General features: G+C 67.9%; 52 protein-coding genes (2 of these 52 running past the window's edge). 33 read left to right on the top strand and 19 right to left on the bottom strand.

Translation table 11 applies throughout. The annotated features are described in order from the left end of the window. A protein-coding gene (locus OG474_RS12270) for a glycoside hydrolase family 3 N-terminal domain-containing protein (RefSeq protein ID WP_405062379.1) crosses the window boundary here: on the bottom strand, window positions 1-2,741 show its 5' portion. 379 nt of this gene lie to the left of the window's left edge; 2,741 of the gene's 3,120 nt are visible here — the first part of the coding sequence; its start codon is at window positions 2,739-2,741; the stop codon falls past the left edge of the window. 338 nt (window positions 2,742-3,079) lie between these two features. On the opposite strand from OG474_RS12270, the gene OG474_RS12265 reads away from it, so the two are divergent. Further along, complete coding sequence (locus OG474_RS12265) at window positions 3,080-5,833, top strand: DUF4082 domain-containing protein (RefSeq protein WP_405062378.1); 2,754 nt, start codon at window positions 3,080-3,082, stop codon at window positions 5,831-5,833. Continuing rightward, window positions 5,830-6,972, top strand: coding sequence for a mandelate racemase/muconate lactonizing enzyme family protein (locus OG474_RS12260; protein ID WP_405062377.1), 1,143 nt, complete (start codon window positions 5,830-5,832; stop codon window positions 6,970-6,972). Before OG474_RS12265 ends, OG474_RS12260 begins: the two co-directional genes overlap by 4 nt. Before the next feature lie 1,009 nt (window positions 6,973-7,981). Here OG474_RS12260 and OG474_RS12255 read toward each other — a convergent pair. From OG474_RS12255 to OG474_RS12245, 3 genes are read right to left on the bottom strand one after another with little or no spacing between them, the layout of a single operon-like run. Beyond that, window positions 7,982-8,704, bottom strand: a complete 723-nt coding sequence (locus OG474_RS12255; RefSeq protein ID WP_405062376.1) for a PIG-L deacetylase family protein — start codon at window positions 8,702-8,704, stop codon at window positions 7,982-7,984. Window positions 8,705-8,706: 2 nt separating this feature from the next. After that, window positions 8,707-9,498, bottom strand: coding sequence for an SDR family NAD(P)-dependent oxidoreductase (locus OG474_RS12250; protein WP_405062375.1), 792 nt, complete (start codon window positions 9,496-9,498; stop codon window positions 8,707-8,709). A 17-nt stretch (window positions 9,499-9,515) separates the two neighbouring features. Beyond that, entirely contained in the window at window positions 9,516-10,100 is a 585-nt protein-coding gene (locus OG474_RS12245; RefSeq protein ID WP_405062374.1) for a hypothetical protein, read from the bottom strand. Between the two features lie 239 nt (window positions 10,101-10,339). Between OG474_RS12245 and OG474_RS12240 the strand changes: the two genes are divergently transcribed. Continuing rightward, a complete protein-coding gene (locus tag OG474_RS12240) occupies window positions 10,340-11,302 on the top strand; it encodes an LLM class F420-dependent oxidoreductase (RefSeq protein ID WP_405062373.1) in 963 nt (320 codons plus the stop codon). Window positions 11,303-11,587: 285 nt separating this feature from the next. Here the strand turns inward: OG474_RS12240 and OG474_RS12235 are convergent, their stop codons facing one another. Continuing rightward, complete coding sequence (locus tag OG474_RS12235; RefSeq protein ID WP_405062372.1) at window positions 11,588-11,905, bottom strand: hypothetical protein; 318 nt, start codon at window positions 11,903-11,905, stop codon at window positions 11,588-11,590. A gap of 193 nt (window positions 11,906-12,098) precedes the next feature. Then, window positions 12,099-13,469 carry a lytic transglycosylase domain-containing protein gene (locus tag OG474_RS12230; RefSeq protein ID WP_405062371.1) on the bottom strand — a complete coding sequence of 457 codons (1,371 nt, stop codon included), beginning with the start codon at window positions 13,467-13,469 and terminating at the stop codon, window positions 12,099-12,101. A gap of 245 nt (window positions 13,470-13,714) precedes the next feature. Between OG474_RS12230 and hemL the strand changes: the two genes are divergently transcribed. The 9 genes from hemL to OG474_RS12185 all read left to right on the top strand — a co-directional run bounded on the left by hemL (window position 13,715) and on the right by OG474_RS12185 (window position 22,266). Then, complete coding sequence (hemL, locus tag OG474_RS12225) at window positions 13,715-15,034, top strand: glutamate-1-semialdehyde 2,1-aminomutase (protein WP_405062370.1); 1,320 nt, start codon at window positions 13,715-13,717, stop codon at window positions 15,032-15,034. 38 nt (window positions 15,035-15,072) lie between these two features. Further along, window positions 15,073-15,696, top strand: a complete 624-nt coding sequence (locus OG474_RS12220; protein WP_391541532.1) for a histidine phosphatase family protein — start codon at window positions 15,073-15,075, stop codon at window positions 15,694-15,696. Next, window positions 15,696-16,268, top strand: a complete 573-nt coding sequence (locus OG474_RS12215; RefSeq protein WP_405064568.1) for a TlpA family protein disulfide reductase — start codon at window positions 15,696-15,698, stop codon at window positions 16,266-16,268. The genes OG474_RS12220 and OG474_RS12215 overlap by 1 nt, the downstream gene beginning before the upstream one ends. Before the next feature lie 4 nt (window positions 16,269-16,272). After that, window positions 16,273-17,016 carry a cytochrome c biogenesis CcdA family protein gene (locus OG474_RS12210; protein WP_405062369.1) on the top strand — a complete coding sequence of 248 codons (744 nt, stop codon included), beginning with the start codon at window positions 16,273-16,275 and terminating at the stop codon, window positions 17,014-17,016. Between the two features lies 1 nt (window position 17,017). Then, window positions 17,018-18,625 carry a cytochrome c biogenesis protein ResB gene (locus OG474_RS12205; protein ID WP_405062368.1) on the top strand — a complete coding sequence of 536 codons (1,608 nt, stop codon included), beginning with the start codon at window positions 17,018-17,020 and terminating at the stop codon, window positions 18,623-18,625. After that, window positions 18,622-19,602, top strand: coding sequence for a c-type cytochrome biogenesis protein CcsB (gene ccsB / locus OG474_RS12200; protein WP_405062367.1), 981 nt, complete (start codon window positions 18,622-18,624; stop codon window positions 19,600-19,602). Before OG474_RS12205 ends, ccsB begins: the two co-directional genes overlap by 4 nt. Before the next feature lies 1 nt (window position 19,603). Next, window positions 19,604-19,852 carry a DUF4229 domain-containing protein gene (locus OG474_RS12195; RefSeq protein ID WP_405062366.1) on the top strand — a complete coding sequence of 83 codons (249 nt, stop codon included), beginning with the start codon at window positions 19,604-19,606 and terminating at the stop codon, window positions 19,850-19,852. Window positions 19,853-20,063: 211 nt separating this feature from the next. Then, window positions 20,064-20,669 carry a TetR-like C-terminal domain-containing protein gene (locus OG474_RS12190; RefSeq protein ID WP_405062365.1) on the top strand — a complete coding sequence of 202 codons (606 nt, stop codon included), beginning with the start codon at window positions 20,064-20,066 and terminating at the stop codon, window positions 20,667-20,669. Window positions 20,670-20,724: 55 nt separating this feature from the next. Continuing rightward, window positions 20,725-22,266 (top strand): MFS transporter, encoded by a 1,542-nt coding sequence (locus OG474_RS12185; protein ID WP_405062364.1) that lies wholly within the window; start codon window positions 20,725-20,727, stop codon window positions 22,264-22,266. Window positions 22,267-22,438: 172 nt separating this feature from the next. Here OG474_RS12185 and OG474_RS12180 read toward each other — a convergent pair whose 3' ends face one another. The 4 genes from OG474_RS12180 to OG474_RS12165 form a co-directional block, all read right to left on the bottom strand. Continuing rightward, window positions 22,439-22,843, bottom strand: a complete 405-nt coding sequence (locus tag OG474_RS12180) for a MerR family transcriptional regulator (RefSeq protein ID WP_405062363.1) — start codon at window positions 22,841-22,843, stop codon at window positions 22,439-22,441. Window positions 22,844-22,855: 12 nt separating this feature from the next. Next, complete coding sequence (locus tag OG474_RS12175) at window positions 22,856-23,719, bottom strand: ABC transporter substrate-binding protein (protein WP_405062362.1); 864 nt, start codon at window positions 23,717-23,719, stop codon at window positions 22,856-22,858. After that, window positions 23,716-26,088 (bottom strand): PEP/pyruvate-binding domain-containing protein, encoded by a 2,373-nt coding sequence (locus OG474_RS12170; RefSeq protein ID WP_405062361.1) that lies wholly within the window; start codon window positions 26,086-26,088, stop codon window positions 23,716-23,718. Before OG474_RS12170 ends, OG474_RS12175 begins: the two co-directional genes overlap by 4 nt. 87 nt (window positions 26,089-26,175) lie before the next feature. Further along, complete coding sequence (locus tag OG474_RS12165) at window positions 26,176-27,195, bottom strand: M48 family metallopeptidase (RefSeq protein WP_405062360.1); 1,020 nt, start codon at window positions 27,193-27,195, stop codon at window positions 26,176-26,178. A gap of 264 nt (window positions 27,196-27,459) precedes the next feature. On the opposite strand from OG474_RS12165, the gene OG474_RS12160 reads away from it, so the two are divergent. Both OG474_RS12160 and OG474_RS12155 read left to right on the top strand, forming a co-directional pair. After that, window positions 27,460-28,086, top strand: a complete 627-nt coding sequence (locus OG474_RS12160; RefSeq protein WP_405062359.1) for a M23 family metallopeptidase — start codon at window positions 27,460-27,462, stop codon at window positions 28,084-28,086. 66 nt (window positions 28,087-28,152) lie between these two features. Next, window positions 28,153-29,268: a PLP-dependent cysteine synthase family protein gene (locus OG474_RS12155; protein WP_405062358.1), complete on the top strand. Its 1,116-nt coding sequence runs from the start codon at window positions 28,153-28,155 to the stop codon at window positions 29,266-29,268. Between the two features lie 141 nt (window positions 29,269-29,409). On the opposite strand, the gene OG474_RS12150 is transcribed toward OG474_RS12155, so the two are convergent. Continuing rightward, on the bottom strand, window positions 29,410-29,796 hold the full coding sequence (locus OG474_RS12150) for a hypothetical protein (protein WP_405062357.1): 387 nt from the start codon (window positions 29,794-29,796) through the stop codon (window positions 29,410-29,412). A 104-nt stretch (window positions 29,797-29,900) separates the two neighbouring features. On the opposite strand from OG474_RS12150, the gene OG474_RS12145 reads away from it, so the two are divergent. From OG474_RS12145 to OG474_RS12135, 3 genes are read left to right on the top strand one after another with little or no spacing between them, the layout of a single operon-like run. Continuing rightward, window positions 29,901-30,107, top strand: coding sequence for a hypothetical protein (locus OG474_RS12145; RefSeq protein ID WP_405062356.1), 207 nt, complete (start codon window positions 29,901-29,903; stop codon window positions 30,105-30,107). Between the two features lie 13 nt (window positions 30,108-30,120). After that, on the top strand, window positions 30,121-30,645 hold the full coding sequence (locus OG474_RS12140; protein WP_405062355.1) for a DUF6879 family protein: 525 nt from the start codon (window positions 30,121-30,123) through the stop codon (window positions 30,643-30,645). Continuing rightward, on the top strand, window positions 30,642-31,550 hold the full coding sequence (locus OG474_RS12135; RefSeq protein WP_405062354.1) for a helix-turn-helix domain-containing protein: 909 nt from the start codon (window positions 30,642-30,644) through the stop codon (window positions 31,548-31,550). The genes OG474_RS12140 and OG474_RS12135 overlap by 4 nt, the downstream gene beginning before the upstream one ends. A 273-nt stretch (window positions 31,551-31,823) precedes the next feature. Here the strand turns inward: OG474_RS12135 and OG474_RS12130 are convergent, their stop codons facing one another. Further along, entirely contained in the window at window positions 31,824-32,276 is a 453-nt protein-coding gene (locus OG474_RS12130) for a MarR family winged helix-turn-helix transcriptional regulator (RefSeq protein WP_405062353.1), read from the bottom strand. Between the two features lie 77 nt (window positions 32,277-32,353). Between OG474_RS12130 and OG474_RS12125 the strand changes: the two genes are divergently transcribed. After that, window positions 32,354-33,553: an FAD-dependent monooxygenase gene (locus OG474_RS12125; RefSeq protein ID WP_405062352.1), complete on the top strand. Its 1,200-nt coding sequence runs from the start codon at window positions 32,354-32,356 to the stop codon at window positions 33,551-33,553. Here OG474_RS12125 and OG474_RS12120 read toward each other — a convergent pair. Further along, on the bottom strand, window positions 33,511-34,383 hold the full coding sequence (locus OG474_RS12120) for a 1,4-dihydroxy-2-naphthoate polyprenyltransferase (protein ID WP_405062351.1): 873 nt from the start codon (window positions 34,381-34,383) through the stop codon (window positions 33,511-33,513). The genes OG474_RS12125 and OG474_RS12120 overlap by 43 nt on opposite strands. A gap of 36 nt (window positions 34,384-34,419) precedes the next feature. Between OG474_RS12120 and menE the strand changes: the two genes are divergently transcribed. From menE to menD, 3 genes are read left to right on the top strand one after another with little or no spacing between them, the layout of a single operon-like run. Next, window positions 34,420-35,499: an o-succinylbenzoate--CoA ligase gene (gene menE / locus OG474_RS12115; RefSeq protein ID WP_405062350.1), complete on the top strand. Its 1,080-nt coding sequence runs from the start codon at window positions 34,420-34,422 to the stop codon at window positions 35,497-35,499. Next, complete coding sequence (locus OG474_RS12110; RefSeq protein WP_405062349.1) at window positions 35,496-36,422, top strand: o-succinylbenzoate synthase; 927 nt, start codon at window positions 35,496-35,498, stop codon at window positions 36,420-36,422. Before menE ends, OG474_RS12110 begins: the two co-directional genes overlap by 4 nt. Then, window positions 36,419-38,059, top strand: coding sequence for a 2-succinyl-5-enolpyruvyl-6-hydroxy-3-cyclohexene-1-carboxylic-acid synthase (gene menD / locus OG474_RS12105; RefSeq protein WP_405062348.1), 1,641 nt, complete (start codon window positions 36,419-36,421; stop codon window positions 38,057-38,059). The genes OG474_RS12110 and menD overlap by 4 nt, the downstream gene beginning before the upstream one ends. Here the strand turns inward: menD and mptB are convergent. The 4 genes from mptB to OG474_RS12085 form a co-directional block, all read right to left on the bottom strand. Then, entirely contained in the window at window positions 38,007-39,455 is a 1,449-nt protein-coding gene (mptB, locus tag OG474_RS12100; RefSeq protein ID WP_405062347.1) for a polyprenol phosphomannose-dependent alpha 1,6 mannosyltransferase MptB, read from the bottom strand. The genes menD and mptB overlap by 53 nt on opposite strands. 205 nt (window positions 39,456-39,660) lie before the next feature. After that, window positions 39,661-40,425, bottom strand: coding sequence for an ABC transporter permease (locus OG474_RS12095; RefSeq protein WP_405062346.1), 765 nt, complete (start codon window positions 40,423-40,425; stop codon window positions 39,661-39,663). After that, window positions 40,422-41,405: an ATP-binding cassette domain-containing protein gene (locus tag OG474_RS12090; RefSeq protein ID WP_405062345.1), complete on the bottom strand. Its 984-nt coding sequence runs from the start codon at window positions 41,403-41,405 to the stop codon at window positions 40,422-40,424. Before OG474_RS12090 ends, OG474_RS12095 begins: the two co-directional genes overlap by 4 nt. A 971-nt stretch (window positions 41,406-42,376) precedes the next feature. Beyond that, window positions 42,377-42,997: a PadR family transcriptional regulator gene (locus tag OG474_RS12085; protein ID WP_405062344.1), complete on the bottom strand. Its 621-nt coding sequence runs from the start codon at window positions 42,995-42,997 to the stop codon at window positions 42,377-42,379. 56 nt (window positions 42,998-43,053) lie between these two features. Here OG474_RS12085 and OG474_RS12080 point away from each other — a divergent pair, with 56 nt between their 5' ends. The 3 genes from OG474_RS12080 to OG474_RS12070 are packed head-to-tail and all read left to right on the top strand — an operon-like array spanning window position 43,054 to window position 45,471. Further along, entirely contained in the window at window positions 43,054-43,908 is an 855-nt protein-coding gene (locus OG474_RS12080) for a GNAT family N-acetyltransferase (RefSeq protein WP_405062343.1), read from the top strand. Then, window positions 43,905-44,747 (top strand): GNAT family N-acetyltransferase, encoded by an 843-nt coding sequence (locus tag OG474_RS12075; RefSeq protein ID WP_405062342.1) that lies wholly within the window; start codon window positions 43,905-43,907, stop codon window positions 44,745-44,747. Before OG474_RS12080 ends, OG474_RS12075 begins: the two co-directional genes overlap by 4 nt. Continuing rightward, entirely contained in the window at window positions 44,734-45,471 is a 738-nt protein-coding gene (locus OG474_RS12070) for a GNAT family N-acetyltransferase (protein ID WP_405062341.1), read from the top strand. Before OG474_RS12075 ends, OG474_RS12070 begins: the two co-directional genes overlap by 14 nt. Here OG474_RS12070 and OG474_RS12065 read toward each other — a convergent pair. Both OG474_RS12065 and OG474_RS12060 read right to left on the bottom strand, forming a co-directional pair. Continuing rightward, window positions 45,464-46,081, bottom strand: a complete 618-nt coding sequence (locus OG474_RS12065; RefSeq protein ID WP_405062340.1) for an MBL fold metallo-hydrolase — start codon at window positions 46,079-46,081, stop codon at window positions 45,464-45,466. The genes OG474_RS12070 and OG474_RS12065 overlap by 8 nt on opposite strands. A gap of 80 nt (window positions 46,082-46,161) precedes the next feature. Beyond that, window positions 46,162-47,433 carry an isochorismate synthase MenF gene (locus tag OG474_RS12060; RefSeq protein ID WP_405062339.1) on the bottom strand — a complete coding sequence of 424 codons (1,272 nt, stop codon included), beginning with the start codon at window positions 47,431-47,433 and terminating at the stop codon, window positions 46,162-46,164. A 130-nt stretch (window positions 47,434-47,563) separates the two neighbouring features. Here OG474_RS12060 and OG474_RS12055 point away from each other — a divergent pair, with 130 nt between their 5' ends. The 9 genes from OG474_RS12055 to OG474_RS12015 all read left to right on the top strand — a co-directional run. After that, window positions 47,564-48,262 carry a demethylmenaquinone methyltransferase gene (locus tag OG474_RS12055; RefSeq protein WP_405062338.1) on the top strand — a complete coding sequence of 233 codons (699 nt, stop codon included), beginning with the start codon at window positions 47,564-47,566 and terminating at the stop codon, window positions 48,260-48,262. A gap of 151 nt (window positions 48,263-48,413) precedes the next feature. After that, complete coding sequence (locus OG474_RS12050) at window positions 48,414-49,727, top strand: geranylgeranyl reductase family protein (RefSeq protein ID WP_405062337.1); 1,314 nt, start codon at window positions 48,414-48,416, stop codon at window positions 49,725-49,727. Between the two features lie 126 nt (window positions 49,728-49,853). Beyond that, window positions 49,854-50,213, top strand: coding sequence for an NADH-quinone oxidoreductase subunit A (locus OG474_RS12045; RefSeq protein ID WP_132411643.1), 360 nt, complete (start codon window positions 49,854-49,856; stop codon window positions 50,211-50,213). 1 nt (window position 50,214) lies between these two features. Beyond that, window positions 50,215-50,769 (top strand): NuoB/complex I 20 kDa subunit family protein, encoded by a 555-nt coding sequence (locus tag OG474_RS12040; protein WP_405062336.1) that lies wholly within the window; start codon window positions 50,215-50,217, stop codon window positions 50,767-50,769. Beyond that, window positions 50,766-51,473, top strand: coding sequence for an NADH-quinone oxidoreductase subunit C (locus OG474_RS12035; protein ID WP_405062335.1), 708 nt, complete (start codon window positions 50,766-50,768; stop codon window positions 51,471-51,473). The genes OG474_RS12040 and OG474_RS12035 overlap by 4 nt, the downstream gene beginning before the upstream one ends. Beyond that, on the top strand, window positions 51,473-52,810 hold the full coding sequence (locus OG474_RS12030; protein ID WP_405062334.1) for an NADH-quinone oxidoreductase subunit D: 1,338 nt from the start codon (window positions 51,473-51,475) through the stop codon (window positions 52,808-52,810). The genes OG474_RS12035 and OG474_RS12030 overlap by 1 nt, the downstream gene beginning before the upstream one ends. After that, window positions 52,811-53,656, top strand: coding sequence for an NADH-quinone oxidoreductase subunit NuoE (nuoE, locus tag OG474_RS12025; protein WP_405062333.1), 846 nt, complete (start codon window positions 52,811-52,813; stop codon window positions 53,654-53,656). 2 nt (window positions 53,657-53,658) lie between these two features. Continuing rightward, complete coding sequence (nuoF, locus tag OG474_RS12020; protein ID WP_405062332.1) at window positions 53,659-54,960, top strand: NADH-quinone oxidoreductase subunit NuoF; 1,302 nt, start codon at window positions 53,659-53,661, stop codon at window positions 54,958-54,960. Further along, window positions 54,957-56,557: the 5' portion of an NADH-quinone oxidoreductase subunit G gene (locus tag OG474_RS12015; protein WP_405062331.1), read on the top strand. 811 nt of this gene lie beyond the right edge of the window; 1,601 of the gene's 2,412 nt are visible here — the first part of the coding sequence; its start codon is at window positions 54,957-54,959; its stop codon lies beyond the right edge, outside the window. The genes nuoF and OG474_RS12015 overlap by 4 nt, the downstream gene beginning before the upstream one ends.

Below are 56,557 nucleotides of genomic sequence, written 5' to 3'. Positions count from 1 at the left end.
CCCCACCCGTACGGGTACTGCGGGTCGTACGACGCATCGCCGACGTTGATCGGCTCCTGGGTCTCGCTCTTCGGCCAGCTCACCGGCAGCCGGCCACTGAACGGCTTCTTGCCGAACAGTACGTCGGCCACACCGGCACCCTCGGTTCCCGGCAGCCACGACGCGACCAGCGCGTTGATCTTGCCGAGCTGGTCGGCGACCACCTGCGGACGCCCGGACACAGTCAGTACGACGCACTTCATCGCACCGCAGACCTTGTCCACCGCGGCCTTGTCGGCCGGCGACAACACCTGGTCGTGGCCGTTGCCCACGTCACCGACTCCCTCGGCGTACGGGCGTTCGCCGACCACGACGACACCGACATCGTGACCCTCGAGCGGGGCCGAGGCATCGGCGGAGAAGTCGGCCGTCGGAACGACCTGCTTGATGCCGTCCAGAATCGTCGTACCGGTGGTGGTGGGGCCGGACTTGCCCTGCCAGGTGATGCTCCAGCCACCGAGCTGGTTGCCGAGGTCGTTCGCGTTGCTACCGGCGACGTAGACCTTCGAGGTCGATGCCAGTGGCAACAAGTTGCCCTCGTTCTTCAGCAGTACCTGGGACTTCGCCGCCGCCTCGCGACCGACCGCCCGGTGCGCGGCCGAGCCGACCGTGCTGAGCTGCGAAGGATCGGAGTACGGGTTCTCGAAGAGTCCGAGCTTGAACTTCTCGCCGAGGATCCGGCGTACCGCGTCGTCGACCCGGGCCACCGTCACCCGGCCGGCGCCGATCTCGGCGGTCAGTCCCTGGGTGAACTCGACGTACCGCGACGGCACCATGATCATGTCCAGACCGGCGTTGATCGAGGTCCGGATGTCGCTCACGTAGTCGCCCGGCAGCTGGTCGATCGCTGCCCAGTCGCTGATCACGAAGCCGTCGAAGCCCATCCGCTTCTTCAGCACGCCGTTGATCAGCTCGTCGTTGCCGTGCATCTTCACCGGCGGCGCACCGTCGATCGAGACGCTCGAGAACGACGGCATCACCGTGCCGACACCGAGGTCGACCGCAGTCTGGAACGGTGCCAGGTGGAGCCGCTCCATCTCTTCGCGAGTGACCTGCGTGATGCCCTGGTCGAGCTTGTAGTTGCCGCTCGTCGACGTGCCGTACACCGTCCCACCGTCGCCGGCGTAGTGCTTCGCCGACGCCAGCACGCGGTCCTTGTTCTTCAGTTGGCTGCCGTCAGCCTTGCCCTGCATGCCGGTGATGACGGTCGACATCGTGTCCACCAATGCCGGGTCCTCGCCGTAGCCCTCGTAGGCACGGCCCCAACGGTCGTCGCGGACAACGCACACGCACGGCGCGAAGTCCCACGGGACGCCGGTCGCGCGAACCTCGGTCGCCGTCACCTCACCGGTACGGCGAGCGAGGTCCGGGTCACGGGTCGAGCCCAGCCCGATGTTGTGCGGCAGGATCGTCGCGCCGACCACGTTGTTGTGACCGTGCACGGCGTCGACACCGTAGATCAGCGGGATCTGCAGCCGGGTCGCCTGCGCGCTCAACTGGAAGTTGTCGATCATCGAGGCCCAGGACGCCGGGGTGTTCGGCGTCGGCACCGAGCCGCCACCGGACAGCAACGAACCGAGCGCGTACGTCGCGATGTCGCTGCGGGACTTGAGCGCGTTCCGCTCGGCCTGGGTCATCTGGCCGACCTTCTCGGCCAGCGTCATCCGAGCCAGCAAGTCGTCGACCCGCTTCTTCACCGGGAGCTTCGGGTTCAGGTACGGCAGGTCGTGTGCGTCGATCACGACCACCGGCTTGGTCTGCGGCGGCTTCGCGCCGGTGACCGTGAGCTCCAGTGGAATGGTCTCGGCGACCTCCGCCGTCTTGTCCTTCTTCGTCGCAACCGTGACGTTCTGGGTCGCACCCGACGCCGTACCGACTGGGAACGTGAGCGTGCCGGCGGCCGGGACGAAGTCGTCGGCACCAGCCGTCCCGTTACCGGCGGTGTAGGCGACGGTGACCGGCTCCTCCAGCGGCTCGCCGCCGGTGGTGGTGACGGCGACCCTCACCTGGGCGCTGCCGCCCTCCTTGACCGGATAGACCTCGGCGTTCGTGCTGATGCTCGCCTTGAGGGCCGGATCGGCCTTGCCGTAGGTCTCGACCTGGTCGATCTCGAACTTGCCCGGCGAACCCGCCGGCATCGTGAACGCGTAACCCCACATGTTGGTCAGGTTCAGGATGTGGTCGATACCACCGACCGGTTGGTAGTCGCCGCGGTACACGAAGTCGCTGAACGGGATCTCGACCTGCTGCCAGCCCTGCCAGTCGTCGGTGAAGCTGGTGTTCCACAGCTCCGACGCCTCGGCGTTCGCGCCGCCGTCCTTGATCTCGAAGAAGATCCGCTTCCCGGTCCCGGGCTCGGTCTGCACCGTGTTCTGGCCGTACCACCAGAACCGGATGCCTTTGTACGCCGACCAGTTACCAGGGCTCTGGTCGAAGGTGATGTCGTGGGTGAAACCGCCCCAGCCGCTGATGTCGTACGTGCCGTGCAGGACTGAGCCACCTGCCGGAGCGTCGGCGCGGGCCTGCAGTTCCATCGTGGGCGGGTCGTCGGCGTCACTGCCCCACCCGAAGATGCCGGGGTTCGGTGGTGAGGCGAACGGCTCGGCCCCCTCGAAAGCGGCCAGCGTGAGGGGTGACGGGTCGACGGCGACGGCCGGACCGGCGACAAGCGTGCCGGCCAGCAGCGCGACGGCTGCGACCACCGCCGTTCGGCGTCTGCCTGTGCGTCTACTGGGTGGGCGAGTGATTGGCCACCTGGGCATGGGCGACTCTCCTGAGCTCAGCGCGGGCGCGCGCCCGCGTCGCGCCCGACTCTGGGCGCTCCGGCCGCGCTAATCAAGGGGCAGCCGGTTCCGGAACTAGAGCGCTCTCACGCACCACCTTTCGACGTCGGTGGCTGCACCTTTCGACGTCGGTGTAAAGGCGAGGCGTGTTCGCCGACTTTCCTTGTGCTCGCCAGGCCCTGCTTTTAAGCTCGCATATAGAGATTCATCTTCGATATATCGAAACTTTGGCCAATTCCCCGCCCACGGAGCCTCCGATGCCGAATCTGCCCAGACGTCACTTCCTCAGCCTCGCCGGCGGCGCCGCCCTCGCCACGGGGCTCACCGCCACCACCGCCACCGCTCAGACCACCGCCACCTCCGCGACGGCGACCGCCACCGCGCTCGCCGCGCCACCGGTGACGATTCCCGCCCTGCGGGAGTGGACCGCGGGTTCGGGAGGCCAGTACGCCGTACCTGGTCCGAGTCAGACGTTCCGGGTCATCGTCCGGGGAGCGGATGCCGCCGCGCTGCAACCGGTGGCCGAGGTCCTCAAGACGGACCTGACCAAGGTGCTCGGGCGGTCGGTCCAGAGCGTGGTGCAGGACACTCCGGCGCCGGTTGCGGGCGACATCGTGCTCAGCCTGGCGACAGCCGTCGGCAACGACGAGGGCTATCAGTTGAAGGTCGGCGCGGTGCTGGAGCTGAGTGGGGAACGGGCCGGCGTGTTCCACGGCGCCCAGACCATCATCCAGTGGCTGCGGCAGGCGACGACTCTTCCGGGTGGGGTGGCGCGCGACTATCCGAAGTACCCCGAACGTGGCTTCCTGGTTGCCAACTCGGCCCGCTTCTACACCATGACCTGGTGGAAGGGGCAGATCAACGAACTCGCCTACCTCAAGATGAACATGCTCTGGGTGTACGTCGGGTACGAGGACACCACGCCCTTGTCGCAGCTGAAGGAGATCACGGCGTACGCGAAGAAGTACAACATCGCGGTCGTTCCGCAGGTCAACATGCCCGGGCACATGGAGCGGCTGCTCGCGCCCCGGCCGGACCTCGGGCTGCCGGGGCGTGGCGGTGACCTCGACCTCAGCAAGGACGAGTCCACCAGCTACGCGCGGGGCCTGTTCTCGCCGTACCTGAGCGAGTTCGACACGCCGTACTGGCACCTCGGGTCGGACGAGTACCTGGTGGACTTCCGAGACGATCTGCCGGTGCGGTACGACCTGTTCCCGCAGCTCGGCGCGAAGGCCAAGCAGCGGTTCGGCAACAACGCGCAGCCGGTCGACGTGTTCACGGGATTCATCAACGACATGAACACGACCGTGCGCGCGAGCAACAAGCAGCTACGGATCTGGAACGACGGCCTGCTGACCAGCATCACGGCCGCACCGCTGAACAAGAACGTCATCGTCGAGCACTGGGTCGGCTGGCCGAACCGCAAGCTGCCGAGCCAGTTGCTTGCCGAGGGCTACCAGGTGCACAACTCCAACGGCGACTTCCTGTACTACGACCCCGAGGTCCGTCGGCCGGAGCCGAAGCCGATCTACGACAGCTTCCACCCGGGCAAGTTCTCCGGTGAGACGGTCGGCCCGGACACCGCCGGACTGCGTGGCGCCAAGCTGCATCTGTGGACGCTGCCGGCGAGTGAGGCCGAGGAATTCCAGTCGGACCGGCTGCTGGAGCCGTACCGCGCGCTGTCCCAGGTGCTGTGGGGTTCGCCGAAGCCCTTCGCGACGTACGACGGCGGATTCTCGAACCTGATCGTGACCGTTGGGCGTCCGCCGCTGTTCCCGGTCGGCCGGCATACGGTCTCGCCGCCGGATGGTGCGACGACGGTTTGGCCGCAGCGCAAACCGCAGGTTGTCTTCTACGACGACATCAGGGCGGAGACGGTCGCGCTACGCGAGGGCGGGATCGAGGCGGGGACGCCGGGGCGGACGACGTGGGACGCCGCGACGAAGACCGCTACCTTCACGCCGACCAATCCGTGGCGCTACGGGCAGAAGTGCTCGATGAGCTTCCAGGCCTCGACGGCGAGTGGGCAGTCCGTCACCGGGCAATGGAGCTTCACGGTGGCGAAGGCACCGAGCCTCGCCTATCCGCGGTCGCTCTGGAATGAGGAGGACGGGCCGGCGGTCGAGCGGTACTCCGATGCTCGTGAGACCGAGCTCGGCGTCCGGTTCCGGGTGGATCGGCCGGGCCTGGTGCTGGGCGTGAAGTTCTACAAGGCGCCGGGCGACGGCGCCGTCCACACCGGCAGCCTGTGGTCGCCGTCGGGGCAGAAGCTGGCGACGGCGACCTTCACCGGCGAGAGCACGATGGGTTGGCAGGAGGTGCGGTTCGCGCAGCCGGTCCGGATCGATGCTGGCGGCAACTACACGGCGTCGTACCACTCGCCGACCGGGACGTTCGGGTACAACCACGACTACTTCGACGGTCGCACTCAGAACAACGGGGTCCTGCACACGCCGACCGGGGCAGGCATGTTCGCGTACGGGCCGACGTCGTACCCGAATGAGAGCTACCTGAACACGAACTACTGGGCCGATGTGATCTTCCAACCGGACACCTACACATTGTGGAACGTTGGCGACGCACCCGCGCTCGGCGCGACGGAGCCGACCTCGCTGGAGATGGGCGTGAAGTTCAGCAGCAGCAAGGCCGGCAAGGTGCACGGGGTGCGGTTCTTCAAGGGGACGCACAACACCGGGACGCACACCGGGTCGTTGTGGACGGAGGGCGGGCAGAAGCTGGCCAGCGCCACGTTCGCCGGCGAGTCGGGATTCGGGTGGCAGGAGGTGCGGTTCGCGCAACCGGTCACGATCGCGGCTGGAACGTCGTACGTGATCTCCTACGGCTCGGCCGGTGGCTTCAGCGCGACGGAGAACGGGCTGGCAACGGCTCGGGCGAACGGTTCGCTGATCACCAGCGGTCCGGGGATCTACGCGCTGCAGTCGGGGCAGTTCCCGACACTCTCCTTCCAGAACCGGAACTACTTCGCCGATGTGGTGTTCTCTGAAGGATGACGACTCTGACTGACGCGCGGATCACCGACGTCGAGGTGATCGTGCTGGACAACGGGATCGAGTACGGGACCCGGCTCGGCGACGACGAGCGGGCCGGGCCCCGGCACACCTGTCTGATCCGGGTGGCGACCGATGCCGGGGTCGAGGGGTACGGCGACGTCGACTCGCATCCGTGGGTGGTGAAGTCGATCGTGGAGGCGGTCTCGCACATTCCGGCGTTCTGCGCGGGACTGCGTGAGGCCGCCATCGGCCGGTATGTGTGGGACCGGAAGGCCTTGTGGGACAGGCTTTACCAGCACTCCTGGTACCACGGCCGGCGCGGTCCTGCGCTGCACGCTCTGAGCGGGATCGACTTGGCCGTGTGGGACATCTGCGGTCGGCTCTCCGGGCAGTCGGTGGCCTCGTTGCTCGGTGGTGCGCGGCGGGATCGGGTGCTGGCTTATGCGAGCACGCTGTTTCGCGAGACGCCGGACGAGATGCGCGCGGCGACGCGGTCCTACCTGGACCGGGGATTCCGTGCGATCAAGTTCGGTTGGGGGCCATGGGGTTCGGAGGGTTCGCGCTCGCTGCTCGCTGCTGCCCGCGCGGAGGCGGGCCCCGACGTACGGCTGATGGTCGACGGCTACCTTCCGGGCGACTTCGACGCCGTACGGCGATTTGTCAGCAGCCTGGAGGATTTGAACCCGTACTGGGTCGAGGAGCCGTTCCCTGCTGATCGACCACAGGACCTCGCTCGACTGGGTCGGGAGACCGGCCTCACGATCGCGTCCGGTGAGCAGTTGGGAGGCGACGAGTTCAACGAGCTACTGGCTGCGCCCGGCGTCAGCGTCATCCAGCCGGACCTCTCCCGCTGCGGCGGCTTCACCACCCTCCAGACCCTCGCCGAGTCGGTCGCCCGCGAGGGCCGTCGCATCGTCCCGCACGCCTGGACCTCCCCGCTACTCACCGCCGGTACCGTCCAAGCCGCCGCCTGGCTCCCCGACCCCGTCATGGTCGAGTACAACGTCTCCTCAGCCCCCATCAGCCGAGACCTAGCCCCACCCCTGGCCCTGGTCGACGGCCACATCCAAGTCCCCACCACCCCCGGCATCGGCGTAGCCATCAACCCCGCCGTCATCGCCAAATACCGCATCGCCTAACCCCACCCAGCTAACGTCCGAACGCTCGCAGTACGTCGTCTGCGTATCTTTCGGACGTTAGCCGCGGCAACTGCTGGTTTGCCCGGTCTGCGGGGATCTACTGCCGCTGAGAGACAGCAGATCCCCGCAAACCCGCGCGGGGCTCGGGTCTGCTCGTCTTTGTGGAGTCTCGTGGTCGCTGGGTGCCTATTTGGTTCCACAAAGGCGGTTTCGCCCGCCTGCGGCGGCCACTGGAGCGCCCTGTACGGCGGGTCTGTGGCTGAGGGGGATGGTGCGGTCGGCGATCGAAGCCACCTTGCCGATGGTTGACGGGCTATGGCTGAGCTACGTGAAGGGGTCGCGTTGACGGTGAGCGTTGTCGGGTGTTGGTGTTACTGCAGGCCAGCGACAAGCCACCCGTGACGGTCAGCTTCTAGGCGTCCTCGCTACCGGCCGCAACCACAGCCCGTCAGCCACAGGAACGGGGAACCGTGGTCACGGACCTCGCCATCCGGCCCAGCCACAGACCGCCCAAGCCACCCGCTTCAGTAGATCCGGCCGCAGCGGCGACCAGCCCCTGCGTACGCCGCCGGCCGAATCCGAGCGGCCGGACGGGACGAGCACCTTCAGGACGGCGGGGTTCCTGACCAGCCGAAACCCTCAACCACGCGCCGGCCTCACCAGCCGCATCCGAGCGGCCGGACGGGGACGAGCACCTTCGGGGAGGTGGGGTTCCTGGCCAGCCGAAGCCTCCAGCCACAGCGACCGAACACCTCTCGCGACATCTCTCCCCAAACCGGTTCGGGGAGAGGTTCGCCCTCCCGGAGAGCGAACCGGGGAGCATTCACCCCCCGAATCGGTCTCAAATCCTCCCCGAACCGGTTTAGGGAGACGCCGCCTGCCAATGCGCAACAGGCTCTGGGCGACAGTAGGACCCGCAAACCGGCATCCGCGAGGCGACTCGCCCGCTGGACGAGCTACAACCCCTTAACTCGCTGGCCTGGGGTGAACCCATCAAACGAGGGTGGGGTCAGAGTTGGGGCGGGAGGTCGGAGGGCCAGGGGATTCGGCGTTCGGTGAGGCAGGGGCGGAAGGACTCGGCGTGGTCGACGAGGAGGCGTTGGGCGGTGACTTGGTCGTACGCCGTGAGCTGGTCGGCGTAGTCGGTGCCGCCGCTGAGTTCGCGCATCACGTCCATCTGGCTGCGGTGCAGCCGGATCAACTCCGCCTTGCGGGCCGCGTATTCGGGGCTAAAGGCAACGAAGTGGGTGGCCTCGAAACCGTGGCCGGGGCCGGGATCGACGTACCAGATCCTTGGGGCGTGGGGGAGGACGCCGGGGCTGGGGGCGAAGGAGGACAGCGGTGCGAGCAGGGCGCTGTCGGTGACGAGTTTGGCGGTCAGGACGTGGTCGGGGTTGTAGTCGGTCGTCCAATGGGTGAAGACGACCTCGGCCGCGAGCCTTCGGAGAGTGCGGATCAGCTCGGCGCGCAGTTCGGCGTCCTCGAAGACGAAGCCGTCCTCGCGGGCGAGGCTGACGTACTCGGCGTCGAAGTACGACGCGACCGCCTGCATCTCGAGGGTCCGGATCTCGGCGGCGCGTTGCTGCTCCTCCGGCGGGTGATACGGCAGTCCTTTGTCGCCGGTGGTGATCGTCACGAAGGCGAACTCGTGCCCGGCGTCGCGCAATCGCAACAACGTGCCCAGGCAGCGCATCTCGTCGTCGGGGTGGGCGAAAACGCAGACATACTTCATGATCAGAGCCCTCGGAGCCGGGCGAGCGAAGTGGACAGTGCGCCGTCGACGGTCAGGAACGATCCGGAGATGTAACCGGCCGCCTCGGAAGCCAGGAAGCCGACCGCGGCCGCGATCTCCTCCGGTCGACCGTGCCGCCCGAACGGCAGTAGGCGACCCGCCGCGGCGAGCTGCTCGGCACCGTGGAACACCTCTTCGCCAGGGGTCGCGATCCACCCCGGTACGACGGCGTTCACCCGGATTCCGCGGTCCGCCCATTCGTGGGCGAGGGTGCGCACGACCTGACCGAGGGCGCCGTGCGCTGCGTTGTAGCCAAGGCAGTTCGCGAAGGGCTGTGTCTCGTGCAACGACCCGATCGCGACGTACGACGCTCCGGCGGCGGGTGTCAGCGCACGGAAGAACTCGAATGCTCCGACCGGGCCAACCATCAGACTCCGCACCAACGATTCGCGGCTCAGTTCGACCGCGGGCGTGTGCTCCTCGTAGGCCACGGCGTACACCGCACACCCCACCGGCCCCAGCTCCGCGGCCCGCTCTCCCACGAGTCGCCCGAACCCCGCATCACCAGCATCCGCCGCCAGCGCCACCGCCCGCCGGGCTCCCGGACCTGGTGCGGTGCTGGGAGGGGCGCCCGCGCCAGCCCGATCCCGCTCCGTCGCGGCGACTTCCTGTGCGGTGCGTTCGGCCGCTTCGAGATCGCGGTCTACGCAGAGGACGGTGTCGTACTGGTCGGCCAGCAGGCGGGCACACGCTCCGCCGATCCCGCCTCCGGCGCCCACCACCACGGCCAGCATGCTGCCTCCATGTTTCGCTATTGCGAAGAAGTCTCCGGAATCTCGGAGCCTTGAGGATATCCGTCGATCGGCTCAGGATGCATGTGCGGACGATCGCCACCAGCCAGCCGGAACCGCACCAGCTGAGCCGCCGGGACCACCAGCTCATCGAGCTCCAGCGTTCGCCGTTCCGCGACCCACTCGATCAGCTTCGTGGGTTCGGGAATGTCGCCGGTGAAGTGCAGCAGGTTCGAATACCAGATGTCCCGCCGCCCGTGCGGCCGCTCGTACCACCCGTCCGGACCGAGCTCCTCGTTCAGCCGATCCATGAACTCGTCAGCCGCCGAATCGACAGCCTCCGCCGACGCCATCACCGAACCAGCCGTCAGCGTCAGCCCGGTGACCCGCATCCGGAACGGTCCTGATCCGGCGCGCTGCATCGCGCTCAAATACCGAGGTACGGCGGGGTCGTCGGGCGGGACCTCGGCGCGGTACCCCTCGAGCGCCCGGACGGTGAAATGAGCAGAACCGAGTTGCCCGGTCTGCCAGTGCCCAGGCCCCGCCAGTTCGGCGGCTTCTGCGGTCAGATCGTCCAGGAACGCCGTACCGGCCGGGATCATCACCGACAGCGGCCAGCGGCCACCCTCGGCGGGTGGTTCGTCGCGGGAGTGTTCGCCGGCGGCGATCAGCGGCGCGGACTGGTCGAAGAGCTCGTCGAACTTGGTGATGGTTCCTCCTCGGAAAGCTGGGGCCGGTGATACGACGCCGGAAGTGATTCAGAAGTTCTGGTGCTCCGATTGAGAACGAATTCGAAGGCTACGTTCATGGACCGGAGGCCCATTGCGTGGAAAGGATGGAGATCATGACTACACGCTTTGGTTTGTTCGTGCCGCAGGGCTGGAAAATGGATCTGGCGCAGATCGCCGATCCGGTGGAGCAGTGGGAAGCGATGACCGCGGTGGCGAAGCGGGCCGACGAGCAGTCCTGGGACTCGATCTGGCTGTTCGACCACTTCCACACGGTGCCGGAGCCGAGTGACAACACCACCTTCGAATGCTGGACGGCGACCGCCGCGCTCGCCCGCGACACCCAGCGGGTGAACATCGGCCAGATGGTCGGCTGCAACGGCTACCGCAACCCGGCGCTGTACGCGAAGATCGCGTCCACCGTCGACGTCGCCAGCCACGGCCGCCTGTACGCCGGGATCGGCGCCGGCTGGTACGAGCACGAATGGAAGGCCTACGGGTACGAATGGCCCGACGTGAAGCCGCGGATGGCGGCCTTCCGCGAAGCCACCGAGATCATCCACCGGATGTGGACCGAGGACCGTCCGGTCGTCAAGGGCAAGTACCACTCGATCGACGGCCCGATCAACCTCCCCAAGGGCGCCGGCAACAAGAAGCCCAGCCTCTGGATCGGCGGCGGCGGCCCCCAGGTCACCCTCAAGCTCGTCGCCCAGTACGGCGACGCCGCCAACATCGGTGGCGGCAACCCCGAGGTGATCCGCGAGAAGGTCGCCGTCCTGAAGGAGCACTGCGACAAGCTCGGCCGCGACTACGACACCATCATCAAGTCGACCGGCATCAACGTCTTCCCCATCGACAAGGGCGACGACCCCAAACTCGCCACCGACAAGGCCCGCGGCCCGATCAACTGGGACCGCTTCTCCGCCGAGAACAAGATCGAGACCGAGGACGAGATCGCCCTCCGCGTCGAAGCCGCCCTCGAAGCCGGCGCCGACTACGTCATCTTCTACATCCCCGGCGTCGCCTACGACCTCAACCTGGTAGCTCGAGTCGAGCAGGTAGCCAAGCGCTTCCAGTAACCCTCGCGGCCGACTACGCCCGCTCCTTCGTCGCGTGCTACGCACCGCTCGCTGACCTGCTCGCTACCGCTCGCGCCAACCACAGGCCGCGAGCGGTGCAGCAAGTGCAGCTGCCTCGCCGCCGTTGCGCAGCGAGCCGAGGAGAGAACGCGGTAGGCGCGACGAATCGCGGACCGCCCCCACTGTCCAATTGCACTTTCCCGCCGACGCCCACGCTCAGACCCGCATAGCAAACATGGTCTGAGGGGAGTTAGTGAGTGGCGGCGGTCCGCCCGCGACCATCTGTCACCCGTTGCTGTGGACCTCAGCCGGATTGCGCGGGGTCAACTCGGCCCGACGGACGGTGCGGCAGTCGTCGTTGAAGACGATCTCGGCGTCCAGATGTTCTCCGTCGAGGACGCGCTGAAGCCAGTAGCGTGCGTCGTCCCACATCAGTTCGAAAGGCAGGGCCTGGGCGGAGTGCCACTCGGGGGCGATTTCGTCCGACTCCGTCGGCTGTCCTTCCCATGAGTCGCCGATGAAGACGGTGACGTGCTGGTCCCAGTTCGGACGGACTGGAAAGCGGAAGGTGACGGTGGCCCGCGGACCGCCACCACTGTCCAACTACGTTCCTCCGCTGGAGTTCACGCTCAGGCTGACATCGCCGACGTCGTCTGAGGGGAGTTGGTGAGTGGTGGCGGTCCGCAGGGGTTATGCAGAAAGGGCGACGCCGCGGAGCTGGGGGGGAGTAGCTCCGCGGCGTCGCCAGGCGCGCCTAGGGAGGGGTGGGGGCAGGCGCGCCGTATGGGGGTGGGGGTCAGCTGCCGAGGATTCCGGTGCCGAGGACCCCTAGGAGGCCGAGCAGGGACAGCAGGTTGCGGATGACCTGGTCGACGGCTTTGGCGCCGCCGGTCTGGTAGGCCGTTACGCACTTCTGCAGTTGGGCCTGCGTCGGTTTGGTGATGGTGACCTTGTTCATCTCCGACTGGCAGTACGTCGTTGCCTTCGACAGCTCGTTGAGCGTGCTGCCGACCGTGCCGACGATCAGGCCGACGGCGGTCTGCAGCGTGGCCACGCCGGGTGGCGGTGGCTTCGGCGAGGTTGTCGGGGGCTTGGGCGACGGCGTACCGGGCGGCTTGGTGCTAGGCGGCTTGCTGGTGGTGGGCTTGCTGGTCGGCGGCTTCGTCGTGGCGGGCGGGGTCTTGGTCGGGTTGGTGCCCGGCTTGCCCGGCTGCTCGACGGGGACGGTGGTCGGGGGGACCACCGGGTAGGTCTCCTGGTCGTTCGCCTGCGGCAGGTTGTTGTCCGCCGGGGCGTCGACGTTGGGGTCGCCGACCTGGTCACCGGCCCGGTCGACACCCTGGTCGCCGTCCTCGGTGCCGTTGCCGACCGCGATCCAGCTGCCGGTCGCGTACGCCTTGGCGATGTTCATCACCAGGTTGGCGTAGTCGGTCGAGTGGTTGTAGCGCAGCAGGGCCTTGGTCAGGTCACCGGACTTCGCCATGTCGGTCTTGCCGGAGCACAGGTACACCCCGGTCGACATCGCGGCGTCGTCGATGTCCTGCGGGTTCCGCACGCCGTCGCCGTCACCGTCCACTCCCATCGCACGCCAGGTGCCCGGGATGAACTGCATCGGCCCGACCGCCCGGTCGAAGGCGGTGTCGCCGTCGAACGCACCCGCGTCGGTGTCGTTGATCTTGGCCGTCTTCGTACCGTCCAGCCGGGGCCCGAAGATCCCTGGTACGGCGACGCCCTTGGTGTTCAGCATGCTGCCGCCGAAGCGGCCGTGGTTCGACTCCACTCGGCCGATCGCGGCCACCAGCGTCCACGGCAGGTGACAGGACGGATCGGCCTGTCCCACCAGCTGCTGCGTCCGTGAATATGCCTTCAGTGCCGCCTTCGGAATGCCGTTGCGGGACAAGCCGGACACCACCTGGTTGGCTGGCTCACCCGGATCGACACCATGACCCACCACTCCCGGCACCGGCACGTTGGCCGGACCCGCGATCGGTGTGTTCGGTACGACGACCGAGTCCTTACCTGACAGTCCTTGCTCCAGCGACGCCGTGGCGACCGCCGGATCGTCGGTCGCGCTGACGGTGAACGCGCTCGCGAACAACGCCAGTGGAATGAGCGGCGCCACTGAACGCCATCCGTTTCCGGTGGCGCGGCGCTTGCCCTTCGCCATCGATGATCCCCTCCGTGACTCATCGATCCGTCCAGCCCCACGCTGCGAACAGATCATTCGTCGGTGCCGGTAAACCGTCGCATCAGGTACAACGTCCGCCCCGCTGCGTGGGTTACGCGCCGGACCTCGCCCATGTACGTGCAGTCACCGGGTACCCATACTGGCCCGTAACAACGCACCTGTGAAGTCCCTGGGAGCGGCAATCCTGCCGCCCGCCCACCGGGTCGACTGGTCTGTAGAGAAGAATGGCCGCCGTGCCCGACCACACAGAACAGTCCGCCGCGCTCTTCCAGAGGGCTTCCGCCGTTACTCCTGGTGGAGTCAATTCTCCCGTCCGGGCGTTCCGCGCCGTCGGCGGCGTGCCGCGCTTCATGACACACGGTGACGGAAGTCACATCGTGGATGTCGACGGCAACCGCTACCTCGACCTGGTCTGCTCCTGGGGCCCGATGCTGCTCGGCCACGCGCACCCCGAGGTGACGGCCGCCGTCCAGGCTGCGGTCGCCCGCGGGACGTCGTACGGGACCCCGACCGAGCCGGAGGTGCTGCTCGGCGAGGAGATCGTCGCGCGGACGCCGGTGGACAAGGTCCGGCTGGTCTCGTCCGGGACCGAGGCGACGATGTCCGCGCTCCGGCTGGCCCGCGGATTCACCGGTCGCGCGAAGATCGTGAAGTTCGCCGGCTGCTACCACGGTCACGTCGACGCGCTGCTGGCCCAGGCCGGCTCCGGCGTGATCACGCTCGGGATCCCCGGTACGCCGGGTGTCACCGAAGCGACCACCGCCGACACGATCGTCCTCCCGTACAACGACCAGGCCGCCGTCACCGCCGCCTTCGCCGAGTACGGCGACCAGATCGCGGCAGTGATCACCGAGGCCTCGCCCGGGAACATGGGTGTGGTCCCGCCGCGGGACAACTTCAACGCGTTCCTCGCCAGGACCTGCACGGACAACGGCGCGCTGTTCATCTCCGACGAGGTGATGACCGGATTCCGGATCACGAAGTCCGGTTGGTACGGCGTCGACGGCGTACGGCCCGATCTGATGACGTTCGGCAAGGTGATGGGCGGCGGCTTCCCGGCCGCGGCGTTCGGCGGCCGCGCCGACGTGATGGCGCACCTGGCCCCGGAAGGCTCGGTCTACCAGGCCGGAACGCTGTCGGGGAACCCGATCGCGACCACCGCCGGCCTGACCACGTTGCGGCTGGCAACCGACGAGGTCTACGCCAAGCTCGATCGCACCTCGCTCGCCATCCAGGGGCTGGTTTCGGCCGCGCTGGACAAGGAAGGTGTGCCGCACGTCATCCAGTCGGCCGGGAACCTCTTCAGTGTCTTCTTCGTGGAGTCTGAGGAGAATGCCGACATCTTGAACTTCGGTGACGCCGGTGCGCAGGTGCTGCCGAGGTTCGCGGCTTTCTTCCATGCCATGCTGGACGGCGGTGTGTACCTGCCGCCGAGCGCGTTCGAGGCGTGGTTCGTGAGCAGTGCCATCGACGACGACGGTCTCGCCGAACTTGAGTCCGCCCTCGCACCGGCAGCCGCCGCAGCGGCCGCCGTACAGAGTTGAAGGGAACGGCAGTGACCGAAACGACGGTCGTGCACCTGATGCGTCACGGCGAGGTGCACAACCCGACCGGCGTGCTCTACGGCCGGATCCCCGACTTCCACCTGTCCGAGCTCGGCCGCGCGATGGCCGACCGGGTGGCAGAGCACGTCAAGAACCGCGACATCGTGCACCTGGTCAGCTCGCCGATGGAGCGGGCCCAGGAGACGATGGAGCCGATCGCGTCGGCGTTCGGGATCACCCCGGAGATCGACGAGCGGGTGATCGAGGCGGCGAACCTGTTCGAGGGCAAGAAGTTCGGCGTCGGCGACGGCGCCCTGAAGAACCCGAGCGCCTGGTGGTTGCTGCGTAACCCGGTGAAGCCGTCCTGGGGCGAGCCGTACCAGCAGATCGTCCGCCGGATGCGGGACGCGATCGAGACCGCCCGGCAGAAGGCCGCCGGGCACGAGGCGCTGATCGTGTCGCACCAGCTGCCGATCTGGATCGTCCGGTCCGCGATCGAGGGCCGTCGCCTGTGGCACGACCCGCGCAAGCGGCAGTGCAGCCTGGCCAGCCTGACCTCGTTCACCTTCCACGGTGAGTCGATCGTCTCGGTCGGCTACTCCGAGCCGGCCAAGGACCTGCTGCCGGTCAAGAACCCCAAGAAGTTCGTCGGCGGCGCGTGATGCTCCGCCACAAGCTCCGTACGGCGGCGGTGCTGGCCGGTGTGCTCGCGATCGCCGGCTGCACCACCGGCCAGCAGTCGGCGCAGAACCGTCAGGGCCAGTCCGGCTTCGTCAGCGGAACCGGCAACGTGTCGGTGTTCGCCAAGGCCGACCGCAAACCGGCCCCGGTGCTGACCGGTGACACCCTCGACGGCAAGAAGTGGACGCTGTCCGACCATCTCGGCAAAGTCGTCGTACTGAATGTCTGGGGTTCGTGGTGCCCGCCGTGCCGCCAGGAGGCCCCCGACTTCGTGAAGGCCTCGGAAGAGCTCGGTACGTCGGTCCAGTTCATCGGACTGAACACGCGCGACCTCGACCCGGCTCCGGCGAAGCGGTTCCAGCAGGAGTTCAAGGTTCCGTACCCGAGCGTCTACGACCCGTCCGGCAAGGCCCTGCTGCGGTTCCGCGGCCAGATCTCGCCGAAGGCGATCCCGACCACGCTCGTGATCGACAAGGACGGCAAGATCGCGGCTCGCGCGGTCGCGCCGATCACCAAGGACACGTTGCTCGGCATGGTCAAGGACGCTGGTTGAGCTGATGGGTCAGTGGTTCGCCGAGTCGATGACGGGCTCGATGCTGGTGGCACTGCCGATCGCGGTGCTGGCCGGTGCGATCTCGTTCTTCTCGCCCTGCGTCGTGCCACTGTTGCCCGGCTACCTGTCCTATGTGACCGGGTTGTCCGCGGCCGAGCTGGGCTCGAAGCAGCGCGGCCGGATGCTCGCCGGTACGGCGTTGTTCGTGGCCGGCTTCTCGGCCGTGTTCATCCTGACCGGGGTGGTGTTCGGCAAGGCCGGTGACCTGCTGCTCGATCACCAGGGTGTGATCACCAAGGTGCTCGGCGCAGTGACGGTCGTGCTCGGCCTGGTCTTTCTCGGTGGCTTCGGCTTCCTGCAGAAGGATGTCCGGGTGCACCGGGTGCCGGCCGTCGGGATCGCGGCCGCACCGTTGCTCGGCGTGCTGTTCGGCTTCGGCTGGACGCCGTGTATCGGTCCGACGCTCGGGACCGTGATGACGCTCGCGACGACCGAGGGCAGTACCGGGCGTGGCGCCTTGCTGGCGCTGGTGTTCAGCCTCGGGCTGGGGATTCCGTTCATCGTGGCCGCGCTGGCCTTCCGGCGGATGCTCGCCGCGGTCGCGTGGGTGCGCAAACACCAGGTGCTGGTGATCAGGATCGGCGGCGTACTGATGATCGCCGTCGGTCTGCTGTTGCTGACAGGAGTGTGGGATGCGATGACCGCGGACCTGCGGCAGTGGGTCGCCAACTTCGGGTCGGCGGTGTGAGATGACCGAGGTCGAGGACCGCATCGCGGCCGGCTCCAGCCCGGACGGGCGGCCGGACCTGCCGGCGCTGGGGGTGAAGGGCTGGCTGCGCTGGACGTGGCGGCAGCTCACCTCGATGAAGACCGCGCTGGTGCTGCTCTTCCTGCTCGCGCTCGGCGCCGTACCGGGATCGCTGATCCCGCAGACGGGGATCGACCCGATCAAGGTCGCCGACTACCTCGAGCTGCACCCGAAGCTCGGCCCGTTCTACGACAAGCTCGGCCTCTTCGACGTCTACAAGTCGGCCTGGTTCTCGGCGATCTACCTGCTGCTGTTCATCTCGCTGATCGGCTGCGTCGTCCCTCGCCTCAACGTGTATCTGCGGGGCGTCCGGGCCCGCCCGCCGAAGCCGCCGCGCAACCTGAACCGGCTGGCCGGCTACGAGAGCTTCACCGTCGACTCGGCCGACGGCTTCCTGGATGCCGCGACGCGTGAGCTGCGCAAGCGCCGCTTCCGGATCGAGTCGTACGACGGTGCGGTCGCGGCCGAGCGTGGTTATCTCCGGGAGGCCGGCAACCTGCTGTTCCACTTCTCGCTGATCGTCGCGCTGATCGGCGTCGCCTGGGGTTCGCTGTTCGGCTACCGCGGCACCGTGTTGGTTGTCGTGGGCAACAGCTTCGCCAACTCACTGGCCCAGTACGACGACTTCTCGCCGGGCCGCTCGTTCAACTCCGAGGACGACCTGCCGCCGTTCTCGCTGAAGGTGAACGACTTCTCGGTCAAGTTCCAGCAGGACGGCCCGCAGAAGGGCGCCGCGCGTGAGTTCAACGCGGGGCTCACCTACCAGGAGACGCCGGACGGGCCGGAGAAGTCCTACGACCTGCGGGTCAACCACCCGCTGAAGCTCGACGGCAGCAGTGTCTATCTGCTCGGCCACGGGTACGCGCCGAAGGTGACGGTCAAGGACGGCACCGGACAGGTCGCGTTCTCCGGGCCGGCGCCGTTCCTGCCGCAGGACGGCAACTTCTCGTCGTTCGGCGTGATCAAGGCTCCGGACGCGCGGCCGGTGACGCTGGGCTTCGAAGGGTTCTTCCTGCCGACCGCGGTGATCGACGACCTCGGCCCGCGGTCGATCTTCCCCGACGACCTGAACCCGGCGCTGGTGATGACGGCCTTCTACGGCAGGCCGCAGGCGGAGACCGGGAAGCCGGAGTCGGTGTACCAGCTGGACAAGTCGAAGCTGACCCAGTTCGAGGGCGACAAGGGCGACAAGTTGCGTTTCCAGCTCGCGCCCGGCGACAGCATCACCCTGCCGAACAAGGCCGGCTCGATCACCTTCGACGGCTACACCCGCTGGGTGAAGCTGCAGGTCAGTCACACCCCCGGCCTGTACGTCGCGCTCGGGGGACTCGCACTGGCCATCCTGGGCCTGATGGGCTCGCTGTTCGTCCACCCGCGGCGTACCTGGGTACGGATCCGCACTGTGGACGGGCGTACCGTGGTCGAGGTTGCCGGACTGGACCGAGGCCCCGAGCGCGGCCTCGGCGACGAACTGCAGGCCATCACCAACGCTTTGAAACCGGCCAACGCTTTGAAACCGGATCGACCCGACCCGCAGGAGAAAACATGAGTCCGGAGAGCTACGCGCAAGTCTCCAACCTGCTGATCCCGACGGCCACCGTCATCTATGTGATCGCGATGGCTTCGCACGCGATGGAGTGGGCGATGGGGCGCGCGGTCGTGAAGACGGCCGTCAAGGAAGAGGTGCTGGTCACCTCCGACGGTCAGCCCGCCTCCGGCGGTGCGTCGGTCGATGAGCCGGTGGAAACCGCTGATCGATCGGCTCGGATGGACGCCGCGAGCCGGGTCGGGCTGCTGCTCACCTGGCTGGGCTTCATCCTGCACCTCGCCGGTGTGGTGACCCGCGGACTGGCCGCCGGCCGGGTGCCGTGGGGCAACATGTACGAGTTCTCCATCACGGCGTCCCTCGCCGTAGCGGTGGTCTACCTGGCGTTCGTGCACCGGTACCGGCTGCAGTGGCTGGGACTCGGGGTCACGCTGGTGATCGCCGCCGTACTGGGGCTCGCGACGCTCGCGCTCTACACGCCGGCCGGTCCGCTGGTCCCGGCACTGCACTCGTACTGGCTGGTCATCCACGTCTCCGCGGCCGCGATCTCCGGTGGTGCGTTCACCATCGGCGGCCTGGTCTCGATCCTCTACCTGATCAAGGCCCGGGCCGAGCGCAAGGTGCTGGCGGGCGGCACGATGTCCACCGGCCTGCGCCGGCTCCCGAGCGCCGAGGCGATGGACGGTACGGCGTACAAGGTGCTCGCGTTCGCCTTCCCGCTGTGGACCTTCGGGGTGCTCGTGGCCGGGCCGATCTGGGCGTACTACGCCTGGGGCCGCGCCTGGGGCTGGGACCCCAAGGAGGTCTGGTCCCTGGTGACCTGGGTCGTGTACGCCGCCTACCTGCACGCGCGGGCCACTGCCGGCTGGCGGGGTCGCCGGGCCGCCACGATCGCGATCATCGGCTGGTTCGTCTTCATCTTCAACTTCGTCGGCGTGAACCTCCTGGTCTCCGGCATGCACTCGTACGCCGGGGTCTGAGATGAAGGAATTCGCCATCTACACCGGTCTGCGGGCCGGGCTGTTCGCCATCTGCTTCGCGGTGCTCTACTTCCCGCTGCGGAACCAGCTGAGTGTGTTCCCGCTGCTCCTGGTGGCGCTGATCGTCTCGTCGATCCTGTCGATCTTCGTCCTGCGCGCCGCACGGGACCGGCTGGCCGGGAAGATCGACCACCGGGCCGGCAAGATGTCGCGCCGGATCGAGCAGGCCCGCACCGCCGAGGACGACTGACCTTTATCGCGGCCAACAGCCCCGCTCCGACCACCCGGTCGGGGCGGGGTTTTTCGTCGTACCAGCTGACCAACTGGTACGGAGAGTGATCTAGCTCACCTGAGAATTCTTCGCGAAATCCTTTGTGCATCCATTCACATGAGGCGTAACTTAGGTGATGAAACGAAACCGTTTCGTTCCATCTGCAACCAAACGCTTACTCAGGGTGATCATGATCGATGCAGTCGGGTCCCGGCAGCGGCCGCGGGTCGAGGGTGGCCGCGAGGAGGAGATCCTCGAGGCGACCGTGGCGGTGGTGGCCGAGCTCGGCTACGACCGGCTGACCATGGACGCGGTGGCGACGGCGGCGAAGGCCAGCAAGGCGACGCTGTACCGGCGCTGGTCGACGAAGGCCGACCTGGTCGTCGACGCGATCAGCCGGGCCAAGGGCTGCCCGATGCCGGAGGATGTCGACACCGGCAACCTGCGGGGTGACCTGATCGCCATGTCGTGCGGCGACGGCGGGTTCACCGACGAGCTGCCGATGTCGGTGATCGCCGGGCTGGTGACGGCGCTGCACCGCGACCCGGACCTGCAGAAGGCGTTCCGGGAGCGCTTCCTGGCACCGCGCCAGGGCATCACCGCCGGGGTGTACCACCGAGCGGTCGCCCGGGGCGAGATCGGGCCGGGGGTCGACATCGAGATGCTCTCGATGACGCTGCCGGCCGTGATCGTGCACCAGGCCTACATCCTCGGTGAGCAACCGACCGAGGAACTGATCCTCCGAGTGATCGACAACATCATCCTGCCTGCGGCGCGGGGGTCACAGGCAAGCTGACCGGCGAGGGGCTGGTCGGCGCATCCGCGAGGCAATGCGCAAAAGGGGAATATTCATGTCCGAAGACGTCGTGAAGGGCGAACGCCCGGTCGACTCGGTGCCCGCACACGGGCACCGCAACCTAGGCATCGCGCTGGCGTTGATCAGCATGGCTCAGCTGATGGTGGTGCTGGACGGCACCGTCGTCAACATCGCGCTGCCGCACATCAAGGACGCGCTGGGCTTCACCGACGCGACGCTCACCTGGGTGGTCAACGCCTACGCGCTGGCCTTCGGTGGCCTGCTGCTGCTCGGTGGCCGGATGGGTGACATCCTCGGCCGCCGCAAGGTGTTCATCTTCGGTGTCGTCCTGTTCGGGGTGGCATCGTTCATCGGGGGTATCGCGCAGAGCGAGAACGTGCTGCTCGCCAGCCGCATCCTGCAGGGTGTCGCGGCGGCCGCTGCTTCACCGAACGCACTGGCGCTCATCACCACCACCTTCCCGGCCGGTAAGGAACGCAACCGGGCGATGGGCGTGTACGCCGCGATGTCCGGGGCCGGTGCGGCCGTCGGCCTGATCCTCGGTGGCGCGCTGACCGAGCTGTCGTGGCGCTGGACCTTCTTCATCAACACGCCGATCGGTCTGATCGTCGCCGTACTGGCCTTCCGTTACCTGGGGGAGTCGGCGCGCCAGAAGGGCAAGTTCGACCTGCCGGGTGCGATCACCGGCACCGTCGGTCTGACCTCGCTGGTCTACGGTCTGACCCGCGCGGGCTCCAAGGGCTGGGGCGACACCTGGACGCTGATCTTCATCGGCGCCGGTGTGGTGCTGATCGGTCTGTTCCTGCTGATCGAGGCCCGCTCGCGGCACGCACTGATGCCGTTCCGGATCCTCGCGAACCGGACCCGCGGAGTCAGCTTCTTCGTGATGCTGATCGTCGGCGCCGCGATGTTCTCGATGTTCTACTTCCTGGGCATCTTCGTGCAGGCGATCATGGGCTACAGCGCGATCGTGACCGGTCTCGCTTTCCTGCCCTTCAGCGTCGGCATCGTGATCGCGGCGCAGCTCGCCTCGACCCTGGTGGCGAAGATGGACCCGCGCTGGATCTCCGGTGCCGGTGGCTTGTTCGTCGCGGCCGGCATGTTCGGGTTCAGCCGGCTCGAGGTGACCTCGTCGTACGCGACGCACCTGCTGCCGTTCATCCTGCTGCTGTCCTTCGGGATGGGCCTGATCTTCGTGCCGCTCACGCTGACCGCGGTCAGCGGTGTCGCCGACGAGGACTCGGGCGTGGGATCCGCCGTACTGAACACGGTCCAGCAGATCGGTGGTGCGATCGGCCTGGCGCTGCTCGGCACGGTCTCCACCAACGCGATCAAGGACAAGTTCACCGAGCTGGCCCCGGGCCTGCAGAAGGCCGCCGAGGCCGGGCAGTCGCCGCAGCAGCTCGACCAGCTGAAGCACCAGTTCGAGGCCGTGGCCACGACGCACGGATTCACCCGCGCGTTCCTCTGGTCGACGTTCCTGGCCCTCGGGTCGGCGATCATCACCCTGATCGGCCTGTCCGTCAAGCACAAGGACCTCGCCGGCGACGGCAAGACCCCGGTGCACATCGGCTGATCGCCCCGCAGACGGAAAGGCCCGCTTCCCGGGAGGGGGGAAGCGGGCCTTTCTCTTGTCTACAAGGCCTTCTGCATGATGTGCTCGCGGTTGCCGCCGGCCTCCGCCACGGTGCCGGTCACGTCATACCCGCTGTGCGGGCCGATCGCCTTCTCGTTGCCCTCGACAACCATCAGCTCAAGGCGACGGACCGGGTCGGCAGACTGACCTCGGCACGGAACTCCGGGCAGCGGTCGGGTTCGTGCGGCTCCGGGCACCCCAGCAAGGCGTGTAGGTACTGCTCGGCGTGATCGAGCTCCGCGCGCTGCGCCTGGATCTGCCGGATCCGGTCCGCGACGACGGTCCGCCGCTCGCCGACCGGCGCGGCCAGTACGGCGCCGATGTCGCCGATACTGAGCTGCCCGCGCTCCCGCCAGAGCTTGATCATCGCGATCCGGTAGAGCTGGTCGGCGTCGTACCAGCGCGTCCCCGCGGACCGGACCGGCCGCAGCATCCCCTGCCGCTCCCAGTAGTGCAACGTCGACAGCGGGACCCCGAAGTGGTCCGCCGCGACCCGGATCGAAGTCAGGTCACCCATACCTCCATTGGATCACCACCGTGGGAGCAGCGTCTCGACGACGTACGGCAGGGTCAGGACCGAGGGAAAGGCGAGCGCATGGGCCTCCGCGTCGCTCAGCTGGATCAGCCGGCCGCGCAGACCTGCGATCGCCTGCCGGACGACGGGTTGATCACCGGTCCGGCCGACGACCAGGACCAGGTCCGCGTCCAGGATGCCGAGCTGTTCGAGGCTGACCTGTGCGAACCCCGGCGTGGAGCCCTCGGGCAGCGCGGCGATCGCGGGGGACAGCCGCAGGCCGAACTCCGCCAAGGTGCGGGCCTGTACGTCGTCGGGAGCGCACTTGACGCTGACGCGGCCGGCATGGAACGAGCTGAACGTGTAGGTGCGGCCCTGACGGGTCGTCGTGCGGACAGTGTTGAGTTGCCGGTCCAGTTGGTCGATCAGAGTCTTGGCGCGATCGGGTACGCCGACGGCCCGGGCCACGCGAGTGGTCGTCGTACGCCAGTCGTCGGTGTTCGGGCGATCGGCCGGGCCGAGGACGGGCGCGATCTCGGACAACCGGTGGCGGAAACGCTCGATCGGGTAGTAGCTCGTGGCCGTGATCAGGTCAGGGGCCAGGGCCGCGATGGCCTCTAGCGGCGGCTCGCTCGCGGCGTCGAGAAGTTGTGGGCGATGTGCGCCCAGGGCTGCCTCGAGCCACGGATCGAAACCGTTCGGCCGGCTGGAAGTGCGCTGGACGGCGACGGGGATCCGGCCGAGGGCGGTCAGGGTGTCCGCGTCACGGCCGTAGCCGAGGGCAACGATTCGCTGCGGCTGCGCGTCCGGCGTGCGGGCGCTGGTCCCGCAGCCAGCCACGAGGGCGAGGCCGCCGCCCAGGAAAGCCCGTCTCCTCACGGCCGCAGGTCCACGAGACCGTGGCTGCCGTCGACGGCAATCAGTTGGCCGGTGCGGATCAGGACGGTCGCCTGATGGACGCCGACCACGGCCGGGATGCCGTACTCACGGGCCACGGTGGTGCCGTGGGAGACCATCCCGCCGGTCTCGGTCACCAGCCCACCTGCTGTCAGGAACAGCGGTGTCCACCCGGGGTCGGTCGACGGGCAGACGAGGATCTCGCCCGGTTCGAGGTGCGCGTCCTCCGGGTCGAGAACCACCCTCGCCGGTCCCACGGCGACGCCCGGCGACCCGCCGATCCCGGCCAGCCGCAGTCCGCTCGACGGCTCGGCCGCAGGCAGCTCGACCGTGGTCCCGTCCGACAGCACCACCGAAGGCACGCGCCGCCGCAGACACTCCCGTCGGTACGTCTCCCGCCTCGCGGTCACCAGCCCACGCGACTCGCCCCCGCCCAGCGCTGCCCTGATCTCCTCCAGGTCCAGGTACATCACGTCATCCGCGCGATCGAGAATTCCCAGGTCGACGATCGACCGCCCGACCTCCAGCAACTGATCTCGCAACTGCTGATACCCCCGCATCAGCGTGAACTTCGGGACTTCCCGCAGGCCGCGCAACCGGCGGGACCGACGCAACAGCCGCCGCGCCGCCGCCCTCCGCAGGACCGCACGAGCCGGTAACCGCCCGACCAGGTCGCCGATCGTCGCATCCGCCTGGCGGGCCGATCCTTCGAAGTGCTCGGCCGCGTCATGCCCAGCGTCCATCGCCTTCCGATAGGCCTGCAGCGAGGCGAACACCGGAGCCGGGTCGTCGACCCACCGCGGCACCCCGAAGTCGATCTCCCCGGTGACCCGGAAGCCGTACTCCGCAAGGAAATCCGCGACGCTCGACCGGACCGGCCGTGGAAGTCCACCACGGTGGTACTCAGCGGCGAGCTCGTCCGGACCCAACTCGTCCAGCACCCGCTCGGCGCGAGTCCGCCGGGCCACCTCCCACAAGGCGAGGTCCATCTCCGATGTCGGATTCCCCGGCACACCGCGGAAGACCGCGCCGAGCTCGGCCGCGCTCACCACTCCGGCGAGGAGCCGCCCGGCCAGGTCCTGCGCGATACCGCCCGCCTGGTTGGCGCCGCGTGGAAGGCTGACCTCCGTCCTGCACACCGCCCGGTACGTCGTCTCGACATAGGCGAGCCGCTGCTCGGGCGCCGCCTCGACCGGACCCACGAAGCCGTGCACCAGCTGGTCGGCGCGGCGTCTGACCCGCCGGCTCGCGAACCCCGGGAACAGTGCGGCCAGGACAACGCGGTCCCATCGCGTCTTCCGCCGTACCGGCCGGCTGGCGGGAACGGGCGCGAACTCCGGCCGGCGTGCCGCCTCCGCGATCAGCTGCCCGGACGGCGACGCGAGGGCGTCCGCGAACGCGACTGCCCCGCGCACCTTGGTCTCGTCGCCCAGTCCCGCGGTGATGTCCCAGTACAACCAGCCGTCGACCTCGACCAGCTCCGGATCGAAGCCTTTCGCGGTGAGCGATTCCTCCAAGGCGTGCTGGCGGGCCCGCATCACGACGACGCCGAGGGGAGTGAACGGCCGGGTGAGTCCTTGGTACACGTTCACCGACCAGTACGCGCGGAGTCCGCCGTACGGCGTCGGCACCGGAAACAAGGAGGTGATCGGCCGGGTCTGGGTCAGCCACAGCCGCCCGGTGCGATCGATCGCCCACTCCGCGTCCTGCGGTCCGCCGAACACCTCGTGGAGGCGCCCGCCGATCAGGCCAAGGTCCTCCACCTCGGCGGCGCTGAGCGGTCCCGAGGTCCTCGAAGCAGTGGTCCGAGGCAAGACATAGCGGTGCGGTACGACGGTCCCCGTGACTACGGCCTCGCCGAGTCCCTCGGCGGCCTCGAGCACCATTTCGCCGCGGTGACCGCTGACCGGATTGGCGGTGAACAGGACGCCGGCCGAGCGGGCATCCACCATCCGCTGGACGATCACGGCGATCTCGGCCGTACCGATCCCGTTCGCCGCGCGGTACCGGACCGCGCGGTCGGCCTCGAGGGACGCTCGGCATTTCTCGATCGCCCGCAGCACCTCGGGCAGCCCCCTGACCTCGAGGAAGGTGTCGTACTGGCCCGCGAAGCTCGCCTCGGCCAGATCCTCCGCGGTTGACGACGAGCGCACCGCGACCGGGCCGGTGCCCAGCTCCTCGTACGCCGCCGCCACCTCGGCGAGTGCCTCCGGGCCGTCGACCGGATCGGTCACCACGAACCCGTCCGGAACCGCGAATCCGGCCTGGATCAACGCCCCGAGACCGGCCGCCTTCCCGCCGACTCGTTCGCGATCACCCGCACCGACCTGAGCCAACCAGACAACCCGCATCCGTCCTCCACCTCACACTCGACCGGTCGTGGTTGAGCCTTCCGGCTCAACCACGGTTGAGTGCAAGGGCGAATCAGGCGGGATCGATCAACGCGGCGGGCGGAGTTTGTCGGAGACCCAGTCCCGGACGCCGCCCAGGCCTTCGCCGAGGTCGCGGAGGAGTTTGGCGAGGGGGTCCTGCGAGCGGGAGAAGGCGTCGCCGTACGACTTGGCGGCGTTCTTGGCTTCCTGCGACATCGAGGCGCTGTCGTCGTCCTGGCGCTTGGGGTAGTCGCCGGAGACGATCGTCGTGTACTCGCCCTCGTCGACCCAGCGGCGCAGCTCGTGGGCGCGGATGACGGCGAGCGGGTGCGACTGCGCCTCGAGGAGCAGCAGCTTCAGCACGCTGTCACGCAGGTCGCCAGAGCTCTCGTACTCCGTGCCCTGTGCAAGGAAGGTGGTCGTGTCGAGCTCGGCGAGCTGACCGCCGCTGGCCAGCTTCATCTGCACGCGAAGCGCGACAGCCGGATCCTGAACGGCGAGGAGGCCGGCACGGTCACCGGACAGCTCGGCCTTGCGGGACCACTCGTGCAGCGCGGCGATGATCGCCCGGATCCCCAGCGCGCCGATCGGCATCCAGTTCATCGCGCCGGTCAGCCGCATCAGCCAGAACAGCAGCGACTGGTACAGCGCGTGGCCGCTCTGCGCGTGACCGAGCTCGTGCCCGAGGACGAACCGCAGCTCCTCCTCGTCGAGCCCCTGCAGCAGGGCGCTGTTGACGACGATGATCGGCTTGTCGAGCCCGATCGTGAACGCGTTCCAGATCGGGCTGTTGGTGATGTAGAGCTCGGGCAGCTGCCGCACGTCGAGAGTGCTGCCCGCCTCGGTGTAGAGCCGGTGCACCCGCGGGAACTGACGCTCGTCGACCCGGATCGCCGATCCGAGGAACTGCAGCCGGACGGCGCGCTCGTCGATCAGCCCGGAGATCTTCCGCAGGACGAAGTCGAAACCCTTGAGCTGCCGCAGCGCCACCAGGGCACCCCGGTCCGCCGGGTGCTCCCACGCGCGCGAACTGATGTCGGTCAGCGTCACCCGCGGTCGCGTCGGCCGCTCGCCGTTCTCAGTCATCCTGCCCCCTGCCCCTTGACGTCGATGTCCCACCCAACTTAGCCGCTCGCCGGGTCGGGCGTTAATGCCAAAAGGAGCAGCTGCGGGGGCCGCTACCCCAGCCGTGCTGATCGGCGCGGTCCCGGCGGGTTGGCGGAGCGTAAGTGCGGTCGCGTGAGCCGTAAGGGCTTTGTTCTGACCGACTTTGGCCGACCTGCTCGCCAGCGGCACGGTGAACGCCCAGGCTGGGGGCGTCAACTTCTCCTACCGCCCCTGGAGGACCGCATGATCCGCCCTGTCCTCGGTGCAGCCGTAGCCCTGGCTGCGCTGACACTGACCCCGGCACTCAGCGCCGGCGCCGTACAAGTCCCCGCACCGGCCACCCAGAGCTACATGGCCCAGCGGGCCGCCGTACCGGAAGCGAAGGCAGCCGCTGTGCGTGCGGCCGTAGCTAACGCACCGCTTGCGCGGCCGACGCTGCGAGTGCCGTTCCGATGCAACGAGACCTGGTCCGGTGCGAGCCGCTCGGGCCACAGTCCGTCGTACTACGCCATCGACTTCAACTGGGGCTCCGGTCGCGACGACCTGGGCAAGCCGGTCAAGACGAGTGCATCCGGGACTGTGGTGCGCTCGGCCTATGACGCCGGTGGATACGGCAACTACATCGAGATCGCGCACGGCGACGGCTGGCACACGCTCTACGCGCACCTGCAGAGCCGTGGGGTTGCGGTCAACGACCACGTCACCGACAGTCAGCAGATCGGCCGCGTCGGCGAGAGCGGCAACGTCACCGGACCCCACCTGCACTACGAGCAGATCAAGGACGGCGTAGTGGTCGCCGCCCTCTTCGGCGTCAGCGGCTGGGCCGTCTACCCAGGCCCGTCCAGCTACGTCCGAGGCGCCGACTGCTGAACCATCGGCCCGGCCGCCCAGGCGCAGGAATACCGAAATCCTGATAGAACACCTAACCTGCTGCGCATGAGTGACAGCGGGGTGTGTCGTGAGGTGGACCGTCGGGACGACAAGGTGCGCGCCTGGGTGTCCGAGGCGATCCGGATCGTCGAAGCGGATGCGAACCGGAGTGCGGACACGCATCTGCATGTGTTCCCGATGCCTGCGGCAATTGGTGTGGACCTGTATCTGAAGGACGAGTCCGTGCACCCGACCGGCTCGCTGAAGCACCGGTTGGCGCGGTCGCTGTTCCTGTATGCGCTGTGCAACGGGTGGATCAGCGAGGGGACGCCGGTGATCGAGGCGTCCAGCGGGTCGACCGCTGTCAGCGAGGCGTACTTCGCCCGGCTGCTCGGGCTTCCGTTCGTCGCGGTGATGCCGGCCTCGACCAGCCCGGAGAAGATCGAGCTGATCGAGTTCTACGGCGGCCGCTGCCACTTCGTCGAGCGCTCCGGCCAGATCTACGGCGAGGCCAAACGGCTCGCCGAGGAGACCGGCGGCCACTACATGGACCAGTTCACGTACGCCGAGCGCGCGACCGACTGGCGCGGTAACAACAACATCGCCGAGTCGATCTTCGACCAGCTCAAACTCGAGGAGCACCCGGTCCCGACCTGGATCGTCGTCGGCGCCGGCACCGGCGGTACGTCGGCCACCATCGGCCGCTACGTCCGCTACCAGCGCCACGAGACCTCGGTCGCCGTCGTCGACCCGGAGAACTCCGCCTTCTTCCCCGCCTTCGAATCCGGCGACAACGACTTCGCCACCGGCCGCCCCTCCCGCATCGAAGGCATCGGCCGCCCCCGCGTCGAACCCTCCTTCGTCCTCGGCGTCGTCGACCGGATGATCTCCATCCCCGACGCGGCCTCCATCGCCGCCATGCAGTTCTGCTCCCGAGTCACCGGCCGCCTGGTCGGCGGCTCCACCGGCACCAACCTCTGGGGCTCCCTCCGCCTGGCCGCCGAAATGCGCCGTACCGGCGTGCGAGGCAGCATCGTCACCCTGCTCTGCGACAGCGGCGAACGCTACGGCAACACCTACTACGACGAAGCCTGGCTCCGCACCAGCGGAATCGACATCACCCCCTACCTGGCCACCCTCGACACCTTCGCCACCACCGGCGACTGGAGAGAACCCCAGTAGACCCTCCGGGCTCCCGCCCGGATGCGCTGCCGCGCATGTCGGCTGCGACGTCGCGAACGACATGTAGCAGTCGGACCGACAGACATGCCCACGCCTGTGAGCACCTCGAGCGCTCGCCTGCCGGCGTACTACTCCATGTCGTTAGCGTCGCCGCCAGCTGTTGGTGAGCCCAGAGATGGAGGACAGGGCCGACGCGGATGCAGGGATCAGCACGTCGGCCCCGTCGTTCGGGGGACGATCGGCGACGGCTACCTCGCCGCCGATCAGATACTCCAGATGACGCCTCACTGCCGACGGATCTCCGAGCGCTGCCAGGTGATGAAGACTCGGTATGACGATCATCCGGATCCTCAACCGGTCCGCATGCTCGATGAGTCTCCGGAACGCGTCCGGCAGATCGGACGGCTCTTCCAGATAGACGGCGCACAGCCGTCGCCCGCGCAGTTGCGCATACCGGGTCAGGGGTAGGTGCAGTTCCGCGGGCTCGAGCGCGAACTGGGTGTTGGCGTATCCAAGGGCGGGCAGCACAGGAATATTCTTACTCGACGAATATTCCTGTGACAAGAGAATAGATGCTTGTGTCGAGAATATTCTGGCGGTACGGTCGAGGCTCGCCTCGGATGGGAGTGTGGATGAAGATCACGACTTTGGTTCCGTCGGATGGTCAGTGCAATGACGGGAAGACCTGCCCTGCAGTGCATGTGACCGACGGAGACCTCGTTCTGGTGCAGGGATATCTTGTGCCGGACGCGCCGCTGACGCCGCCGGTGGGCGAGGGGTTGGTTGCTGTACCGAAGGCACTGCTACGTTCGTTGGCCACTCAGCTTGGTGAACTCTGACGACAGGAGGAACGTGGCGCGGTTCGACGAACTGTTCGACGAGTTCAGGGGTGAGGCGTTCCGGCTGGAGACGCTGCCCGGTTACGCCGTTGGGCAGGATGCCGAGCGCTTGGCCGACTATGCGGCCGGCGCGTACGTCCTCAGGCCGCCGATCCCTGGAGTGGAGTTCGTCAAGGGATTGGTCCAGCCGGGACGCCGTACGACGCTGGTTCGCCTCGTCGAACAGCCGCTGACGATCGACCAGCGCCTGAGTGTCGACTGGGTCTACCCGCACCAAGCGGTCGCCGGCCGTGAGATCGCGATCCTCGAACCTGGATCGGAGCTCGCGGGCAACGCGGCGGCGACCGGCGACTTCTGGCTCTTCGACGAGACCGCTGTGGCGTTGATGCGCTACGCCTCCGATGGACGGTTCGACCGTGCGGACGTGGTTGAAGAGCCGGCGGCGGTCGCCCGATATGTTGCCCTGCGCAACCAGCTGTGGGCCTCGGCTACTCCGTTCGGAAAATGGTTGGGGAACTGGCGCAGGGTGGTGCGGTGACCGATCCGGTGGAGGAGCGCCGAGCGTTCGGGCAGGAGCTCCGCGCGCTCCGGCGGCGTGCTGGTCTCACCGGGGGAGTCGTCGCCGGCCGCCTCGGGTGGACCCAGCCGAAGGTGTCGAAGATCGAGAACGGTCATCAGCTGCCGACCGTCGCGGAGGTGCGGGCGTTCGCGGAGACGGCAGGCGCCGACTCACGCGAGACCGGTCGGCTGATCGCCCGCATCGAATCGCTGACGATCACGGTCAGCGGATGGCGAACGCTCCAGCGCAGTGGCATCGCCGGCGGGCAGCAGGATCTCTCGGAGCTCGAGTCGCGGTCGGCGGTGATCCGGCGGCTGGATCCGAGCATCGTCCCGGGATTGCTGCAGACGGCGGAGTATGCGCGAGTGATGCTGTCTGGTGGCCCGGACGCGACGGCCGATGTCGGTGGTGGCGTGGAGGCTCGGCTGCGTCGCCAGGAGAAGCTCTATACCGGTTCGCAGCGGTTTACCTATGTGCTCCTGGAGGACGCGCTCCGGCGGCTGGTCGCTGAGCCGGACGTCCTCGCCGTGCAGATGGACCGGATTGCCCAGTTGTCAACGCTTCCAACGGTTGAGGTGGGAATCCTTGCGGCTGACCGGCGACTGCCGCTCGCGCCGATTCACGGGTTCTCCATCTTCGACGATCACCTGGTGCAGATCGAACTGGAGAGCGGCGCGGTCGACATCACCTCTCCGTCGGACATCCAGTACTACCGCCAGATCTACGACGTACTGGATGCCGCTTGCCTGCACGATGATGCCGCGCGCGAGATCGTCGCATCGCTTGCCGCTCACTTCCGGTCGATGGTCGGCTCATCTCATGTTCCCCGCTCCTCCGTCACTCCCGCCAGCCCCGTCGAAAGCAATCGGGGTCAACGTTCTTAGGTGCTGGGGGCAACTAGTCGGGTGCTGGAGCGGGAACCGGTGGTGCCGGTCTGCAGGTCCACAGCGGAGGAGCCGGGGTCGGCGAACGGGACGCGAACCTGGGGGAAAGCACCACCAAGAGCTGACGGCCCCATCGGCCACCTCCGCGCTTTGTGTGCATCTGCTGCCATATAGCGGCAGTAACTCACCGCAAAGCCGCCCCTCACGCAACCACCGAGGGTGGAACCGCAGGAGAACGCGCCGCAAGGCTGTCGCCGCCGGGGGCTGTGTCCGTCAGGTGAGGCGGGTGGTGACGTCGTCGGCTAGTTTGCCGAGGAGGCGGCCTAGGTCGGTGCGGTCTTGGGTGGGCCATTCGGCGATGGCTTCACGGAACCAGCCGAGGATGGTGCCCAGGTAGGTCTGGGCGGCTTCGGTGCCGGTGGGAGTGAGCTCGATCAGGCTCGCGCGTTTGTCGGTGGGGTCGGCGACGCGCTGGACGAGACCGCGTTGCTCAAGGGCTTGGACCTGGCGGGTGGCGTGGGGGCCGACGACCTGCATGCGATCGGCGAGTTCACCGACGCGGAGGGGGGTTCCGGCGGTGGCCAGGGTGGTCAGGATCGAGATCGCGGGGCGGTCCAGGGCCAGGCCGGTGGCGTCGATCGCCTGCTGGGCGATGCGGCCGCGGCTGAGGGCGGCGCTGAGCTGGGCCAGCCGCGGAAGGATGTCCAGGCCGTCGTCGGCGGTCATTTGATTACCTAACTTAGGTATGTATATGCTGAGGGAGATCGATACCTAAAGTACCTATCTTTCTCGGAGGATGCATCATGACTCGCAGTGTGCTGATCTCCGGCGCCAGCATCGCCGGCCCCGCCCTCGCCTACTGGCTCGACCGGTACGGCTTCGACGTCACCGTGGTGGAGAAGTCCGGTGCGCTCCGCGGTGGCGGCTACCCGATCGACATTCGCGGTACGGCGCGGGAGGTCGTCGACCGGATGGGGCTGCTGCCCGAGCTGCGCAAGGCCCATGTCGGCACCCGGAGGATCTCGTACGTCGAGCCGGACGGAGCCCCGATCGCGTCGATCGACCCGCTCGTGCTGACCGGCAGTGAGACCGGCGACCTGGAGGTACGGCGGGGAGACCTCGCCGACGCGCTGTACGGATCGACGAAGGGCCCGGTCGGCTACCGGTTCGGCGACTCGATCGCGCAGCTCGACGATCGCGGTGACCGCGTCGAGGTGGTGTTCGCCAGCGGTGCCGAAGGGACCTACGACCTGGTGATCGGCGCTGACGGTCTGCACTCCAACACCCGGCGGCTGGTCTTCGGGTCGGAGGAGCAGTACCACCGCTACATCGGCTACGCCTTCGCTGGTTTCACCCTGCCCAACGAGCTCGGCATGTCACACGAGGGTGTGTGCTGGAACATGCCAGGCCGGAGCGCGATCGTGTACGCCCAGAAGCCGGACGACCTGCTGTACGGCTTCCTGATGTTCTACCAGCCGGAGCCGCCGTACGACGCGTTCCGTGACCCGCATGCGCAGCGGGAGCTGGTGGCCGGCAAGTTCCCGGAGCAGGAGTGGCACGTGCCGCGGCTGGTGCGGGCCATGCAGGAGGCGGATGACATGTTCTTCGACGTGGTCAGCCAGATCCACATGCCGGGCTGGTCGCGTGGGAGGGTGGCGCTGGCCGGGGACGCGGCGCATGCGACGTCTTTCCTGTCCGGGCAGGGCTCCAGCGTTGCTCTGGTTGGCGCCTACGTGCTGGCAGGTGAGCTGGCGACGCACGCTGACCACGCTGAGGCGTTCCAGGCGTACGAGCAGCGGTTCCGGGCTTTTGCCGAACGAAACCAGGCTCTGGTGACGACAGGCGAGTCACAGCAGGCGCCGCGCACCCAGGAGCAGTTGGAGGCACGCAACGCGGCACTGCGCGACGCAGTGTTCAACGAAGAGCACCATGCGGCGCACGGCGACTTCGTTCTGCCGGACTACGAGCCGATGAACAGGCCGATGGTGAGTCCGACCGCATAGACGAGCTCGGTGAGCCCGGTGCCCTGCAGTACGGGGATCAGCGCCGGGCCGACCGCGTCGCTGAGCACGATGCGGGTCGCCTTGATCGCCAGCGGTACGGCGATGAACGCCAGCAGCGCCCAGGGGGTGGCGAAAGCAGAGGCGATCGCCAGGACGAACGCGAGCGCGACCAGACCGGCGTACAGCTTCCGGGAGCGTGAAGCACCCAGTACGACGGCCAGCGTGCGCTTGCCGGTGACCGTGTCGGTGGGGATGTCGCGCAGGTTGTTGGCGACCAGCAGCGCACAGGCGATCGCGCCGACCGACACAGCGCCGGCCACGGCCACCCAGCTCAGCTTCTCGGCTTGGACGAAGGTCGTGCCGAGTACGGCGACCAGTCCGAAGAACAGGAAGACGCTGACCTCTCCGAGCGCCCGGTAGCCGTAGGGACGCTTACCGCCGGTGTAGAACCACGCACCAAGCAGTGAGGCGGCACCGACGACCAGCAACCACCAGCTGGAGGTTGCACTCAGCACAATGCCCAGTGCGGCGCCGACACCGAAGCAGGTGAACGCTGCGGTCTTCACCTGTCCCGGTGAGGCGACCTTGGAGCCCACCAGGCGCAGTGGGCCGACCCGGACCTCGTCCGTGCCGCGGATGCCGTCGCTGTAGTCGTTGGCGTAGTTCACCCCGATCTGGAGGGCCAGAGCGACGCCGAGCGCGAGCAGAGCCTTCCACCAGACGAACGCGTCCAGGTACGCCGCGGCTCCGGTTCCGACGAGTACGGGGGCGACGGCGGCGGGGAGGGTTCGGGGTCGCGCGCCTTCGATCCACTGCGCAGGGGTGGCCATGGACAGGGATTCTTTCAGCCGTACGCTCGGACTGTTATGTCTACCCTCCATCTGGTCCCCGGTACGCCGGATGCCGTGCTGTCCGCGCTGACCGGCGTACTGGATGGCAGCGGCCCGCCGTTCGCCCCGCTACCGGCGGATCCGGCGGCTGCCGAGCGGGTACGGCGTGCTGCCGCACCGGACCGGCCGTTGGAGGACGACTGTGCCGTGGTGCTGACCACCTCCGGCTCATCCGGTGAGCCCAAAGGGGTCCTGCTTTCCAGGGACGCACTGGTCGCCTCGGCCACAGCTACGCACGAAAGACTCGGCGGACCGGGCCAATGGCTGCTCCCGATGAAGCCGTACTTCGTCGGTGGCCTGCAGATCCTCACCAGGTCCCTTCTGGCCGGTCAGGAACCAGTACTGCTCGCCGACAGCTTCAGCGAGTCCACCGCCGCGATGACCGGCTCCCGCCGCTACACCGCGATGGTGCCGACGCAGCTCGCCCGCTATCTCGACACTGACCTGGACGCACTGCGTACCTTCGACGCGATCATCATCGGTGGCGCGGCCACTCCGGCCCCACTGAAGGCCCGGGCGGCCGAAGCCGGCGTCACCGCGATTCCGGCGTACGGGATGACTGAAACCGGTAGTGGGTGCGTCTATGCGGGCCAGCCGCTGAGCGGCTCCGAAGTAGCTCTCGACGACGGCCGCATCCTGATCAAGGGCAGCACGCTGTTCTCCGGCTACCGTTTACAGCCCGCGCTGACCGCGGAGGTGCTAACCGATGGCTGGTTCCGGACGCAGGACCGCGGTGAGCTCATAGACGGCCGGCTGCGAGTCATCGGCCGCATCGACGATGTAGTGATCTCTGGCGGAGTCAACATCACCCTGCCGACCGTGCAAGCTCGGCTGCTCGAACACCCGCACGTGAAAGACGCAGTGGTGCTTGGCGTCCCCGATGCGGAGTGGGGGACCAGAGTGGTCGCGTATGTCGTCGGAGAGCCGAGCCGCGATGAGCTGCGGGACTTCGTCGCAGAAGTACTCCCCAGGACCTGGGCTCCACGTGAGGTGCGCCGGCTGGACGCGATCCCGATGCTTGCCTCCGGCAAGGTTGATCGGCAGGCGCTGCTGTGATCACCTACTCGATCGGACTGAAGAACAAGTTTCGCGGCATCACCGTCCGCGAAGGCATGCTCTTCGAGGGCCCAGCAGGCTGGGCGGAGTGGAGTCCGTTCCTGGACTACGACGACGCCACTTCGGTCGCCTGGCTGCGCGCAGCACACGAGGCCGCGTACGACGGTTGGCCCGCGCCACTGCGCGACGTCGTACCGGTCAACTGCACGGTGCCCGCGATCAGCCCCGAGAAAGCCGCAGCGATCGTCAGAGCGTCTGGCTGCCGCACTGCCAAGGTGAAGGTTGCTGAGCCCGGTCAGACCCTGGCTGACGACCTCGCCAGGGTGGAAGCAGTCCGGGACGCGATCGGCGACGGCCAGGTGCGCATCGACGCCAACGGCCTCTGGTCGGTAGACGAGGCGCTGCACGCGCTCAAACAGCTGGCACGCTTCGACCTCGAGTACGTCGAGCAGCCGTGCGCCGCCGTCGAGGACCTGGCCGCAGTACGGCGTCGTACCGACGTACTGGTCGCCGCGGACGAGTCGATCCGCCGGGCCGAGGACCCCCTGCTGGTCAAGAAGCTCGAGGCTGCCGACATCGCCGTGCTCAAGGTGCAGCCGATCGGTGGAGTCCGAGCTTGCCTGGAGATCGCGGAACAGATCGGTCTCCCGGTCGTCGTCTCTTCGGCTCTGGAGACCTCCGTCGGGATCGCTGCCGGTGTAGCCCTGGCGGCAGCCCTTCCGGAGCTCCCGTACGCCTGCGGTCTGGCCACCGTCTCCATGTTCACCAGTGAAGTCGTCAGTACGCCGCTCCTGCCGGTGGACGGCTTCCTGCCAGTACGGCGAGTGCAGCCGGACCAGCTCGAAGCCAACCGGGCCGACGCGGCGCGGACTGCGGTGTGGGAAGAGCGTCTGACCCGAGTGCAACAGAGGAGTGCTGGATGAACCCGTCCACTGCGTTCGCCACCGTGGTGGTCGACGAGCTGATTCGCTGTGGAGTCCGGGAGGCCGTGGTCTCGCCAGGCTCCCGCAGTGCCCCACTCGCACTCGCCTTCGCGGCAGCAGATCGCGCCGGCCGGCTGCGGCTGCACGTACGGATCGATGAGCGTACGGCGGGCTTCCTGGCCATCGGACTGATCCGGGGGACCGGTCTGCCCGTACCAGTCGTGACGACCTCCGGTACGGCGGTCGCCAACCTGCACCCGGCTGTCCTGGAAGCGTCGCACAGCGGACTGCCGTTGATCGTCCTGAGTGCAGACCGCCCACCGGCACTCCGTGGTGCTGGTGCGAACCAGACCACCGATCAGCTCAAGGTCTTCGGCTCAGCGGTCCGCCTGTTCCACGAGCTGGGCACTCCGGTCCGAGAGATCGGTCAGGTCGCCTACTGGCGCTCGCAGGTCGCACGGGCCGTAGCCAACGCCACCGGTGCTCGTTCGGCCGACCCGGGTCCGGTGCAGCTCAACTGCCCGCTCGCTGAACCCCTGGTGCCGACTGAAGGCGAGGACTGGCCAGAGTCGCTGGATGGTCGCAGTACTGGGCCGTGGACCGCAGTGCACGCAGCTGCTGGTCAGCCGTCGACGGTGTCACCCGGACCGAAGACAGTGGTCGTCGCTGGTGACGGAGCATCCCAGGCAGCCCGGCTGGCGGCAGAGGCGGGTCACTGGCCGCTGTTCGCGGAGCCGTCGAGCCGGGCCCGGACCGGACCGGCAGTGATCTCGGCGTACAGGTTGTTGCTGCAGGCAAGCGATCTGACAGCTGAGATCGAGCGGGTGCTGGTGTTCGGGCACCCGACGCTGTCCCGGCCGATCTCGAAGCTGCTGGCCAGGGCCGACGTCGAGGTGATCGTGGTCGCGCCGACCGGGCTGTGGCCCGACCCGGCCCGTCGCGCCGCAGCCGTGGTCACTGGCCTCAAGGTCGCTGCGCCGGACACCACGGACTGGCTGGAGCGCTGGCAGCACGCAGACCAGTCCGCACGCCCGGCGATCGACAAGCTGCTCGCCGACGGCCTCACCGGGCCGGGGATCGCCGCGATCGTCGGCGCCGCCGCCGGTGCGGACGGCATGCTCGTGGTTGCCTCCTCGAACGCCATCCGCGACCTCGATCTGGCGCCGGTGGTCCCGATTCGCACCATCGCCAACCGCGGGTTGGCCGGCATCGACGGCACTGTCTCGACAGCTGTCGGAGCCGCCCTCGCGAACGCGGGCGCGACGTACGCGCTGATCGGTGACCTGGCCTTCCTGCACGACTCCAACGGACTGATCATCGGCCCGGAGGAGCCGCGGCCCGACCTGCGGATCGTCGTGGTCAACGACAACGGCGGCGGGATCTTCTCCACGCTCGAGCAGGGCGACCCGACGCACGCGTCACACTTCGAGCGCGTCTTCGGTACGCCGCACAACACCGACCTCGGCGCGTTGTGCGCTGCGACCGGAACGCCGTACCAACTGGTGGAGACCGCAGCGGACCTGCAGGCCGCGCTGGCAGCCACTGTGGCTGGTGTGGACGTGATCGAGGCCCGCGTACCGCGGTCTACGCACCGACCGTTGGCTGAGGAGCTGGTTGCGGCACTGCGGTCGGTCTAACCCGTGCGGCGGGGTGCAGCGTCCGCAGCCGGTTGAGCAGCGGTGCGACGACGGCGATCACCAGTGCGGTCGTGGTGAGGATCGGAATGGTCGCACCGCGCAGTGAGGAGTTCAGAGGCGCAGCGATCGTGAAGATCAGGCTGACCGCAATGATGCTGGTGACTAGCCGCCGACCGGGCCGGGCGACGGCCAGGAACGGCAGACACCACAGGAAATACCAGTCGTGCGCCGTCGGACCGAGCAGGACGATCGCTAGCAGGGCTATGCCGACTGCACGGGCAGCGTGGTGGATTGACGAGCGCAAACTCAGTACGGCGATCAGTGTGATCGCCAGGAGCATGCCGGTGAGCTTGACGATCTCCAGCGACTGCTCAGCAGCAGTGTCCTGACCCAACAGGCCGAGGATGCCGTGCGTGGCGTCGCCGACCAGATTGGCGATCGAGAACGGCGACCGGACCAGCCCTGGTACGTCGAGTGCGTTCAGCCAGCCCGCACCGACATCTGTGACCGCACCGACCGTCACGAGCGCCAGCACGGAGACCACTCCCGCCAGGGCGAGACTGGCGAACCGCGACAGCCGTCCGCCCATCGGGCTCATCACTGCGGCGATTGCGATCACCACCAGCCCACCAGGGAGCTTCACCGCGGCAGAGATGCCGGCCACGACGGCCGCCGTACCCCAGTGGCCTGTCAGGGCTAGTGCGAACGCGCTGCAGGCCAGACCGAGCATCAGGATGTCGTTGTGGGCCGCTCCGATCCCGTGCATGAGCAGCATCGGGTTGGCGACCACCAGCCAGGTCGCGAACACCGGATCGACCCGGCAGGCCACTGCAAGCTTCGGAATGGTCCAGGCGATCAGTGCGATGCCGATGACAGCCAGCAGCCGATGCGCCAGCATCAGGACGTACGGATTCATGGTCAGATGCGCCATCAGCCCGCCGTACGCGAGCGGCAACGGCCCGTACGGCGCTGGGGTCTCCATCCACCGTGGATCGACCGCCTCGACGATGTGGCCGGACAGTGCAGCCGGACCGACCGCATAGGGGTCGAAACCCTTGGCCACCAGCGCACCCTGCGCCGCATAGCTCCATGCGTCCCGACTGAACAGCGGCGGGATCAGCAGCAGCGGCAGACTCCAGTACGTCGCCATGCGCACCAGGCGAGGCTTCTGCCCGGCCATGACGTGCCGGCCGACCTCTAGCCAGGCCCACGCCATCAGTCCGAGCCCGACGACCATGAAGGCCAGTGCGATCATCCGGCCGGCCAGTGTGCCGCGCAGCTCACCAGTGACCGGGAACGACGCAACCCACGACGACGCAGGCACTACCGAGGTCACCAGACTGGTGCAGGCGACGACGACAGAGCCCACCACTCCACGGACCAGGGGCGAACGCACGACCGGACGCTAGTCCGGCAGTGCGACGCCCCGATGAACTCAGAGGGTGTTTCGGAAGTCCAGACCTACTGCGGGGCACTCGGCACGGCACCTCGCCGCACGGGTGCAAAGGGAACGATGCTCCGCATCGACCCCTTCGCCCCCGCGCACCGAGCCACCGCACCGAGCACCTCCTCGCTACGGCCTGGACTTCCAAAACACCCTCTCAAGCCGATTCTTTCCTGAAGGTCCGCGCACCGACAGTGAGACCGACGACAGTCAGAAGTACAACCCAGAACAGACCCCATAGCGCAGCACTGCTGTCGACCTCGCCACGGAACATCGCCCGGACGCCGTTGACCACATGCTTCAGCGGACTGATGTCCGAGAGCCGCTGCAACCAGGTCGGACCGATCTGCATCGGCAGCAGGATGCCGGACAGCAGCAGCAACGGCATGGCGATTCCGTTGAGCAGTGGAGCCAGTGCGTCTTCGCTCTTGGTGATGAGAGCCACCGAGTACGACAGTGATGCGAAGGTCGCGCCCAGTAGAGCCACGATGACCAGGGAGAGCAGCACGCCCTTCCACGGCGCGCGCAGCCCGAGCGGTATGGCGGCTACAAGCAACAGCACGGACTGCACAACCAGTACGACGACGTCGCGCAGTACCCGCCCTGCCATCAGTGCGATCCGCGAAGCCGGCGTGACTCGGTCGGCCTCGATCACGCCGGCTCGGTACTCCGCGATCAGACCGAAGCCGACGAACATCGCCCCGAACATGCCGAGCTGGACGATCAGACCGGGGATGAACACCTGGTAGGCGTTCGTGGTGGCGCCTTCGCTGATCTGTGCGGTGATCGGCTTCAGGAGCGGGCCGAACAGGAACAGGTACATCAGCGGCTGGCTGAGCATCAGGATCGACCACATCGGGTTGCGCAGCGACAGCCGCATCGCCCGGTTGAACACGATCCACGTTTCGCGCAGTACCGTCATGCCGCAGCCTCCTTGCCGGTCGGCTCGGGGGAGTCCTCACGCAGCGACCGCCCGGTCATGGTCAGGAACACGTCGTCCAGCGTCGGCCGATGCACCTCGACACCCTCCAACTCGATCCCCTGTGCGTCGATCGACCGCAGTAGACCGGGCAGCACCGACCCGCCGCGCGGGATCCGGAAGTTCACCGTGACACCGTCGGTCTCGATCGCCACTGCGCCGTCCAGCTCGGCAACGATCTTGGCGACCGCCGGTGCCTGTGTCGCGTCCGCCAGGTCGAGCCGGACGCCGTCACCGGAGACCTGCTGCTTCAGCTCCTCCGGACTGCCGGCGCCGACGATCTTGCCGTGGTCGATGACCAGGATCCGGTCGCAGAGCGCGTCCGCCTCGTCCAGGTAGTGCGTGGTGAGGAAGATCGTCGCGCCCCGCGACCGCAGCCCGCGGATGTGCTCCCACAGGTTGGCCCGCGCCTGCGGGTCGAGGCCGGTGGTCGGCTCGTCCAGGAAGATCAGCTTGGGGTCGTGGATCAGCCCCATCACGATGTCGAGCCGGCGCCGCTGCCCACCGGACAGCGTCTTGCACTGCCGCCGCCACAGCCCGGGCAGATCCAGCTCCTCGAACAACTCCTGGCCGCGGGCAGCCGCCTGCGCCTTCGGTACGCCGTACAGGCGCGCGTGGTCGACGACCTCGTCACCGGCGATCGCCTCGGGCAGCGTGGACCCGCTCTGCGGGACATACCCGATCCGGCGGCGGACGCCGACCGGGTCCTTGGCCAGGTCGCACCCGGCCACTGTCGCGGTGCCGCTGGTCGGCGTGATCAGCGTCGCGAGCATCCGCATGGTCGTCGTCTTACCGGCCCCGTTCGGCCCGAGGAAACCCACGATCTCGCCGTCGGCGACCGCCAGGTCCACCCCCTGTACCGCCTGCACCGGCCCTCGCCGGGTCTTGAACGTGCGGACGAGTCCGCGAGCTTCGATCATCATGTAGCCAGTCTGCTCAATCAACCTTGAATAGTCAAAGTTGAATAAGTGACTGCGTCCGAAGAGTTGCGGTGCGTGGTCGGTGTGTTTTCGGACGTTGTGCTTCGGGGTTGGCCGGTACGGCGGGGGCGCGCTCGGATGCGGCCGGTGGGGTCGGTTCGTGGTTGTTCGCCGTTGCGGCCGGCTGGGAAAGGCGGGGTGGTGGGGGTGTGCGAGGTTGCTGCAGGTGTTCGGTCGTGGTGGGCTGGGGGCTTTGTCTGGGCAGGAACCCCTCCTCCCTGAATGTGCTCGTCCCGTCCGTTCGCTCGGATTCGGCCGGGGGCGTCGGCGGTGGCTGGTCGCCGCTGCGGCCGGTTTGACTGAGACGGGTGGCTGGGGTGGTCTTTGGCTGAGGGGGATGGTGCGGTCGGCGATGGCGTGCACGTTGTCTGGGGCTGGCGGGCTACGGTTGCGGCCGGTTGCGGGGAGGCCTGGTAGGTGACCCGCCGCGGTGGTTCTGCACTGGCCACCGATGCCCACCAGGGCGGTCGTGCGCTGTTCACCTCAGGCAACGGTCATTGTCATCGCGGCCCGTTCAGGTACCTCAGCCATAGCCCGTCAGCCATCGGCAAGGTGGCTTCGGTCGCCGGCCTCGCCATCCCCCTCAGCCACAGACTCGCCGTACTGGGCGCTTCAGTGGCCGCCGGAGGCGGGCGAATCGCGCCTTTGTGGAACCAAATAGGCGCCCAGTGACCACGAGACTCCACAAAGACGAGCGGACCCGAGCTCCGGCGGCGAATCCGGGGTCAGCGAGGTGGCCCGGCAGCCGCGAGGTGTTCCGGCCGCCGCGACATGGGCGATTCGCTGTGCGGATGCGGGTTTGCGGGGATCTGCTGTCTCTCAGCGGCAGTAGATCCCCGCAGACCGGGAAAACCTGCGGGGATCGCGGTTAACGTCCGAAGATACGAAGACCAGGTACTGCGATCGTTCGGACGTTAGGAGGTGGGGCGGTCGCGCCATTGGGCGATTAGGGCGGGGTCGGGGTCCCAGTCGGAGGGTTCGCCGGCGAAGGAGTAGTCGCCGTTGGCGATCCGCTCGCGGAAGTCGCGGGTCCACTGGAGTTCGCCCTGGTCGCGGGCGGCGGCGATCCGGAGCATCTCGACGACCTGGTTCGGTGTCCCGGAGTCGGCCAGGATCTGTCGTTCGTTGAACGGGCCCGCCTTCAGCCGGGCGTCGATCTGCGCGATCCGCGACTCGAGCGCGGTCAGCACCTCGTCCCGCTGCAGCGTGTACAGGAAGCTCAGCGCGGCCTGCATGCGGTCCGGATGGAAGCCGTCCACCGTCCACAGGTGCTGCCGCAGCAGCGAGAAGAACTCCGTGTCGCCGTCCGGTGTGAGCTTGTACGACGTTCGCCCCGGCCGGTGCCCGGGACCTTCCTCGAGCTCGACCAGGTACCCGTGCTTGGCCAGCGTCCGCAGCCCGGTGTAGACCGAGCCCGGGTTGATGTTGGCCCAGTCCTGGACGTTCCACGAGAGTAGCTCGCGGCGCAACTGGTACCCGTACGCCGGCTGGAAGATCCGGACGATCCCGAGCAGCAGCAACCGCGTGGTGGACATGGTCGCAGTGTAAATCGCAGGCAAGTGACCGCCGCGCAGGCGTAGTGTCCAGGACCATGCACGTCCAAGTGACCAGCGACCCGGCTGCCTTCTCGCGACTCGTCTTTCCTTTCCTGCAAAAGGATCCGGTCCTGAACACGATCATCCTGAGCAACGTGCGCGAACGGGCGGTCGGCATCCGGCCGGCGGACGACGTACCGCCGTACTTCGTCTCGGTCCACGACCCCGACGTGATCGGCGTCGCGATGCGCACGCAGGGCCGCGGTGTGTACCTGGGCTCGCTGCGCGCCGACCTGGTGGATGTGGTGGCCGATCAGTACCTCGAGCTGTACGACGGCGTCGCGTCCGAGGGCTTGTACGACGAAGCGGTGCCGGGCGGGGTCGCCGGTGAAGCGGCGGCGGCTCAGCGGTTCGCGGATCGCTGGTGCGAGCGGCGGGGTGGTCGGGCGCAGGAGGCGATGCGGACCCGCCTGCACAAGCTGATCACGCACACTCCGCTCACAGCCGAGGCCGGTACGGCGCGGCTGATGCGCGCGGAGGATGCCGACCTGATCACGGACTGGGGCCAGGCCGGATTCCCGGAGCTGCGGGGGAGCCACGACTGGGCGGCGCAACGGCTGGCCGACGAGACGATGTGGATCTGGGAGGTCGATGGGGAGCCGGTGAGCATGGTCGGCTACCACATGCCGATCTTCGGAGTCTGCCGGGTCGGGCCGGTGTACACGCCGGAAATGCATCGGCGGCGCGGCTATGCCGGTGCGCTGACCAGTCGCGTCACGGCCGAGATCCTTGCCCAGAGCAACCTCGCCTGCCTCTACACGGACCTGGCGAACCCGACCTCGAACAAGATCTACGCCCAGATCGGCTACGAGCCCGTCGCCGACTTCGTCGTCCTGGAGTACACCGCATGACTGTCCGTCTGACCATGGATCCAGCCGCCTTCCAGAAGCTGGTCTTCCCTTACCTGCAACGCGATCCGGTGCTCAACTCGCAGGTCCTCACGAACGTCGCCGACCGGGTGCGCGGGATCATGAACGATCCGGTCCCGCCGGTCTTCGTCTCCGTTCACGACGACACCGGCGAGGTGGTCGGCGCAGTCATCTGTACGGCGTTGCGTGGGATCAGCATGATGGGCCTGCCGGCCGAGCTGGTCCCGCCGGTGGCAGAGGTCTTGGCCGATGCGGCGCCAGGTGCCATCGGTGTGTTCGGGTCGGCGGCGGCGGCGGCACGTGCGTTCGCCGAGTTGTACAGCGAGCGCACCGGGCGGAGCTTTCGGGAGGTGGACCAGGCTCGGCTGCACAAGCTCGAGGTGTTCGTTCAGCAGCGGGCCGATGGTGCGCCGAGACTCGCGACCGAGGGCGATCTCGACGTGGTGACGCCGATGTTCGGTGCGTACCGCCGGGAGGTCGGTCATGCCGACGAAAGCCCGGCTGCGGACCGGACCTGGTTGCAGCAGCGAGTTGAGCGGGAGCGACTCTGGGTGTGGGAGGACGGTGGGCGGATCGTCACGATGGTCGGTCACCAGAGTCCGGTGTTCGGCGCGGTCCGGGTTGGTCCGGTCTACACGCCGCCGGAGCATCGCGGTCGCGGGTACGCGAGTGCGCTGACCGCCGAGGTCACTCGCCGGTTGCAGGCTGCCGGCGATCAGGTCTGCTTGATGACAGACCTCACCAACCCCACCTCGAACAAGATCTACGCGGCTATCGGATATCGGCCTGTGCAGGACTTCGTCGGCTATGCGTTCACCTGAGCATCTCGCCCTGCTCGAGGAACTCGATCAGGGCGGCATGCTCGTCGAGGTCCCCGGTGGCTTCGCGGTCGCCCGGGAACCGCGCGGAATCCGGCTGGGCGACGTACCGGATCAACCGGATGCTCTCGTCGCCGAGCTGCTGAAGGTGGCGCCGCACTCAGCCGCGATCGAAGGCGAAGGGGAGTCTGCCGGACGATTCGCCGAAGCCTGGTCAGTTGCCACTGGCAAGCAGTTCCATGAGGTGGGCGGCGTACGCCTTTATCGCCTGACCGAACTGCGGCCAACCCCAGCAACCGGCACGCCCCGCCTCGCCGAGCCGGTCGATGCGGAGACCTGCGCCAACTGGCTGCACGAGATGACGAGCACCGAAGACGCCCGACGAGGGTGGATCCCAGGCGACCGGCCCGCGAACCTCAAAACCGCAGTCCACAAGCTGATCGCAGCCAACCGCCTCTGGCTCCTCGAGGACAACGGCCACCCCGTAACCCTCGGTGCCCATCGCCCAGTCCTGCAAGGCGTCGTACGCCTAGGCCCGATCTACACCCCCGCCGAACACCGCCGCCACGGCCACGGCACCACCATGACCGCCCACCTCGCCCAGCTGTTCCACGAGAAAGCCGAGGTCTGCTTGCGCACAGACCTCGGCAATCCGGACTCGCACCGCGTCTACCAGCGGCTTGGTTTCGAGGCCGTCGTCGACCTCCGGCGGTTTGCCCTCAGTTGATGGTGAGGGAGTCGCCGGGGGCGAGCTTCTGGTAGGGGCGGTCGTCGGAGTTGAGGAAGCGGGGCATCATGCCGAGGCCGATCTCCGAGAGCAGGCCGTCGTGGATGCCTACCAGTTGCTCGGCCTTGACGGCGCGGGCGTAGTCGACGGCGGGCGGGAGCGCGAACCAGGGGCCCGAGATCGGGACCAGGTTGGTGTGGACGGCGCGGTCGGGCTGGGTGAAGGAGTCGCCGGGGTGGTAGACGGCGTCGTCGATCAGGAAGCCGATGTTCTCGCAGGGGACGCCCCACTCGGGCAGGATCACGGCGTGGTCCTTGCCGTAGGCGCTGACCGCGAAGCCGGCCGCGTCGAAGGACTGGCCGCCTTCGACGACGTGCACGCGGTCGCCGAGCTCGGTGAGCTGGGCGGCGACGCCGGCGTTGGTGTAGACCGCCACGTCGAGGGCCTTCACGCGCTCGATGTCGAGGTGGTCCATGTGTTCATGCGTGACCAGTACGGCGTCGGCGCGCTCGAACACGGCGTCCTCGCTGAACGAACCGGGGTCGACCAGCAGCGTCTTCCCGTCCTTCTCGAGCCGAACACACGCGTGCGCAAACTTCGTGAGCTTCATCAGTCTCCTCGGTACGTGCTCACCGGAACCGCCCCGGCGTTCGGAAAACCAAGTTACCCCGCGAAGAAATTCCCTCCCGGTCAGTCCCCGAGGGCGTCTCGCATCGGAACCAGCTTGGCGTTCGTTTCGGCGAGCTCGGCGACCGGATCGGAGCCCGCCACGATGCCGGCGCCCGCGAACAGGCGGATCCGGCGGGCGTCGGTCGGATCGGCCTGACCGCAGCGGAGCGCGATGCACCACTCGCCGTCGCCGGATCCGTCCATCCAGCCGACCGGTCCGCTGAACCGGCCGCGCTCCATCCCCTCGATCTCGCCGATCAAGTCGCGCGCCACGTCCGTCGGCGTACCGCAGACTGCCGCCGACGGGTGCAGCGCGGCGGCCAGCCCGAGTGCGGACGCGCCGTTGTTGGCGACCCCCGCGACGTCGGTGGCGAGATGCATCACATTCGGCAGGTGCAGCACGAAGGGTGTCTCGGGGACGTTCATCGACTTGCAGTGCGGCTTCAGTGCGTCGGCCACCGACCGGACGGCGAACTCGTGCTCCTCGAGGTCCTTCGAGGACCGTGCCAGCGACGCGGCCAGCGCGAGGTCGTGCGCGTCGTCCCCGGTACGGCGAATTGTCCCGGCCAGCACGCGGGACGTGATCAGGCCCTTCTCCCGGCGGACCAGCAGCTCGGGCGTCGCGCCGATCAGCCCGTCGACCGAGAAGGTCCAGCAGTTCGGGTAGGCCTCCGCGAGCCGGCGCAGCGGCCAGCGGAGATCGATCGGCTGCTCGGCGATCGCGATCAGGTCGCGGGCGAGCACCACCTTGTCGAGCTCGCCGGAGGTGATCCGCTTGATGGCGTCCGCGACGATGCTCGACCAGTCCGTCCCCGACCGCGCTCCGTCGGAGAACGTCACGTCGTACACGGGAGAGGCCTCGTGCGTGACCAGATCGGGAGGTCCGGCGAGTGAGCTCGCGGGCGAGATCGTGGTCACCCAGGTGGTGCCGCCACGCCGCCCGACGATCACCTCGGGGACGACCAGCTCACCCGGATCGGAGTCGGTGAAACCGAAGGAACCGAAGCAGACCAGTCCCGACCCTGGTACGCCGATCTCGTCGCGGACGACGGCCGCGCCGACCAGCTCCTGCCACCAGAGCACCGCGTCCTGAAAGCGGTTGCCACCGGCAACGTCAAGCCGGGCCGCGACACCCCAGCCGATGTGACCGTCGCCACGGCGGACCCAGCTCAGCCCGCCTTCGGCCGGCAGGTGGTCGATCAGCTGCTTCGCCACGCCCTCCACAGGCTGGCTGCGAACCACCAACTGCGGTGCCGCCAAACGACCGGATCGGACCGGTTCAGACAGAGACACGCAACCACTCCTCGCTAGCGCTCAGGCCCCGGATCACGACGGCCGCGAATGCACTCACGAGGTCCAAGCGTACGACCGTCCGATGTCCAGCGAATTTCAGTGCCTGTCGTGGCCGTGATCAACTAGACAGGTGACCCGCGCAGATCTCAGCAAGGACCCCCACGCCGTCGCCGCCATGTTCGACAACGTGGCGGAGGGGTACGACCGCACGAACGCGGTGGCCACGATGGGGCTGGAGAAGCTGGTCTGGCGGCCGGCGACGCTGGCCGAGATCGCGCCGCGGAAGGGGATGAAGATCCTCGATCTGGCGGCCGGGACCGGCGCGTCGAGCATCAAGCTGCGGGAGGCCGGGGCCGAGGTCGTGTCGTGCGACTTCTCGGTCGGGATGCTCCGGGTCGGCAAGCGGAACCACCCCGAGCTCGACCTGATCGCCGGCGACGCGCTGCGGCTGCCGTTCGCCGACGACACGTTCGACGTGGTGACGATCTCGTGGGCGCTGCGGAACGTGAACGACGTCACGGTCGCCCTGCAGGAGATGCTCCGGGTGACCCGGCCGGGCGGCCGGCTCGTGATCCTCGAGCAGTCGCACCCGACCTGGAAGCCGTTCCGTGTCGTGTACCTCGAGTACATGATGCGGGCCGTGCCGGCGGTCGCGAAAGTCGTGTCGAGCAACCCCGAGGCGTACGAGTATCTGGCCGAGTCGACCCGCGCCTGGCTGCCCCAGGAGCCGCTCGCCCGGACGATCGAGGCGGCCGGCTGGGGCCGGGTGCACTGGGCCAATCTGACCGGTGGTCTGGTGGCCATTCACCGGGCCGTGAAGCCGCTCTAATTACGCAAGGAAAAGCGCACGTAATTTGCTTGCTGACAAGGCGGTTGGGGTCGGTTTCGTGTCCGCGTCAGGCAGTCCTAGACTGTCGGATGACCAGGCTTAGTGAATCCCTTCACGAGCCACACAGCCCCCAAATCCAGGTCGGGATGAGATGAGCCAGAGCGCGTCGGCAGAGCACCAGGCCGAGACCGCGGACGTGATCGTTGTCGGCGCCGGACCCGCGGGTTCGTCGGCGGCGTACCACCTGGCGAACGCCGGCCTCGACGTCCTGCTGCTGGAGAAGACCGCGTTCCCGCGGGAGAAGGTCTGCGGCGACGGGATCACCCCGCGCGGGACCAAGCAGCTCATCAACATGGGCATCGACATCTCCGAAGAAGCCGGCTGGATCCGCAACTACGGCCTCCGCATCCAGGGCGCCGGACACCAGTTGCAGCTGGACTGGCCGGATCTGGCCAGCCACCCGAACTACGGCCTGACCCGGAACCGGATGGACTTCGACGACCTGCTCGCCCGGCAGGCGGTCAAGGCCGGCGCGCAGCTGCGCGAGCGGACCAACGTCACCGGCCCGATCCTCGACGACAAGGGCTTCATCGTCGGAGTCACCGCGAAGCCGGTCGACGACAACGGCCGCCGCGACGGCGCCGACATCGAGTTCCGGGCGCCACTGGTGATGGCGGCCGACGGCAACTCGTCCCGGCTGAGCGTCGGGATGGGCCTGCACAAGCGCGACGACCGGCCGATGGGCGTCGCCGTACGGACGTATTTCACCAGCCCGCGGCACGACGACGACTACCTGGAGTCCTGGCTCGAGCTGTGGGCCGATGACCCCAAGCAGACCGGCCAGAAGCTGCTGCTGCCCGGATACGGCTGGATCTTCGGCATGGGCGACGGCACCGTGAACGTCGGTCTCGGCATCCTGAACACCTCCGATGCCTTCGGCAAGGTCGACTACGGCGACCTGCTGAAGGCGTGGCTGAAGAACACGCCGGAGGAGTGGCAGTTCCGCGACGAGTTCCAGACCATCCCGATCCGCGGGGCGGCACTGCCGATGGGCTTCAACCGGCAGCCGCACTACACCCGCGGCCTGATGCTGCTCGGCGACGCCGGCGGCATGGTCAACCCGTTCAACGGCGAGGGCATCCCGTACGCGATGGAGTCCGGGATGTTCGCCGCCGAGGTCGCCGCCCAGGCGCTGCACCGGCAGCCGAACCAGCGCGAGCGAGCGCTGTCGGCGTACCCGAAGGCGCTGAAGCAGGAGTGGGGCGGCTACTACTCGCTCGGCCGGGTCTTCGTGAAGCTGATCGGAAATCCGGAGGTGATGCGGCTCTGCACGAAGTACGGTCTGCCGCGCACCACCTTGATGAAGTTCACCCTGAAGTTGCTGGCCAACCTCACCGACCCGCGCGACGGCGACGTGATGGACAAGATCATCAACGGACTCGCGAAGGTCGCTCCGGCCGCCTGATCGGCGGGGCGAGTGAGCTGAGTCACTCCGGTACTGGTAACAAAGTGCTGGCTAGAACGACGAAGTGCTGATTCAACGACAGTAACCAAACACCGACCACCGGCTGTAAGGAAGGAGCCCAGAGCGATGCACCCCTATGTACCGATCCTCGCTCTCGGTGTACTCGCGGCGCTCTTCGTGTTGGGCAGCATCACCGTGAGCGCGCTGGTCGGCCCGAAGCGTTACAACCGGGCCAAGCTCGACTCGTACGAGTGCGGGATCGAGCCGACCCCGCAGCCGGTCGGCGGTGGCCGCTTCCCGGTGAAGTACTACATCACCGCGATGCTGTTCATCGTGTTCGACATCGAGATCGTCTTCCTCTACCCGTGGGCGGTGGCCTTCGACCAGATGGCGCTGTTCGGGTTGATCGAGATGGTCATCTTCATCGTCACCGTCTTCATCGCGTACTCCTATGTGTGGCGTCGCGGTGGACTGGAGTGGGACTGACATGGGTCTAGAAGAACAGCTTCCGGCCGGCGTACTGCTCGGCACCGTCGAGGGCCTGCTCGGCTACATGCGCAAGGCGTCGTTGTGGCCGGCAACCTTCGGCCTGGCGTGCTGCGCGATCGAGATGATGACGACGGGCGCGCCGCGGTACGACGCCGCCCGCTTCGGCATGGAGGTCTTCCGGGCGTCGCCGCGGCAGGCCGACCTGATGATCGTGGCCGGCCGGGTGAGTCAGAAGATGGCTCCGGTCCTGCGCCAGATCTACGACCAGATGGCGGGCCCGAAGTGGGTGCTCGCGATGGGCGTCTGCGCCTCGTCCGGCGGCATGTTCAACAACTACGCCGTCGTCCAGGGCGTGGACCACGTGGTCCCGGTCGACATGTACCTGCCCGGCTGCCCGCCGCGGCCGGAGATGCTGCTGGACGCGTTCCTGAAGATCCACGACCAGATCCAGCACAGCAAGCTCGGCGCGCACAAGAAGGCGCTCGAGGCCGAGCAGGAGGCCGCGGCCCTGACCGCCGCGCCGACGCTTGAGATGAAGGGCCTGCTTCGATGAGTGAGAGCCAGCCGGAGAACCTTCCGGCGACGTCTGCTGCTGGTGACGCGCAGACGCCGGGTGCCGAGGTGATCGACCAGCGCGAGGGCATGTTCGGTGTCCGGGGCACCGGTGACACCTCCGGCTTCGGCGGCCTGCGCCGCCAGGTCGCACTGCCCGGCGGTACGCCGAAGCCGTACGGCTCCTGGTTCGACGGCGCCACCGAGCGCCTCGAGGGCCTGATCGGCGGCGACGCGATCGAGAAGGTCGTCGTCGAGCGCGACGAGCTGACCCTGCACATCGCGCGCGAGCACCTGGTGACGGTCTGCCAGAACCTGCGCGACGACGAGGCCCTGCGCTTCGAGTTCTGCTCGGGCGTCAGCGGCGTGCACTACCCGCACGAGACCGGCCGCGAGCTGCACGCGGTCTACCACCTGTTCTCGATCACCCACAACCGGCGGATCCGGCTCGAGGTGTCCTGCCCGGACAGCGACCCGCACATCCCGTCGGTGGTCTCGGTCTACCCGGCCAACGACTGGCACGAGCGCGAGACCTGGGACTTCTTCGGCATCATCTTCGACGGGCACCCGGCACTGACCCGGATCCAGATGCCCGACGACTGGCCGGGGCACCCGCAGCGCAAGGACTACCCGCTCGGCGGCATCGACGTCGAGTACAAGGGCGCCGTCATCCCGCCGCCCGACACGCGGAGGTCGTACAACTGATGACTGCCACTGACCCTTATGCGACCACTCGCGACACCACCGAGGGCAAGGTCTTCACCGTCACCGGTCAGGACTGGGACTCGGTCGTGTCGGGCCTCGGCGAGGAGCCTGAAGAGCGCATCGTCGTCAACATGGGCCCGCAGCACCCGTCGACGCACGGCGTGCTCCGGCTGATTCTCGAGCTCGACGGTGAGACGGTGACCGAGGCCCGCTGTGGCATCGGCTACCTGCACACCGGCATCGAGAAGAACATGGAGTTCCGTTCCTGGACCCAGGGCGTGACCTTCGTGACCCGGATGGACTACCTCTCGCCGTTCTACAACGAGACGGCGTACTGCCTGGCGATCGAGAAGCTGCTCGGCATCGAGGAGCAGATTCCCGAGAAGGCCAACGTGATGCGGGTGCTCCTGATGGAGCTCAACCGGATCAGCAGCCACCTGGTCTGCATCGCCACCGGCGGCATGGAGATCGGCGCGCTGACCGTGATGACGATCGGGTTCCGCGAGCGTGAGATGACGCTGGACCTGTTCGAGCTGATCACCGGCCTGCGGATGAACCACGCGTTCATCCGGCCGGGCGGCGTCGCCCAGGACCTGCCCCCGGGCGCGCTGGACAAGATCCGCGAGTACATCACCTGGATGAACAAGCACCTCCCGGAGTACGCCGAGCTCTGCAACGCCAACCCGATCTTCAAGGCGCGGCTGCAGGACGTCGGCTACCTGGACCTGGCCGGCTGTATGGCGCTGGGCATCTCCGGACCGACGGTGCGGTCGACCGGGTACGCGCTCGACCTGCGCAAGACCCAGCCGTACTGCGGCTACGAGACCTACGACTTCGACGTACCGACCTGGGACAGCTCGGACTCGTACGGCCGCTTCCGGGTCCGGTTGCAGGAGATGTGGGAGTCGCTGAAGATCATCTCGCAGTGCGCCGACCGGCTGGAGAAGATGGACGGCGACCCGGTGATGGTGGCCGACAAGAAGATCGGCTGGCCGAGCCAGCTGGCGGTCGGCAGCGACGGCATGGGCAACTCGCTCGACCACATCAAGCACATCATGGGCGAGTCGATGGAAGCCCTGATCCATCACTTCAAACTGGTCACCGAGGGCTTCCGGGTGCCGGCCGGTCAGGCCTACGTGGCGATCGAGTCGCCGCGCGGCGAGATGGGCTGCCACGTCGTCTCCGACGGCGGCACCAAGCCGTACCGGGTGCACTTCCGTGACCCGTCCTTCGCAAACCTGCAGGCGATGCCGATCATGTGCGAGGGCGCGCAGGTCGCCGACGTGATCGTCGCGGTCGCCAGCCTTGACCCGGTAATGGGTGGAGTGGATCGATAGATGGCCAACGATCACGCGACTGCGACCAACGTCCCGGTGCCCTACAGCACCGGTGATTCGAAGATCACCGAGACCACGATCGCGGAGATGCGCGAGCTGGCGGCCCGGTACCCGGTCGGCCGGTCCGCCCTGCTGCCGATGCTGCACCTGGTGCAGTCGGTCGAGGGCCGGGTCACTCCGGAAGGCATCGAGGCCTGTGCCGACGTGCTCGGGCTGACCGGCGCGGAGGTCTCCGCGGTGGCGACCTTCTACACGATGTACAAGCGCCGCCCGGTCGGCGACTACCACGTCGGGGTCTGCACCAACACGCTCTGCGCGGTGATGGGCGGCGACCTGATCTTCGAGCGGCTCAAGCAGCACCTCGACGTCGGGAACGACGAGACCACCGAGGACGGCAAGATCACCCTCGAGCACCTCGAGTGCAACGCCGCGTGTGACTACGCGCCGGTGATGATGGTGAACTGGGAGTTCTTCGACGACATGACGCCGCAGTCGGCCACCCAGCTGGTGGACGACCTGCGCGAGGGCACCGAGGTGAAGTCGCCGCGCGGCGCCACCATCTGCACCTGGCGCGAGGCCGAGCGCGTGCTGGCGGGCTTCCCCGACGGCCGCGCCGACGAGGGCCCGACCGGTGGCAAGGCCTCGCTGGCCGGCCTCCGGCTCGCCCGCGAGCGCAACTGGTCGGCGCCGAACGGCTCCGCGAGCGGCGACAACGGCGGCGGCGACAACGGCAGGGCGGCCGAGACCACGGTCTCGCCGGAGGCCGCGGCCGGACCGCGTCCGTCCGACCAGCCCGGCAAGGAATCCCAAGCGGTCAACGGCGACGATTCGCGGAAGGAGGACTGACCATGCTGACCCCGGTACTGTCCGACAACTGGGACCAGATCAACGCGTGGCAGCTCTCGTCGTACCAGCGCACCGGTGGGTACGACGCCCTCCGTACGGCGCTGGCGATGCAGCCGGCCGACGTGGTCACCGCCGTCAAGGACTCCGGTCTGCGCGGCCGTGGTGGCGCGGGCTTCCCGACCGGGATGAAGTGGTCGTTCATCCCGCAGGACAACCCGAAGCCGAAGTACCTCGTGGTGAACGCGGACGAGTCCGAGCCGGGGACCTGCAAGGACATCCCGCTGATGATGGCCTCGCCGCACACGCTGGTCGAGGGCGTCATCATCGCGTCCTACGCGATCCGCGCGAGCGTCGCGTTCATCTACGTCCGCGGTGAGGTCCTGCACGTGGTCCGCCGCCTGCAGCAAGCCGTCCAGGAAGCCAAGGACGCCGGCTTCATCGGCACCGACATCCTCGGCACCGGCTACGAGCTGGACGTCGTCGTGCACGCGGGCGCCGGCGCCTACATCTGTGGCGAGGAGACGGCACTGCTCGACTCGCTGGAAGGTCGGCGCGGTCAACCTCGGCTGCGTCCTCCGTTCCCGGCGGTCGCCGGCTTGTACGGGTGCCCCACTGTCATCAACAACGTCGAGTCGATCGCCTCTGTTCCCGCCATCATCAAGAACGGCGCGGACTGGTTCTCCTCGATGGGCACCGAGAAGTCCAAGGGCATGACGCTCTACTCGCTGTCCGGGCACGTCACCCGCCCGGGCCAGTACGAGGCGCCGATGGGCATCACGCTGCGCGAGCTGATCGACCTGGCCGGCGGTGTCCGTGAAGGGCACGAGCTGAAGTTCTGGACGCCGGGCGGGTCCTCGACGCCGCTGCTGACCGCCGAGCACCTCGACGTCCCGCTGGACTACGAAGGTGTCGGCTCGGTCGGCTCGATGCTGGGCACCAAGGCGCTGCAGATCTTCGACGAGACCACCTGCGTGGTCCGCGCCGTGCTGCGCTGGACCGAGTTCTACAAGCACGAGTCCTGTGGCAAGTGCACCCCGTGCCGTGAGGGCACCTGGTGGCTGGTCCAGATCCTCGAGCGGCTGGAGCACGGCAAGGGCACCGAGGAAGACCTCGTCACCCTGCTCGACCTCTGCGAGAACATCACCGGCCGGTCGTTCTGCGCCCTGGCCGACGGTGCGACCGCGCCGATCAGCAGCTCGATCCAGCACTTCAAGGACGAGTACCTGGCGCACTTCGCCGAGGGCGGCTGCCCGTTCGACCCGATGGCAAGCACTGTCTTCGCGACCGCTGGAGCTAGCGCATGACGATCCAAGCGAACCCACCGGCCGGCGCGGAGGTGGAGCGGACCGATCTGATCACCGTCACCATCGACGACATCGAGGTCAAGGTTCCGAAGAACACCCTGCTGATCCGGGCCGCGGAGCAGATCGGGATCCAGATCCCGCGGTTCTGCGACCACCCGCTGCTCGACCCGGTCGGCGCCTGCCGTCAGTGCCTGGTCGAGATCACCGACGCCGGTAACGGCCGCGGGATGCCGAAGCCGCAGGCCTCCTGCACGATCACCGTCGCCGACGGCATGGTGGTCCGCACGCAGATCAGCTCAGCCGTCGCCGACAAGGCTCAGCACGGGCAGATGGAATTCCTGCTGATCAACCACCCGCTGGACTGCCCGGTCTGCGACAAGGGCGGCGAGTGCCCGCTGCAGAACCAGGCGATGTCGAACGGCCGCGGTGAGACCCGCTTCCACGAGATCAAGCGGACCTACCCGAAGCCGATCAACATCTCGTCCGAGGTGCTGCTCGACCGCGAGCGCTGCATCCTCTGCGCGCGCTGCACCCGCTTCTCCGAGCAGATCGCCGGTGACCCGTTCATCGCGCTGGTCGAGCGGGGTGCGCTGCAGCAGGTCGGCATCTACGAGAAGGAGCCCTTCGAGAGCTACTTCTCCGGCAACACCATCCAGATCTGCCCGGTGGGCGCGCTGACCAGCGCGGCGTACCGGTTCCGGTCACGGCCGTTCGACCTCGTCTCGGTGCCCTCGGTGGCCGAGCACGACTCGTCCGGTGCCGCGATCCGCGTCGACTACCGGCGCGGCAAGGTGATGCGCCGGCTGTCCGGTGACGACCCGCAGGTCAACGAGGAGTGGATCTCGGACAAGGACCGGTTCGCGTTCAACTACGCGAGCACCGGCGACCGGCTGACCCACCCGATGATCCGCGAGGACGGCGTACTGCGTCCGGCGTCCTGGCCGGAGGCACTCACCTACACTGCGGAGAAGCTGACCGCGGCGCGCGGCAACGCCGCCGTACTGACCGGTGGCCGGCTGACCCTCGAGGACGCCTACGCGTACTCGAAGTTCGCCCGGGTCGCCCTCGGCAGCAACGACATCGACTTCCGGGCCCGCCCGCACTCCGCCGAGGAGGCCGACTTCCTGGCCGCCGCGGTGGCCGGGACAGGCCTCGGTACGACGTTCGCCGACCTCGAGAAGGCCGGCACGGTGCTCTTCGCCGGGTTCGAGCCGGAAGAGGAAGCGCCGTCGGTGTTCCTGCGGCTGCGTAAGGCGGTCAAGGCGCACGGCACCAAGGTGTTCGCGCTCGCTGCCTTCGCCTCGCGCGGAGTCGAGAAGCTGAACGGCATCGTCGTACCGGCCGCGCCGGGCACCGAGGCCGCCGTACTGTCCGACCTGAGCGGTGACGCCAAGGCCGCGCTCGGTGCGGACTCGGTCATCATCGTCGGTGAGCGGCTGGCGAGCGTTCCGGGTGCTTACTCGGCGGCGCTGCGGCTGGCGCTCGAGACCGGCGCGCAGCTGGCCTGGATCCCGCGTCGTGCGGGTGACCGTGGTGCGCTCGAGGCCGGTTGTCTTCCGGGCCTGCTGCCCGGTGGCCGCCTGGTCACCGACGTGCA

Origin of the sequence: Kribbella sp. NBC_01505, assembly GCF_045040285.1 — a bacterium.
Lineage (GTDB): Bacteria > Actinomycetota > Actinomycetes > Propionibacteriales > Kribbellaceae > Kribbella.
This window is presented reverse-complemented; position numbering and strand designations above follow the sequence as displayed.

Excerpts from the sequence above, each read along its gene's own strand:
- OG474_RS12045 (WP_132411643.1), top strand. The coding sequence starts at position 49,854 with ATGCACCCCTATGTACCGATCCTCGCTCTCGGTGTACTCGCGGCGCTC.
- nuoF (WP_405062332.1), top strand. The coding sequence starts at position 53,659 with ATGCTGACCCCGGTACTGTCCGACAACTGGGACCAGATCAACGCGTGG.
- OG474_RS12210 (WP_405062369.1), top strand. The coding sequence starts at position 16,273 with ATGGGTCAGTGGTTCGCCGAGTCGATGACGGGCTCGATGCTGGTGGCA.
- OG474_RS12080 (WP_405062343.1), top strand. The coding sequence starts at position 43,054 with ATGCACGTCCAAGTGACCAGCGACCCGGCTGCCTTCTCGCGACTCGTC.
- OG474_RS12035 (WP_405062335.1), top strand. The coding sequence starts at position 50,766 with ATGAGTGAGAGCCAGCCGGAGAACCTTCCGGCGACGTCTGCTGCTGGT.
- OG474_RS12190 (WP_405062365.1), top strand. The coding sequence starts at position 20,064 with ATGATCGATGCAGTCGGGTCCCGGCAGCGGCCGCGGGTCGAGGGTGGC.
- OG474_RS12195 (WP_405062366.1), top strand. The coding sequence starts at position 19,604 with ATGAAGGAATTCGCCATCTACACCGGTCTGCGGGCCGGGCTGTTCGCC.
- menD (WP_405062348.1), top strand. The coding sequence starts at position 36,419 with ATGAACCCGTCCACTGCGTTCGCCACCGTGGTGGTCGACGAGCTGATT.
- OG474_RS12185 (WP_405062364.1), top strand. The coding sequence starts at position 20,725 with ATGTCCGAAGACGTCGTGAAGGGCGAACGCCCGGTCGACTCGGTGCCC.
- ccsB (WP_405062367.1), top strand. The coding sequence starts at position 18,622 with ATGAGTCCGGAGAGCTACGCGCAAGTCTCCAACCTGCTGATCCCGACG.
- OG474_RS12205 (WP_405062368.1), top strand. The coding sequence starts at position 17,018 with ATGACCGAGGTCGAGGACCGCATCGCGGCCGGCTCCAGCCCGGACGGG.
- OG474_RS12145 (WP_405062356.1), top strand. The coding sequence starts at position 29,901 with ATGAAGATCACGACTTTGGTTCCGTCGGATGGTCAGTGCAATGACGGG.
- OG474_RS12230 (WP_405062371.1), bottom strand. The coding sequence starts at position 13,469 with ATGGCGAAGGGCAAGCGCCGCGCCACCGGAAACGGATGGCGTTCAGTG.
- OG474_RS12050 (WP_405062337.1), top strand. The coding sequence starts at position 48,414 with ATGAGCCAGAGCGCGTCGGCAGAGCACCAGGCCGAGACCGCGGACGTG.
- OG474_RS12250 (WP_405062375.1), bottom strand. The coding sequence starts at position 9,498 with ATGCTGGCCGTGGTGGTGGGCGCCGGAGGCGGGATCGGCGGAGCGTGT.
- OG474_RS12075 (WP_405062342.1), top strand. The coding sequence starts at position 43,905 with ATGACTGTCCGTCTGACCATGGATCCAGCCGCCTTCCAGAAGCTGGTC.
- hemL (WP_405062370.1), top strand. The coding sequence starts at position 13,715 with ATGGCCGCCGTGCCCGACCACACAGAACAGTCCGCCGCGCTCTTCCAG.
- OG474_RS12265 (WP_405062378.1), top strand. The coding sequence starts at position 3,080 with ATGCCGAATCTGCCCAGACGTCACTTCCTCAGCCTCGCCGGCGGCGCC.
- OG474_RS12030 (WP_405062334.1), top strand. The coding sequence starts at position 51,473 with ATGACTGCCACTGACCCTTATGCGACCACTCGCGACACCACCGAGGGC.
- OG474_RS12170 (WP_405062361.1), bottom strand. The coding sequence starts at position 26,088 with ATGCGGGTTGTCTGGTTGGCTCAGGTCGGTGCGGGTGATCGCGAACGA.
- OG474_RS12085 (WP_405062344.1), bottom strand. The coding sequence starts at position 42,997 with ATGTCCACCACGCGGTTGCTGCTGCTCGGGATCGTCCGGATCTTCCAG.
- OG474_RS12240 (WP_405062373.1), top strand. The coding sequence starts at position 10,340 with ATGACTACACGCTTTGGTTTGTTCGTGCCGCAGGGCTGGAAAATGGAT.
- OG474_RS12040 (WP_405062336.1), top strand. The coding sequence starts at position 50,215 with ATGGGTCTAGAAGAACAGCTTCCGGCCGGCGTACTGCTCGGCACCGTC.
- OG474_RS12180 (WP_405062363.1), bottom strand. The coding sequence starts at position 22,843 with ATGGGTGACCTGACTTCGATCCGGGTCGCGGCGGACCACTTCGGGGTC.
- OG474_RS12255 (WP_405062376.1), bottom strand. The coding sequence starts at position 8,704 with ATGAAGTATGTCTGCGTTTTCGCCCACCCCGACGACGAGATGCGCTGC.
- OG474_RS12065 (WP_405062340.1), bottom strand. The coding sequence starts at position 46,081 with ATGAAGCTCACGAAGTTTGCGCACGCGTGTGTTCGGCTCGAGAAGGAC.
- OG474_RS12125 (WP_405062352.1), top strand. The coding sequence starts at position 32,354 with ATGACTCGCAGTGTGCTGATCTCCGGCGCCAGCATCGCCGGCCCCGCC.
- OG474_RS12220 (WP_391541532.1), top strand. The coding sequence starts at position 15,073 with ATGCGTCACGGCGAGGTGCACAACCCGACCGGCGTGCTCTACGGCCGG.
- OG474_RS12070 (WP_405062341.1), top strand. The coding sequence starts at position 44,734 with ATGCGTTCACCTGAGCATCTCGCCCTGCTCGAGGAACTCGATCAGGGC.
- OG474_RS12260 (WP_405062377.1), top strand. The coding sequence starts at position 5,830 with ATGACGACTCTGACTGACGCGCGGATCACCGACGTCGAGGTGATCGTG.
- OG474_RS12130 (WP_405062353.1), bottom strand. The coding sequence starts at position 32,276 with ATGACCGCCGACGACGGCCTGGACATCCTTCCGCGGCTGGCCCAGCTC.
- OG474_RS12095 (WP_405062346.1), bottom strand. The coding sequence starts at position 40,425 with ATGACGGTACTGCGCGAAACGTGGATCGTGTTCAACCGGGCGATGCGG.
- OG474_RS12155 (WP_405062358.1), top strand. The coding sequence starts at position 28,153 with ATGAGTGACAGCGGGGTGTGTCGTGAGGTGGACCGTCGGGACGACAAG.
- OG474_RS12165 (WP_405062360.1), bottom strand. The coding sequence starts at position 27,195 with ATGACTGAGAACGGCGAGCGGCCGACGCGACCGCGGGTGACGCTGACC.
- OG474_RS12090 (WP_405062345.1), bottom strand. The coding sequence starts at position 41,405 with ATGATGATCGAAGCTCGCGGACTCGTCCGCACGTTCAAGACCCGGCGA.
- OG474_RS12215 (WP_405064568.1), top strand. The coding sequence starts at position 15,696 with ATGCTCCGCCACAAGCTCCGTACGGCGGCGGTGCTGGCCGGTGTGCTC.
- nuoE (WP_405062333.1), top strand. The coding sequence starts at position 52,811 with ATGGCCAACGATCACGCGACTGCGACCAACGTCCCGGTGCCCTACAGC.
- OG474_RS12120 (WP_405062351.1), bottom strand. The coding sequence starts at position 34,383 with ATGGCCACCCCTGCGCAGTGGATCGAAGGCGCGCGACCCCGAACCCTC.
- menE (WP_405062350.1), top strand. The coding sequence starts at position 34,420 with ATGTCTACCCTCCATCTGGTCCCCGGTACGCCGGATGCCGTGCTGTCC.
- OG474_RS12160 (WP_405062359.1), top strand. The coding sequence starts at position 27,460 with ATGATCCGCCCTGTCCTCGGTGCAGCCGTAGCCCTGGCTGCGCTGACA.